Below are 42,255 nucleotides of genomic sequence, written 5' to 3'. Positions count from 1 at the left end.
TCTGGTGGCTGCGGGCTTTTTCATTCGTTTATTTTACCAGATGCCGCCACTGAAGTTTTTTTGACCTGAATCCTTACATCATTCCGATGCAACCGGAACTGATATTACGGAGGACACCGCAATGCTGTTTCCCTACCCCAAAATAATCGTAGGGGCGGTGCCCCCGTGGCCGCCCTCTCCTGTGCCCGATCGCATTTCTCCACAACCAATCAACCAAAATTCAACGGATCGACATCAATAGTTAAACTAACAGAACGCGGCGTGCGATCGCGCAATCCGATCAAATCCGACAAATCCACCGACTCATCCAAAGGCAACTTCAGCAAAATCTGCCACCGATACCGATTTGCCACCCGCATAATCGCCGCCGGTGCCGGCCCCAATAACTCACACCCCGGTAGAGACAATCGCTCAATATACTCATGACAAACAGACGCCAATTGTACCGCCGTCACCGCAACTTCCGCCGCATCTACACTGCTCAATCGCAACAAAACCAGCCGCCCCGAAGGTGGATAATTCAGCGCCGCTCTTTCTGCTAATTCTGTTTCCACAAAACCCGCATATTCGTGCTGCCTCACTGCTTGAATTACCCGATGTTCGGGAGTGTAAGTTTGAATAATTACCCGCCCCGGATCGTCGCCTCTACCCGCACGGCCCGCGACTTGAGTTAATGTTTGAAAAGCTCGTTCGCTTGCCCGATAATCGGATAAATTTAGCAACCCGTCAGCCGAGACAACTCCTACCAACGTGACTCCTGCTAAATCCAACCCCTTCGTCAGCATTTGCGTCCCCAACAAAATGTCAGCTTCCCCATTCGCAAATTGCGTTAACAATCTGCGGTGGTCGCCCTTATTTCTAGTCGTATCGCTGTCAAACCGAATTGCCCGCAATTCTGGAAACAATCTCGTTAATTCCTGTTCGACTCGCTGAGTGCCGCTACCAAAGTTTTTGAAGTAAGGAGAACTGCATTCAGGACAGTTTTGAGGGTGTCGTTCCGTGTGGTTGCAGTAGTGACAGCGCAATATTTCTGCGGTTCCTTCGCCGACGTGGTGATAGGAAAGCGAAACATCGCAGTTCGGGCATTCCATCACATAGCCGCAACTCCGACAAGAGACAAAGGTACTGTGTCCTCTTCTGTGAATAAATAGAATACCTTGCTGTTGTCTTGCTTGCAATTGTTCCAGCGCGTTTTGGAGGGGAACGCTAAAAATAGAGCGATTTCCTTGCCGCAATTCTTGGCGCATATCAACGATTTCAATCGGCGGCATTGGGCGCGAATAAATGCGTTCTGGTAATGACAAATAATGGATAGTTGGTAAGGAGTAATAATCTCTGCGCGTCCCGACAAAAGTCTCTAAAGCTGGGGTAGCGGAACCTAAAATTAGGGGACAATTTTCTAATTCGGCGCGCCATTTGGCAACGGTGCGGGCGTGGTAGCAAGGGGCTGGTTGTTCTTGTTTGAAGCTGGTATCGTGTTCTTCATCTAAGATAATTAAGCCGAGGTGAGGTAAAGGCGCAAAAATGGCCGATCGCGTGCCGATGACAATTTGCGGTGTTCCAGTCAGCATCTGCCGCCATGTATCGTAACGTTCGCCGTCGGATAGGGCGCTGTGGTACACGCAAATTTGCTCGCCAAAACGGGCTCGGAATCGATCGGTAAGTTGCGGTGTGAGGCCGATTTCGGGAACGAGTACGAGGGCGGATTTGCCGCTGGCTAAGATTGGGGCGATCGCCTGCAAATACACTTCGGTTTTCCCCGAACCTGTAACGCCGTGCAGCAGCACTTGACGGAATCCCGAAAAATTGTTAATAAACGCTAAAGCTTCAGCTTGAAAATGAGTTAAAGTTTTGGGTGAATCGGGAATTTGAGCAATTCCGCGATCGCCCCTGAGCACTTCCCTTTTATCGATAACAACGGTGCCTTTCTGTTCTAAAGCTTTGACAACGTAGGAACTCGTACTGCAAATTTTTAGTAAATCGTTCAGCCACATTTCACCGCCACCGCGCCGCAAAACTTCCAATACTTCTTGTTGCCGCTTGGTTAAATCTGTGACAAATGCACTAGCAATTAATGTCACTGCCGGTTTGAGTTGCGGTTTGGGAGGATTGGGAGGTTCTAAATAACTTTCTACCCAACCGCGTTTCAATAAATCTTTCAATCCCCGATAACTTCCCTTAACTTGGCGCTGGAGGTATTGCCAAGTGTAATCGCCGTTTTTTTGAGCTTGCAGCAATTGCAAAATTTGACTGGCGGCGGGATTGAGAAATGTTTCGGCATTCGGAGAAATTGCGTCCTTAATTAAGCGAATTCGGCGCACGGAACGGCTTAACAAACCGGGCGGCAGCGAGGCTCTAATTACTTGAATTAATGGTGTGCAATAATAGGTGGCAGTGCGATCGAGCAATTCCCAGTAATTAGGCGGGAAAAAACCCGCACTGACAACATCTTCGACATCTTTAACCCGCGCCGGATCTAAGTCTGGCGGCAGTTGAGAAATGAACCGAATCGCGATCGCCCCTACCTGTTGGCTGCCAAAGGGTACACTCAAAATATCCCCTGGTTGCACGGTAAGTTCCGCAGGTAAGCGATAGGTAAATAACTTATTTTCCTCCCCAGGGGAGTCCCCCGCAACCCTGAAAGGAGAGTCCACCAATACCTCGATCCACTCTGCCCGCGCGGTGGGGCGCTGTGGCGGTTGGCTGCTGCCGTAGGATGCCCCGAGCTCTGCCGCTACAGGGGTTGACAAACCAAAAGTGACAGTAGACATAGGGTTGCACATCAAACTAGGAGGAGCCGCGGTCAAAGGTAGTTTTTATTATCCCTCAGTTTAGCTCGCGATCGCGCGCGAGCTGCGGGAATTGGCGATCGGAATCTCGATCGCCAATTCAGTCCCTTCTCCAACTGCGGATATGCACTCCAACCTCCCGCCGTGTTTGTCCACAACAATTTGATAGCTAATTGACAGTCCCAAACCCGTTCCGTGACCGACTGGTTTAGTTGTGAAAAACGGATCGAAAATTTTCCCTTTTACAGCTTCATTCATTCCCGTACCGTTATCTTTGATACTAATTTTTGCCCAATTTCCAGAAATAATAGAAGTAGTAATTGCAATCTGGCTGGGGTTTGCTTCTATCTCCCCTAGGGAACGCTTTTTGTCTCGCTCCCGCAGGGCATCAATAGCATTATTAATGATGTTCATAAATACCTGATTCAATTGTCCCGCATAACATTCTACTTTCGGCAAATTGCCATAATTTTTCACAATCTCGATAGCCGGATAACCGAGTTTTTCTTTAGTTAAATTCTGCAAGATTAACAAGGTGCTGTCAATTCCTTCGTGAATGTTAACCGGTTTCTTTTCGGCTTCGTCTACCCGCGCAAAGTTGCGCAAAGTCAGCACAATTTCGCGGATGCGCTCGGAGCCAACTTTCATTGACGAAAGAGTTTTTAGCAAATCTTCGCGCAGAAAGTTTAGGTCAATTTTTTCAATAAAATCTTCAATCTCTGCATCAGTTTCTGGATACCGATTCTGGTACATTTCCAGCAATCTTAAAACGTCGGCAGTGTAGTCATTGACATAGGTAATATTGCCGTAGATGAAGTTGACTGGATTGTTGATTTCGTGGGCAATACCAGCTACCAAAATCCCCAAAGCCGACATTTTTTCGGCTTCGATCAATTTGAGCTGGATTGTTTGCTGGTTTAAGAGAGCTTTTTCGAGTTCCGACATTTTTGCTTTTAAAATATTTTCGGAATTTATAAATTCCTGAGTGACTGTTTGTAGCAAAGATTCTTTTTTTTTATTGAGGGCTTCTAATTGGCTGCGTTCGGTTTGCGAAGTTGCGAGTTTTTCTTGCAGGATTCGATTTGCATTTTCCAGTTCTTTGATTTTATTTTCCCAGTCTGTTGCTTCCATCGGCTATTATTTTGAACCTAAAAATATTCTCAAAAATTTTTTCTAAGTAAATTTACTTGCACCCTTTACATACTTAGAATTTCGTCGCGGTGACGCTCGGCAATTTTGTCATCAAAATTCAACACCTCCTTTATTTTGCTCTGTCTAAAAATCTTATCTAATATACATTCAAAATGTCAAGATATTAACAACAAAGTCGGTTAAAACCGATCGCCACTTTTATTCCCCGCACTCGAAGAGAGCGGGGTTTTCATCAGATTCTTGATAAATAAGCAGGCCGATCGCCAACTGATAAAGGCGGGCCCAGCGCGAAAAATTGCCCGATTTAGACCACATTTGTACCAAACCCGCCGGCAATGCAAAGCGAAAATATTAAATGTGACTGCGATCGGGTGGGGGATGGGAAAAGTACGATCGGCTGCGCGATCGCCCACAAGCAATCTCAAGTACCAAGCCAATTGCGCTCTCCCAGAACGCAATCACACTATACCATTCCTCCGAAATCTCACTCCAATGTGTCGATCGTACTCACACACCCGCACCATTTTGTGCTAAGAACTACTACTTGTGACAACATCGACACAGCAGTTTATATTTGGAGAGAAATTGATGTCAGGTAGCGAAGTTCGTGCAGACTTTTGGATGAGCGAGTACATTACCCCTTGGGATATTTACGTTCACGGCATCATCGGCGTGCTCGCTTACAAGAAAACAGCCTATCAAGAAATGTACGTAGTTCAGACCGGTACCTACGGCAAAGGCTTAGTTTTGGACGGCAAATGGCAATCTTGTACAGGCGACGAGTTTCTGTACCACGAACCCCTAGTGCACCCAGCCATGATTTGTCACGGTAGCCCCAAAAAAGTCCTCGTTCTCGGCGGCGGAGAAGGAGCTACAATTAGAGAAGTGCTGCGCTGGAAAACAGTTGAAAAAGTCGTGATGATCGATATTGACGGCGAAGTAGTAGAAGCTTGTCGCGAACACCTGCCAGAAATGCACCAAAATGCCTTTGACGACCCCCGCTGCGAAGTAGTAATCGGCGATGCTTTGGACTATTTAGACAACACTGACAAAGACTGGGATATTGTCATTTCTGACTTGTCCGATCCCATTGAAGAAGGCCCATCTTTCCAGTTGTTTACCAAGGAGTATTTTGAGAAAGTTCGCAGCGTAATGTCGCCTGACGGGTATTTCGTAGTGCAAGCGGGGCCAGTTTCTCCTGCCGAAATGAAAATGCACGCTCGCATTGTCAATACCCTGAAATCGGTTTTCTCCAATGTTCAATCCTGCACCAGCTTTATTTCTACTTACGGAGCTCCTTGGGGTTTTGCCGTAGCTTCTAATCAAGAAATAAATACGCGGCCAGAACCCGAAGTTACTGACAAATTACTCGCCGAGAAAACAACTGGCGGGTTGCGGATGTTCGACGGGATTACACTTTTGGGGTTGATGCAAGTTCCCGGTCACTTGCGGCAGGTAATCGCCGCTGAAACCGAAGTTTACACTATGGCAGCACCGCCTAAGTTTTTCGGGAAAGGTTCGGTCGGTCAATGAAGTTAAATTGAAAGAGAAAAGTAGTTTGGAGTAACTGACATGGACAATTTAATTCGCATAGTCGCTGCCATTTTTCTTCCCCCGCTGGGCGTATTTTTGACTGTAGGCATCGGTACTGATTTTTGGATCAACCTGGTTCTCACGTTTTTGGGCTTTATTCCCGGGATCATTCACGCCATTTGGGTGATTGCCAAGCACGATCGAGCTTAACTTGAGGACAAATCCAGTTTTTGGATAATAAACAGGCAAGAGGAAATAAATTTTCTTTTGCCTGTTTTCACCAATTAATCTGGATTAAATCTGCGTTCATCCGCGTTCCTCTGCGGTTAAAAATAAAAAAATCTACTTTTTATCAGAATTTGATTGCACCTCAATTTCTTCACAAACCAATTCAGCAATTTTTTGCGCCGCCCCCGATTCTCCTCGAACCGCACGCAAACGATCGCCCATTTGTGCTAATTTTTCAGGATGGCTCAAATAGTCGATCGCCAATTTAGCAATTACTTCCGGTTCCAGCTTCCCAATTAACTCCGGCACAATCTCCTCCTGTGCCCAAATATTCGGCCAAGCATAAAGCTTTCCCTTTCCCAATTGCCAGATTAGCCAATTAATCGCCGTCGCAAAAGCTGAACCGACTAACGGTAAATTGGCCAGCAATCCCGGCAAACCATCCCAAGCTTTCATCGCATCCAATTGCTGCGTCGGTATCAAAACAATCATCGGTACAGCTAACGAACCCAGTTCCGCAGTATTCGCTCCCACAGTAGTTAAACACAGGCTGCATTCTGATAGCAAATCGTAGGCGGGCGTCTGCGTCCAAAGTTCTACTTGCAAGTTATTTGCTGTCTGCAAAAACGGCGGTTCTGTTAAATGAAGTTCGGCGCTGGCGTTCTCAAATAAATGCAGGCAAGGATTTTGTTCAGGGTCGGCAAAACGTGCTAGAGTTTGCATATCTAAGGTAGGAGCAACGGGAATTACAAAGCGAGTTTCAGGGCGGATGCGGTGGATGGATTGGGCGATCGACAAACATAACGGTACACCTAAAGCCAGTTTCGCAGGCTTGGAACCCGGCAACAATCCAATTAGTTCTATTTTTTGTAGGGGCGGTGCCCCCGTGCCCGCCCCGCCCGATTTCCCGTTCCCTACTTCGGAAATCAAATCTCCGACAACTGTAAATTTATTAGCATATTTTTGGGGAATTTTAGCAAAAACTTCCGGTTTCATCGCCGCAAATTTATCAATCCAGCGATACCACCGCGCGTCCCATTCCGCATAAATAACAGTGCGATATTTTAGCCTTTTGCCAATAACAACCGTAAAAAATTGATCGCCGCCTAAAAACAAAACAACTCCTGTTTCATACCAATCCCAATTTTCCGCTGTTTTGCCCGATAATAAGAATGGAAAAAAATGCTCCGGCGCCTGCACTCTGTCCACTTCTGGGTAGGAAGATGCGATTTGTGCTTCTTTCCCGGTGGCGTGCGGACAGGGGGACAGCACCACAGAGATACGCGCTTGAGTGCCCGCGTTTCCTAATTGCTCGCGCAAAGCTTGCACGGCGGGACGCACCCAAGTTGCCAATTCTCCGGGGCCGTTGGAGAGGATTAAAATATCTACTGCCATAGGATTTAATATTTGAGAGGATGTAAGGGAGATTTTATGACAGATTTAATTAATGCCGTCAAGACGGGTGATGTTGCGGCTGTAGAAAGTGCGATCGAACAGCGTGCAGATATCAATGCCAAAGATGAGCAAGGTGAGACGGCTTTGACGGCTGCGGCTGAGGCTGGCAATTCTGCGATCGTCAAAAAATTGCTGGCTGCAGGTGCGGATATCAACAGTCACGACAATGACGGGTGGACGCCGTTAATGAGTGCCGCTGCTGCGGGACATAGCGAGATTGTACAGCTTTTGCTGGAGGGGGGAGCGGATGTGAATGCTAAAACTAATTTTGGTTTGACGGCTTTGATGAGTGCTGCTGGTAGCGGGCGTACTCAAGTTGTGGAATTATTACTCGATAAAGGAGCTGATATTAAGGCTAAAGATAATAATACTTGGACGGCGTTAATTTGGGCGTCTTCTGAGGGCCATCAAGATACGGTTGAGGTTTTGAAGCTAGCGCGCGATCGCCATTAAAAACTCAGAAACCGGGTTTATTCGAGAAACCCGGTTTCTGGATGATACAATTAATTATCGCACTTTCAGCAGCGATCGGGCAAATCCTGAATAGCTTCGAGATTTCTATCCAAGTAGAGGTAGAGAAGCTCTAGATTCTGGTAATAAATTCAACTTGAGATTTCCGCCGCCTTCAATAACAGCGATCGTGTCAAATCTACTAATTCCCGAACTTCCATCGGTCAGGGAGACAAACAAGCCGTTCGTTTGGATAGCTAAATCTCGATTGTTGTTGATGGGAAATATCAAGAAGTTATCTAAGGAAGGTAGGATATCGCTTGTTGCTAGCTGAATGCTATCCTGACCTTGGGTAAAGTTCCGAATAGTAGCAAAACCAGGCCCGATATACAACTTTGTTGGAGAACTGTATCCCTTACCACCAGTACCTACTAAAAGGTCTCCGAGCATGAATTTATCGCGACCGCTACCGCCAGTGAGAGTATCGAATTCATTACTGCCGTCACTTTCATAATTTCGACCGGGAATGGTAAAGCTATTAGTGCTTACAACAAACCCTACTTCAACTCCAATTAATTCGGTATTTCCCACCCCAGCACCGCTAATGATGTCATTCCCAGGAGATCCGATAAAAGTCGCAAAGCGGCTGGGATCGTTTTTGCCGAAATTGAAGTAGTGTTCGCGACCGGTTTTCAAGGCTCCCGATTCGACAAACGGCCGAACATCGGGATTATTTTGTAAGTATTCTGTTTCAAAAAATGAAGTCCCAAACTGACCGTCTTTGATGCCGAATTGAATGAAATGCTGGTAGCCGTTTTTAAAAGTTCCATTCTGAATAAACGGCTGCAACTGTCGGTTATTTGCTACATAAAACGCTTCGTCATACTCAGGCGATACGCGAGTGCGACCTTCTTCGTAACCGTATTGAATAAAGTGGTCTAGTCCGGTCGCAAAAGGTGCACTTGGGTTGTTGGGGGTGCGGACTAAGGGTGCGATGTCTGGGTTGCCAGCGAGGTAAGTAGCTTCGTCAAAATACCGCGATACTTTAGTTAGGCCGGCGGCTTGACCGAATTTTTCAAAGTGTTCTAGTCCCGATTTGATGACTCCTGCATCAATGGCTGGTTTGACCCAGGAATATTGCGAGAGGTAGTATTGTTCGTCAAAAATTGCGTAGTTAGCCATGTTTTCCTCCGGCGGCTTTAACGAGCTGTTTATGCAATTTATCCATCATCTGGAACTTACACAATACCCGATCGGGTGATTTTTTCCAAGTGTCAAATCTCACTTAACCTCTATGCTTTCTAGCCGAGGAAAGTGAGGCCGACTGGAGGACTAAACGGATTTATCATCCCAATCGGTTGCAGAGTTAGATTTGATCCGCCCTGAATTCTGGCAAGTGTATCTCCCGATTTTTGAATTAATAAGTCCGCCCCTGATGGAAATATACTCAGTTCATTAAAGCTTTCCACCAACTGAATAAAATCTTTTCCTTTTTCAAAGTTGACAATCCTTGCCTCGCCACTGCCCGTATAGAAATCTACCCGGCTGATAAAACTACGTCGGTTGTTGGGAACAGCATCTCCGAGCACGAAGTAATCAATGCCAGAAGTGCCAATTAATGTATCGAATTCAGTGGTAGTCAGGAAAGGCTCTCTCGTGATGTCATCCAATTTCAAAGCGTCATACTTATTCTTATTAATGCCCAAGGGTGGATTTTGGCCGGCGAAAGCTACTTGCAGTCCGATAATTTGATTTTTTCCCGCTGTAAATCCCGTGACGATATCATTACCGTTGGTTCCTGTAAAAAATCCGTATCGATTTGACTCAAATTGCCCAAAATTTAGATAGTGTTCTCGACCGGTTTTTAAACCTCCAGCATTCACAACCACCGCCACATCTGGGTTGTCTGACAAGTAACGCGGTTCAAAGAAACTTGTCCCGTACCTACCTTCTGTTTTTCCGAATTTGATAAAGTGTTGAAAGCCGGATTTAAAAATTCCGTTCTGCACGAAGGGAGTTATCTCCGGGTGGCGCTTTAAATAAAAAACTTCGTCGTATTCAGGCGATACGCGAGTGCGACCCTCTTCGTAACCAAACTTGATAAAGTGGTCTAAACCTGAAGCAAACGGCCGATTTTGGTTGTTGGCGGTGCGAACGAAGGGTGCAATATCTTGATTTTGAGCTAGATAGGTATCTTCGTCAAAATAACGCGATATTTTTGTGATGCCGGCGGCTTGACCGTATTTTTCAAAGTGCTCTCTGCCAGATTTGATGATTCCTGCATCAATGGCCGGTTTAATCCACGGATATTGCGAAAGGTAGTATTGTTCGTCAAAGATATCGTAATTCATAGTTTCTTGTTGAAAGTAAAGTGCGATCGTACTTTTTCATAGCACGATCGCCCACAACAAATAAAAAGTCATCAATCATCAGCATTAGCTAATGACTAATGATCGATGACCAATGACTGATGACTATCCAATCAAGAAAGTACCATTACCATTAGCGCCTTGAGGGATCAAACTCAGACTCGATCCTCCTTCAATCACACCGATCACGTCTCCAAAACGTGTTTGGATGGATAAATTGCTGCCAATAGGAACTAGCTGATAGCTGTCTAAAGAAGTTCCTTGCAGTTGGATAAAATCGTCTGCTGCGTTGAAGTTCCGAATAGTAGCTTGACCGTTACCCAAATAGAGCGGGGTCGCAGTTACATTCCCGGCTGTAGCAGGAACTCCCAGTACAAATGTATCTGCTCCCGGACTGCCGATCAGGACATCAAACTCATTGGTTCCAAAGCTTTCATACTGCCGGTTTCCTCGGGGATCGATACCTACTTCAACTCCCACGAGTTCGGTATTCCCCACGCCAACTCCTGTGAGAATATCGTTGCTGCGGCTGCCGACAAAAGTTGCGTCGCGGCTTGGCTCGTTTTTCCCGAAATTGAAGTAGTGTTCCCGACCAGTTCTCAGGGCTCCAGAGTTGACAAACGGCACAATGTCGGGGTTTTCTTTTAAGTATTCCGGTTCAAAAAATGAAGTCCCAAAACGACCTTCTTTGGCCCCGAATTGAATGAAATGCTGGTATCCTGATTTGAAAGGTGCATTGGGGCCTACAAACGATCGCAATTCTGAGTTATTTGCTAAATAAAAATCTTCGTTGTACTCAGGCGATACTTGGGTGCGGCGCTGTCCTTCATCGTAACCGAACTGGACAAAGTGATCTAGGCCTGTAGCAAAAGGTGCGTTTGGGTTGACGGTGCGGACAAAGGGTGCGATGTCTGGGTTGGCAGCAAGGTAAGTAGCTTCGTCAAAATAGCGCGATACTTTAGTTAGACCGCCAGCTTGACCAAATTTTTCAAAGTGTTCTCTGCCGGATTTGATGACTCCTGCATCAATGGCTGGCTTGACCCAAGGATATGATGCCAAGTAGAACTGTTCGTCAAAAATTGCGTAGTTAGCCATGTTTTTCTACCTAGGTTTTGATGAGTTTGATTGTGAATGCCAATTAGCTTTTCACTCATTCGATCGCCGGTCAGGAACTTACAAAATACAGACCTTATGAAATGCTTTTAAGTTCCCACTAAAATATTGAATTTTGTGACTCGGCAATTATCCGAAGGCTACATTCTGCCTTCAGAAATTATGCCTTTCTTCGGTAAGTTAATTGCTCGATCGCAAGTTTGATCTCTTCTACAAAACTTGGCACTTTTTTCAGGATTTCTTTCTCAAAGGTTGCTTTATTTTTCAATATTTTTTTTCAACCAGGTAATTATATAAACATAAAGTGATTTTTGTCAAGTAAAATTTTGTAAATAAAATATGGAGTGTTTGCTCAAGGAATTTATAAAAAAATGTAACGAAAAATTGCCATAAATTTGTCGAATTGTGTCATATGCAGGCTCAAATCGCCTAATGGCAAGCATTTTCTGGTAAAAATGCTTATGGGATAAAAAAATTCCCGATTCCCGAAAACAGCATCTTAAAGGAGCCTAACCGGATGTTCACTCACGTCAAGCCCACCATTCGCCACGTTGTGCCGGAAAACTTGCAGGGGCGATCGCTGATGAAGGTGGTCTATGTCGTACTGGAACCGCAGTATCAAAGCGCCCTGTCGGCAGCGGTTCGATCGATAAACAAGAAAAATCCGAATTTGGCAATAGAAATCAGCGGCTACCTGATCGAGGAACTCCGCAGCCCGGAAAATTACGAGGCCTTCAAGCGGGATGTGGCGGATGCCAATGTATTTATTGCTTCTCTAATTTTCATCGAAGATTTGGCAGAAAAAGTGGTAGCGGCGGTGGAACCGCTGCGCGACAGCTTAGATGTCGCCGTCGTCTTCCCGTCGATGCCAGGGGTGATGCGACTCAATAAAATGGGCAGTTTCTCGATGGCACAGTTGGGACAAAGCAAAAGTGCGATCGGCGAATTCATGAAAAAACGGAAGGAAAAATCCGGGAGTTCCTTCCAAGACGGAATGCTGAAACTGCTGCAAACTTTGCCGAAAGTGCTGAAATATTTGCCTCTTGACAAAGCCCAGGATGCCCGCAACTTCATGCTGAGTTTCCAATATTGGCTGGGCGGTTCCCAAGAAAACTTGGAAAACTTCTTGCTGATGCTGTCACATAAATATGTCTTCAAAGGCCAGTCACAGCCAACTTTCCAAGATCCAGTTGTGTACCCGGACATGGGGATTTGGCATCCTTTAGCACCGTCCATGTTTGAGGATGTAAAAGGATATCTAACTTGGTTTAATGCCCGCAAAGATATTTCTGCTGACCTCAAAGACCCTCTCGCACCTTGCATCGGGTTGGTGTTGCAGCGGACTCACTTAGTCACGGGAGATGACGCGCACTATGTAGCAATGGTGCAGGAATTGGAGGCAATGGGGGCGCGGGTTGTACCGATTTTTGCCGGCGGTTTGGACTTCTCGAAACCAGTGGAAACTTTTTTCTTGGAAGTCGGCGCCAAAGGTGTTGCACCGCTGCCGATCGTTGATGCGGTGGTTTCTCTGACTGGTTTTGCTTTGGTGGGCGGCCCGGCGAAACAAGATCACCCGAAGGCGATCGAATCTTTGAAAAAATTAAATTGCCCTTACATGGTGGCTTTGCCGCTGGTTTTCCAAACGACAGAAGAATGGGAAGATAGCGATTTAGGCTTGCACCCGATTCAAGTTGCCCTGCAAGTTGCGATTCCTGAGTTGGATGGTGCGATCGAACCGATTATTGTGTCGGGACGCGACGGTGCAACTGGAAAGGCGATCGCCCTACAAGACCGGATCGAAGCAATTTCCCAGCGCGCCATGAAATGGGCAATGCTGCGCCGCAAACCGAAATTAGACAAGAAAGTTGCGATCACAGTTTTCAGTTTTCCTCCAGATAAAGGCAACGTCGGAACAGCCGCGTACTTGGACGTTTTCGGCTCGATTTACGAAGTATTGAAAGCCTTAAAAGGTAACGGTTACGACTTGCCAGAATTGCCGGATTCCGCCGAAAAACTGATGCAAGAAGTCATCCACGACGCAACAGCCCAATACCAAAGTCCCGAATTAAATATTGCTTACCGGATGTCCGTAGCTGAATACGAAGAATTCACTCCTTACTCGGAACGGTTGCAAGAAAATTGGGGGCCGCCTCCGGGACATTTGAACAGCGACGGACAAAATTTGCTGATTTTCGGCAAACATTTCGGTAATGTGTTTATCGGAGTGCAACCTACTTTTGGATACGAAGGCGATCCGATGCGGTTGTTATTCTCTCGTTCTGCTAGCCCGCACCACGGTTTTGCTGCTTACTATACATATTTGGAGCGCATTTGGGGTGCGGATGCGGTGCTGCACTTTGGCACTCACGGTTCGCTAGAATTCATGCCCGGTAAGCAGATGGGAATGTCTGTCGATTGTTATCCTGACAGTTTGATCGGCAAAATTCCCAATATCTATTATTACGCCGCCAACAATCCCAGCGAGGCAACAATTGCTAAGCGCCGCAGTTATGCTGAAACAATCAGCTATCTGACTCCTCCGGCTGAAAATGCTGGTTTGTACAAAGGTTTGCAGGAACTCAGCGAGTTAATTGCTTCTTATCAAACTTTGAAAGAGACTGGGCGCGGTGTGCCGATTGTTGATGCGATCGTCGAAAAATGCCGTTTGGTGAATTTGGATAAGGATATCGCCTTACCTCCGGAACAAGAAAGAGGGGTTGCTGCGGGAATGACTTCGGAGGAACGCGACAATTTAGTTGGCTTGGTTTACCGCAAGTTGATGGAGATTGAGTCGCGGTTGTTACCTTGCGGTTTGCACGTTATTGGCAAGCCGCCGACTGCGGAAGAGGCGATCGCAACTTTGGTTAACATTGCCAATTTAGACCGGGAAGAAGACGGATTAATCAGTTTGTCGCGGATTATTGCTCAAAGTTGCGATCGGAATATTGACGATATCTACACCAACAACGACAAAGGCATTTTAGCAGATGTGGAATTGCTGCAAAACATCACCTTAGCCTGTCGCGATGCTGTTACAGCTTTAGTGAAAGAACAAACCGATGCTGAGGGTAGAGTTTCCCTAGTTTCCAAGTTGAATTTCTTCAACATGGGCAAGAAAACACCTTGGATTGAAGCTTTGCACGCAGCCGGTTACAAAAAAGTCGATCCTGATTTAATTAAACCGCTGTTTGAGTATCTGGAATTCTGCTTGCAGCAAGTTTGCGCCGATAACGAATTGGGCGCACTGTTGCGCGCGCTAGAGGGCGAATACATTATCCCCGGCCCCGGCGGCGATCCGATTCGCAACCCGGATGTTTTGCCGACTGGCAAGAATATGCACGCTTTGGACCCGCAGTCAATCCCCACCACCGGGGCGATTAAGTCTGCTAAGGTTGTAGTCGATCGGCTATTAGAAAGACAGCGCGTTGATAACGGCGGAAATTACCCAGAAACCATCGCCGTTGTGTTGTGGGGAACCGACAACATCAAGACCTACGGTGAATCCCTCGCCCAAGTAATGTGGATGGTGGGAGTGAAGCCAGTACCCGACGCTTTGGGCCGGGTAAACAAACTCGAATTGCTTTCTTTAGAAGAGTTGGGACGACCTCGGATCGACGTAGTAATTAACTGTTCAGGCGTATTCCGCGACTTGTTCATTAACCAAATGAATTTGTTAGATAAAGCCGTGAAAATGGCAGCGGAAGCCGACGAACCGTTAGAGATGAACTTCGTCCGCAAACACGCCCTGAAGCAAGCGGAAGAAATGGGAATTAACCTGCGACAAGCAGCAACCCGCGTATTTTCCAATGCGTCCGGTTCCTATTCATCTAACGTCAACTTGGCGGTAGAAAACAGCACTTGGGAAAGCGAAGCCGAGTTGCAGGAAATGTACTTAACTCGCAAATCCTTCGCCTTTTCTTCCGACAATCCGGGAACAATGGAACAAGACCGGCAGATTTTTGAATCATCCTTGAAAACTGCGGAAGTGACCTTCCAAAACTTGGATTCTGCCGAGATTTCCCTAACCGACGTGTCGCACTATTTCGACTCCGATCCGACTAAATTGATCGGCAGTTTGCGCGCAGATGGCAAGAAACCGGCATCCTTTGTTGCTGATACCACAACAGCCAACGCGCAGGTGCGGACGCTATCAGAAACCGTGCGTTTAGATTCGCGGACTAAGCTGCTGAATCCGAAGTGGTACGAAGGGATGTTATCGCACGGTTATGAAGGCGTGCGGGAGATTTCTAAGCGTCTGGTGAACACGACTGGATGGAGTGCGACTGCGGGCGCGGTGGATAATTGGGTGTATGAGGATGTGAACGGTACGTTTATCCAAGATGAGGAGATGCAGAAGCGTTTGCTGAATCTGAATCCTCACTCATTCCGCAAGATTGTCAGCACTTTGCTTGAGGTGAATGGCCGGGGTTATTGGGAGACTTCGGAGAGTAATTTGGATCGTCTGCGTGAACTTTATCAGGAGGTGGAAGACCGGATTGAGGGGGTAGAATAGGATTGTAGTAGGCATCAATTAGTAGAGAGGTTTTATACAACGTCTTTACTAATTGATGCGAAGCAAGGAGGCAGAATTTAAAAGGTCAAGAATGAGTTAACTTATCATATTTACAAAGTATTTACTGCTAACCAAAATGAAGGCTATTATTGTAATAATTAAATTCATAAAGTTTGAGAGCAGCAGAAAAAAATCAAGTAAGGTTCTGAGGTGGGTATGTATATAGTCAAGGAAAAAGATCATGACTACAATGGTCAAAAACTTCTAACTACTTTCCATATAACTTATGAATGGGATGGCAAAGAAACAGTAATTAAAACGGTAAAAGAAGAAAATGTAATGCGAATTTACAATATGCCTCGATGGGAACCCCCCCGTCGTCAAACAGTAAAGTTTTCGGAGTTAGGCGATCGGATTAAAACTGCTCTTTTACGAGCAAAAGAAACTGGCGAAGAAGTTGATATAGGTGAGTCGGGAATTCCAGATTAAGCCAGTAGCTATTCCATACTTCAGCGCAGTGGATAATATAGAAGAGGTAGTTCAACTCCTGAACCCAAAAGTCGCTGGATTGTCAATTAGTTAAACTCCAATTAAGGCGACCGCCACTCTCTTAGCAGACGAGCGATCGCCTCTCTTTTGCCCAAAAAGCGAGCGCCCCTCTCTTACCAGACAAGCGATCGCCCTTATCTTCCCAAAGTGCGATCGCCCCAGAGCTTTCCCCCGAGCGAACTTTGGGGAGTATTCTCGAAGAAAGTGGTGTTTGTTCCAGTCTCAAGTAGTCTTGGCGCGAGATTAGCTCACCTTCTTGACATTGATATCATATTATGATATCATAAATTTAATATAATAAGAAACAAAATTTTCATGGAACTAAATAATAAACATCGTAAGATTTTAGAATCAATTTTTACAGAGCCTATACCAGCTAATATTAATTGGCAAGATATTGAAAATTTATTTACAGCACTCGGTGCTACTGTTACTCAAGGTTCAGGTTCGCGGGTTCGCATTTTCTTAAATGAGGTTAGAGCTGTATTTCACGAACCACATCCTCAAAAAGAGACAGATAAAGGAGCAGTTAAATCTGTCAGGGAATTTTTGATAAAGGCGGGGGTTGAGCCATAATGACTTAGCTGTTAACGGGAAAATCCTTGTTGATTGCCCAAATCAACAAGGGTATTAGCATAAAATTTATCATCCACAAGCTTCACTTATTGAAAGAGGAAAAATTAACAGCCATGATGACTTACAAAGGTTACAGTGCTAGCATTGAAGTAGATTTAGAAGCGGAAATTCTTTTCGGGCGAGTCCTCGATATTAATGACGTAGTGACTTTTAAGGCACAAACTATTGAAGAAGCTCGCCAAGAATTCCAAAATTCCATAGATGATTATCTAGAGTTTTGCCAAGAATTAGGACAGGAACCTGATAAACCATTTTCAGGTAAACTTCCCTTCCGCACTACTCCCGAACATCACCGCAAAATCTTTATTGCGGCAAAGAAGGCTGGCAAAAGTATTAACAATTGGATGGATGAGGTTTTAATTAGAGCAGCCGAGCAAGCAATTAACACTTAATTAGCTTAGGATAATTAAGTTAGCTCCATTAACGAGGTAAACTATGCCACTAACTGCAACCGAATATAAATACATAGAATTAGATGAGAAGAATGTGCCTATCATCCAAGGGACTACGATGAAAGTAGTTGAATTAATTACCTCAGTAAAAGCTTACAGATTGAGTCCTGAAGAATTACTGGAAAGCTATCCTCACCTAACTTTGAGTAAAATTTACTCTGCCTTAGCTTACTACTGGGATCGTAAACAAGAGCTTGATGCAGATATGCAGCGCCGATTCGAGTATGCCGAAAAGTTGCGATTAGAAGCCGGTGAATCTCCTTTGGCTAAAAAACTCCGGGCCCAAGGACTAATTAAATGAGTGTAGCTTTGTACATGGATGAGAATGTGCCTCTACCGATTACAAATGGACTGAGACAAAGAGATGTAGATGTTTTGAGAGCTCAAGAAGATAACCATCAAAACACGCCAGACCCTATTATACTCGATCGCGCAACGGATCTTCAGCGCGTTGTTTTTACACAAGACGAAGATTTTTTAGCCATAGCTAACAGCCGCCAGCAAGCAGAAGTAAATTTTGCTGGCGTTATCTATGCCCATCAACAGAATGTAACTTTTGGTGATTGCATTCGTGACTTGGAAATTATTGCTAAGGTGAGCAAACCTGAAGATTTAGTTAACCGCGTTCAGTACCTACCTTTATAGCCAAAGCCTTACTAGAAATTATTTTGTATCCGATATTCTCCTAAGTGCGCGGGTGCGAATATAGCTCAATTTTAAATTGTGGGAAAAGCGATCGCCCCTTTATTCCCAAAGTTCGATCGCTCTTATACTATATTGCACAATTTGTTAGCTGTTGCGAATTCACCTCAAAGGCGATCGCAAACTCCACTTGCGGCAGCAATCTTTTGATAATCCGCAAGTGTTCCTCGGCGTCGTTTCGGCGGCGAAAACGCGCCACAGTCAGGCGTTGCAGGTTGGGCAGGTGGCGGTAAATCACCCACGGGTAAAGTTGTTGTTTGTAGTTCATCCTAGTTCTGCCATAGATTGCGGGCAAAATGAGACACTAGAAAGGCAGGACAAGTTAACCCCTAACTAGCTTTTAGTGGTTTGTCCTCTCTTAGTTACTTTAACGCCATTATGACGCGCCAAAACTTATATGTCAATATGACGCGCCAAATTTTTATGAAAAAAGACAGAAGACCTCAAGATAGTGATTCACCAATAGAGACGCTGAGAATTGAGCGGACGCAGCTTTCTCAGGCGGAATTTGCGGTGCAGTGCGGTATCCCCTTGCGAACTTATCAGCGGTGGATTTCCGGCGAAACAGAAGCAAAACCAACGCCTCGGCAGTGGAAAACCATGATGCGATTGCTACAAATTGAATCAGCCCTGGAAATTCCCGATGATTTCGGACCGATCGCTGTGAAGGAAAATGAAGATTAGAAAACCATCGCTTTCTGGGCGATCGTACCCGGTATTATGACAAAGCCAAGACAACCTCAAGAAGAAGCTGGCGAATCACCGCTGAAAAAACTCAGAGATGAGTTAGGAATGTCCCAAGAAGAATTTGCTCGGCAAATTGGGACATCGGTACGCACTGTGAGTCGCTGGGAAGCCGGAGATAACGTGCCGACATTCACAATTGCCCAGATGAAAGCTTTGGCAAATTTTTTGCGATCGCGCGGGTTAACTCTTGATGACTTGCCCGATCGCTTTGGCCCGCCTGAGTGAGGATGTGAGAAAAATAGGATACGATCGCCCCTCGATTTGCCTTCGATCGAACGAAAGAGGAGTATTTTCGCAGAGCGATCGCCCTTGATTTTATATTATAAATAGATGGGAGTATTGAGCCATGAATAATATCAATTATGCTGCAATGAGCGATCGCGAACTAAAGCAATACATTCTCACTCATAGAGACGATCGCGAAGCTTTCTATGCCTACATGGATCGGCGGCATTCCCGTCCTCGCAAAGTTACTATAAAACTTGACGATCCAGCTTGGGAAGAGAAAATTATATCAGCTATTGGGGTGCAGTTAAAGTCGGCTAATTAATCCAGACAATCGTTTGCATTGCCCTTAAACATACCAGCGATCGCCCTCGCAACACTCAATATGCTACAATCCCCAATAAAGGTCGTTTAGCCACGATAAAATACCGCTATGACTGCCCTCACCCTCAACCTCAATCCAATTATTAAGCTGACAGACGATCAGTTTTTCCAACTATGTCAGGAGAATGAAAATATTAGATTGGAACGCACAGCGAAAGGAGAATTAATTATCATGTCACCAGCAGGAGGAGAAACTAGCAACAGCAATGCAGGATTAACTGCACAGATTTGGATTTGGAATCAGCAAAATAAACTGGGTAAAGTTTTTGATTCATCTGGTGGTTTTAAACTTCCCAATGGTGCAAATAGAGCACCTGATGCTTGTTGGGTAAAATTAGAACGCTGGAATGCACTAACTCCCGAACAACAAAAGAAATTTCCCCCCATTTGTCCTGATTTTGTCGTTGAGTTAATGTCTCCCAGCGATAGTTTGAAAGAAACTCAGGATAAGATGAAAGAATACCGAGCTAACGGTGCTGTTTTAGGTTGGTTAATTAATCGCAAATCGCGGCAAGTAGAAATTTACCGTCTGAATCAACAAGAAGTTGAAGTGTTGGAATCTCCAGCCACTGTATCCGGTGAAGATGTTCTCCCCGGATTTATTTTGAATCTTGAGTCGATTTGGTAATGTACGCGCGTGCGAAGCTATCCCGCAGGGAATCGCACCTGTCCAATGTTCAATACAGTAAAATAGAGTTAAAGTTCTCGTGGAGTATTTGCAATGGTTCAAACCCTGGCGTACAGTAAAGAAGAGCTTGCAGGTTCTCACCTGGTTTTACATGATATCAGTTGGGAAACCTACGAACACTTGTTAGAAATATTTGCGGAACGTTCAACGCCGCGCATGACTTACTATCAAGGAACTTTAGAACTTATGGTACCTTTACCAGAACATGAAAGGTATAGCTGGACTCTCGGTAGGCTAATTGTAGCGCTGTCTGAGGAAATTGGGATTGAAATTATCGGATTAAAATCATCTACTTGGCGTTCGGAACCGAAAAAAGCTGGCAACGAAGCTGATGAATGTTTTTATATTCAAAATGAAGCTTTAATGCGGGGAAAGTTAACTATTGATCTCAAAAATGACCCGCCGCCCGACTTAGCTGTGGAAATTGATTTGACTAGCTCATCTATCAATAAAATGGCGGTTTATGCGGAATTAAAAGTGCCGGAGGTTTGGATTTGGAAGAAGGGGAAACTAATAATTAACATTTTAAATGATACGGGTTATATCGAGTCGGAAACGAGTTTGGCATTTGCCTCGTTTCCTGTCAAAGAACTCGCACAGTTTATGCACCTAGACTCAGAAAAGGGAGAGAATGCGAGAATTAGAGAGTTTCGGGAATGGGTGCGATCGCACTTACAGAAACAGCTACGCTAGGGAAACGGCAGTGCCGTTTCCTAGGGGTACGGACACGGCAGTGCCGTTTCCCTACGGATATCGCGTTTATCAACCTAATTTGATATCAATTAGAAAGATACTGAGTTTTCACATACTGTTTCATCACAGGATTCAAACTAAACAAAGTTATCTTTTCCTCTTCTACAGCATCCAATAAAAACCGACTTCCCAGAGATCGCACTGCATTGACTATTTCTGACGGGGAAAATGGTATTTTGTTGAAAATTTGCGACACAGCAACCGGTTCAGGTTGATTAGCCAGGTAAATCATCACTGCTAACTCTGCCGGAGTCAAACGCCCAAAAGGTTGAGATAACTGAGATTGCAACCCTTCATCTAAAATCGGCATCTCGCAGTGCAAAAACTCAGAAACTCTCCCCCCAAACAACTCTCGAATCAGCGTTGCAGTGAACTCCAACCACAGAGGATTGCCTTGATAAATATCAATCAAAGTTGACCATGTTTCCTCATCGGATAAATTTTGTGAGTTCAAAATCTCTTTCGCTGCTACTCCTAAACTTCCCAATACAAAACATCGCACGGGATGATTATCTTTTGATAATCTGGCAATTTCCCTCGGTTTTTCCCAACTATTCAATATCAAACAACTTTGATGACAAACTTCGGCAATTAGTTTAAAAAATAACTGATAATCTTCATATCCAGTTTTATATTGTCCCGCTAGTTGCCCGCTGCCCAAAAGCATCTGTACATCATCGAGGACAATCAGACATCGGTTTTTTCGCAGGTAATCGAGGATTTGGGAAATTTTGGTTTCGATGTTTTGGGGAATTTCAGATGGTTGGGAAAAGATTTGCAGCAGGTTGGTGAGGGTTGCATCAAGGGTTGGGGAAAAGCGGAGGCTGCGATAGATGACGTAATCGAATTGTGTTTTGATGCGATCGATCAGGCTTAGGGAGAGGGTTGTTTTGCCGATTCCGCTGATTCCCAGGAGTGCGATCAGGCGTGTGCGATCCTGTGTTATCCAGTTTTCGAGGGTGGAGAGTTCGGAAGTGCGATCGAAAAAGCTGAAGATTTCGGGCGCGTCGCCTAAGTCTATGTGGAGTTGTTTAGGAGTTTGTTGGCGGTTTACGGGTTTTGTTGGGATTCTCGCCCTTTCTTGACAAATATTGAGGTTGTTAATCGCTACATAATCTCTACCTACTCTACCGATGGCTGATGAAAAGTTATCAAATTTCGCTTTTTCTAATATTGCTCTAAAATTTCTTTTAGTAATATCTTCTCCCAATCCCTCTGAAAATATTTGCCATAATTCCGAACCGATATCTCTGGTATGGCCTTCACTCGAATGAGTCTCTTCAGCAATTTGCGGGTATGTCCGACCTTGGAATGTCCCTTCTAGGATAGCTTTTTGCAGATAGTCTATATGTTCTCCCGTCTTCGCGAAGATTAGTTCGTCTGCGAGTTTCAAGACTTCTGCGATGTCCATAGGTCAGTCGTGTACTGGGATTTGTCGTATTATATCCGATCTTTCCGACATTTCCGACAAGATTCCGACATTTCCGATTTGCTTGTCTGGCGAAAGTTCCGATCTTTCCGATATTGCCAAACTCATCCTTGTACTATACTTAAGATTAAGTCAGTATTATTAATAAGGAAAAAATCAATGGCTGATTGGCCTGATAGTGCTCAAAAAATTGGTAATGATTGCTACTACAAAGTGGCTAGAAGTGGAACTGAGATTCTAGTGGGCAAAACTGAAGATGATATTGACTATAACTATCAAGGTTTAAAAAACCATGTTCACTATTACAAAGAAAATGGGGGATGGTATGTTAGAACTACGGAGGGAAGTGTACGCCAAGAAATAATTGCAAAATATGGTGGTTCTAGGAGGGAAGATGACACAAGAGGAGGCTACGGAAACAGTCTGTATGGAACTACAGGTGCATCCGTTGATGAAGAACTTAGTAATTGGTTAGACTCATTACTGGATTAATTGTGATTAGAAAAGTTGCGAGCGCCCACATTTACAAGAAAAGTTAAATGTTAGGCGATAGCTTCACGAAACCTGCTAATTAGAGTTCAGTTAATACTGAGATTGAGTTGAATCTTATAAAAATCAAGGGAGTAGTTATGGCTAGAAAACACATGGGTACAGTTAAAACGCCGACAGATTCTTCTTACGATTATGATTGGGACGAGGATACTGGCGAAGTATATGTTGGAAATGAATCTGCTGGTAAAGCCTCATCTGCTGAGGAAGCTTGGCGTAAAGCGAATTTCTACGCAACTACTCTTCAGAAATGGAAGGATTGATTGAGAAAACTTGCGATCGCCCACACCTCCAGGACAAGTTAAAGGTTGGGCGATCGCTCAAAGTATACTAATTAGTAGCGAAAAAATATTAAGTTATTTTAGTGTAAAGATGAGAGTGTAAAGATGAGTGAATTATTTGAAAACCCAGGTGATTATTTATCTGTTGGTACCGCTAGACTGTTTAATAATGCTATCGAAAAAACTTCTGAAGGCCAAAAATATCAAGAATCAGGATACTACAAAAAGGCTCTTGAAAAATATAACTCTGCTTTAAAATTCTACGAAGGTTTTTTTTGTTTTTGCGAATCAAAAGAAGGGGGCATGATTTTTCTAGCAAGCCAAATCATCTTACTTTTTGTGATGCTTAGCTTTATCGACAAAGTGAAAAAGTGTTATGATGAACTCAACGAACCTTATAAAGCACTGATATTCCAAAAAAAAGTTGATGAAATAGTAGAGACAATTGGTAAATATGAAAACAAGTTAGAACCAGAATATTTGGTTATTTATAATAATACGATTCAAGCAAGTTCTAACAAATTGTCTGATGAAGAAAAGGCGATAAGAGATAAATGCAGGGATTTTGTAGAAAATACATATAAAGTCGAGGATTATTCAGACGATCCCATATTCATAGAACTGGTGGCCAACTTTGACAAATGTTGTTCCTATAAAACATTTCTTGTACCATCCAAAGCAGTTAGTGTTAGTAGTTCTAGTAGCTCTTGCTTCATTGCCACAGCAGCTTATTCTACTTCCACACACCCAGATATAGACACATTCCGCAATTTCCGTGACAAAAAACTTTTAACTAATCCTGTAGGTCAAGGATTAGTCAGCCTATACTACAATATCAGCCCTAGCATCGCTAACTATGTGAAGATGCAACCAGTCATCAAGAGCTTTTTAAGACAGCAGTTAGAGCGTTTAGCTGAGTGGATGCGTAGCCGAGAAGTTAAAAGTTAGTACAGTTTTAAAAAGAACTATTTAACAAGCAGCGGGGAAATGCGATCGCCCTTATCTTCCCAAAGTGCGATCGCCCCTTTTTTCCAAGTACGATCGCCCTTATTTTCCAAAAGTGCGATCGCCCTTATTTTCCAAAGTGCGATCGCCCTGATTTTCCAAAAGTGCGATCGCCCTTATCTTCCCAAAGTACGATCGCCCTTATCTTTCTCAAAGTCCGATCGCCCTTATTTTCCCAAAGTGCGATCGCCCTTTGCTTTCCCACACCAAACTAATTAACACCCTATCTAAGCGGTTTTCTAAACCGATGTCCATCAGGTTCTACAACCAAAAATGCCCCTTTTAGTTCTACTTCAGAGTAATTTTCAATAACTCCTGCTAGTTCCTTATGAACTTCATTCACCATTTTAGGTAAGACTCGAAGGTAAATCACACCTGTTCCGATCGCCCTCACAAAAACAAGATTTCCGTAATCTCTGTCTCGCGTAACCAGGATGCGATTTTCTGCTTGCGCTACTCTCAGTATTTCTTCATCACTTGCTTGCGCTAGACCCATTTGAGCGACAACAATTACATCATGTCCTGCATCAATCAAAAACTTTGTGGTGACAGCATACACATCTTGATCGATCAGAAACTTCATAATTTAAGCTAATGCCAAATGCACATCTTCAGCCGCCACCAGTGCGATCGCATAACGCAAGCACGCCCGAATATCATCCATTTCCAGATCGGGATAGTAGTCTCGGATAATTTCTCCAAAAGAAAGCCCTTCATTTAGTAATTCGAGAACGCTCTGTACAGTAATGCGCGTACCCATTATGCAAGGCTTACCGAAGTGAATTTGAGGGTTGACGGAGATTCTGTCCATTTTGACCACAGAGCTATATGTCTCTTCTATTTTAAGTCATCAGGTAGGCGATCGCAACCTGTATTTTTCACCAGCGGCATTATTTTCCAATCAGCCGATCGTACTCTGCGTGCGTACCAATCCAAAACCACAAAATACCTGTTTAAATTTCTACACCCAACGCCCGATAAGCTTGTCCGGCCCTTACAGACCAATAATTACCAACCTTCTTAAAATGCAAAGAAGGATGAGACGGATCTGCCTTCAGCAACTCATAACACCGATCGGCTGTAGCCTCTACGGTTGATGGCAAAGCATTGTAACAATCCCAAAACTTTCTCCTTCGTATAGTGCATTAAATCGCTCGATAATTACCACTCTCAAAATCTGCGATCGCTTCTGCTGTTAAAGCATCCAGTTTACCCTCCGCAATATCTTTCTCTAACTGAACATCCCATCGTTGGTAATCCAAATTTAGAAACCACTCTAACAACTCTCCAATCTTGTTGGGCGGAAGTTGGAGAATCGCATTTTCTATCTGTTCAATAGTCAACATAGGCTATCTTAAGTTACACTAAATTTCGTTGATTTTTTTGCTTGCTCTATATTATATCTCAATTGGGAATTCTGGGAAAAGCGATCGCCCTTATCTTCCCAAAGTACGATCGCCCTTATTTTCCAAAAGTACGATCGCCCTTATTTTCGTTTTAGTTGCTCAACTGAAGTCACCTTACCTGCTGCTACATCTTTTTGGGCTTTATTAAAAGCTTCAACAAAACCGGGAATTTTCAATAATTCGTTCGTAGCTTCATTGCTTTCACGTTCTCCTAAATAAGGTAAGAAATCAGCAGCAACGAGCAGCCGTTCAGGAGATAAGCGATCTATTGATTGCTTAAGATTCTCGCGAAGTTCTTGAGTTTTCATAGTTAATAGCTATTGAAAATTATTAGAGCTACCTGCTCGATCGTACCAGATAGTCTGAAACTTGGCTTCTGCGATCGCCCACAATCAAAAACCCTTCAAAAAAAAAACCAAGCACTTGACAAATAATCACCTCAGAAGTTAACTATTGAATAGATCGCACCTTGACACCAATGATTTCATACCTAATATCATTCTCCTGGGGAATATGCCTGCTACTATCCCTCACAGGCTGGGGAAAAGTCCTCAACCACATTCTTTTTCCCAACCAGCGGATTGACTGGGGACAAAGAGCCGCTTGGGGTCTAGCCTTTAGCGTTCTAATTGGCGGCATTTTAAATGCAACGTGGACTATTTCCCAAACCACAATTTTAATTTTTTTAGGTTTGGGACTCATTTATTGTCTAGTAGATTTGGTAAATCACAGACAATCAATCGCCACCAAGCTCTCACAGCTATTTCAAGAAACTCGCAAAGATAAAATCATCTTAGCAGGAATTGCCACAGTTAGTTTCCTGATTTTAATCCAATACGCGGGATGGATTTATACAGGCAGAGTCAACTTTTCCAACATGGTTTATGCTGACGGGTTTAATACCAGCGATGACTACCACGCTTACTTAGTATTTCCCCACAAAATGCTGCAACTCGGTTCGATAGGCCTAGAGCCTTTTAGCGAAAGAAGAATGATCTCTTTGGGGGGACAGTCATTTCTCCATACTTTAATTGTCAGCGTACTTTCTGACACTAATTTAAACATCATAGACCCTGGTTTGGCGCTGATAATTACTGTTGGACTAATTATTGGTTTTTTTCAAAAAAATCCAGCCTCGACGAGACGAGTAATCTTTACAATCTTATTTGTACTCTTGATTGCTGTACCCAAGGCAAACACTACAAGTATGATGCTGCCAGTCGCTTTATTTGTAAGTTTGTTCAGGACGCTTGACAGTAAAGAAATAGAACGCAACTCTTGGGTTTCCAATGCTTGTATTATCGCTTTAATCTCCGCAGCACTTTGTACTTTGAAATCTTCCCTAATTCCCGCCTCTGCTATTGTATTTGCAGTTAGCTACATTTGCTATTTTATCAGTTCCCCTACAAAACTCAAAGTTGTATGGGAATTCGGACTGGCGACAGTATTAGTGGGAATATTTCTCCTACCTTGGATGATTTCTTTGTATCAATCGTCAGGCACTTTACTGTATCCTCTTTTGGGAAAAGGCTATCACGCCTCCGCCTACGGCATTACTTTCAAATCAGGCTCGTCACTGTTGGGAACTGTTAAAACAGCCCTCGCAGCATTCAGAGGCATCTACATTTTTGTACTGATATTGCTCGGCTGTTTGAGCTTGAGCGTCCGACCTCTGAAGTTTGGCAATTTACCCGAAGAACGTTCGTTCTCGAACCGCCAAGCAGCTTTATCTATGACAGTTGCAGCGGGATTGGCAACAGTTGCTGTAGGCGTACTTACCGAAAATGCCGACCCTTTTCGCTATTCATTCTCTCACCTGTTCCCGGCAATTATCATATTAATTACGATCGCCATGACTGATACAGGAGCATTCAATAAAAACGGAGTAGCCAACTTTTTTATTGCCGCTGTATTTTGTGCAGGTCTCGCAATCAGCTACGATTGGGATATCACCAAACAAACTTATTCGGCTTATGTAAAAAACATTCAATTCGGACTCACGAATCCATCTTTAGTTTCAGCTAAGCAAAAGTCGCAGTATGCAGCACTGCAACAGTCTATTCCACAGGGAGAAACAGTTTTAACCAGGCTAGATGCACCTTTTATCCTCGATTTTAAACGCAATCAAATTTTCATCGCAGACTGGCCGGGAGGAGCGAGTTTACCTCCCGGAATGCCTGTATTCAAAGGCCCTGAAGCTTTAGCAACTTATCTAGTTTCACAATCGATTAGATACATAGCTTATTCGTCTTGGAGTCTCAATCATCCCGCAGATGTAGATACTTCAGGGCCTGGATTGTCATCTTGGTTTCGACTGCAATCACAACTCTCTCACGACTTTCGGGATAACGTGCAGCAACTTGCAAAAACCAGAAAAAAACTTTATGAAGACGGAGAAAATTTTGTGCTGGATTTGGGAGTTCAGAGTAAGTAGCAACTATTTACATGACATAAAAAAGGAGATTAGATATCAAACCCAGCAGCCGAAAATGTCTGGTAGAAACTTCAGCATCTGCTGGCAGCATCTTTAACACATCTTTCTCGGATAAAAGGTTGAGATTTTCCTCTTTAGAAAAAAAGTCCTTGCCGATCGTTCTCAGGAAAGCTCGAAACCAAGAGGGGGGAAGCCAGTGTATTAGGGGAACAGCAGTGTGGAATTCTACGGGATACCAACGGTTGGGAGTTGTGATGCAGCAAGTTTTGCCGACGCGGCAAAGTTCCCGAACAAAAGCTTGTTGCTGAGTCCGACTGCCGACGTGTTCGATTACGGCAAAACTCACGACTAAATCAAAACTTTTGTCGGGAAACGGCAAGCTTAATCCATCAGAACGGACGTATTTTAAACCTGGATATTCTTCTTCTAAAAACGCAGCATCTTCCATACCGACTGCGGTGATTTTGTGGGGATATGGATAGAGTTTTTCAAAGAAGTTGCAATCTTCGCGGCGGTCGGAAGTGACTCCCACATCTAGCACTGTTGTGTCGGGGTTTGGATTGGCTAATGCCACGAGCAAATCAAACATTTTTTGGCGAGCATACCAAGATAGTCGAGTTGCGAAACCGCCTAATTTTGGGCCAATATACTCGCTCGATTTGTCTTCAGTTACTGTCATATAGATTTGAGATTTTATATTGGGATGGAATGATACCAATTCCGGCTAATCAGCTACGCTCAAAATGTTGGGAGTCAGTCCTTGAAACCTTTTAGGAATCAAGTCTTGACTGCAAACTTATCTGTAATTAGTTAACCGGACTCTATCGCACAAAACCTACAACAATCTAACATAGCTTGATTGGCAGTGGGAACTTTCTTGATAAGCAGAGCAATTGTGCTACCCTAATTTAGGTGGGAGAACGAAATTTTATGTGGATTTTTATTACCTGCGTTTTAAGCTCAGGACGCTGAGAAAAAAGCTGGAAAGAACCATCTGCAAACCGACGGTGAGGCAAGTGAGCGAGGGAATAACCAAACGCAGAGTTTTAGAAGAATCTAGAGAACCGAAAGCTGTTTCCCTCCATATAGTTAATGACAAGAACGAGCCAACTATTCCGATTAAGATCAGTGTGACTCCGACAATCAATCCTGTCTCTAGGGTGACATAGCGAAATATTTTGTTGAGTTTGGGGTCTTCGGGCAGCAGTTTCTCGCTGATGGCGAAAACTTTGGTGAAGAAAGCGAAAGTTACTGCTTGAAAACCGACGATAATTGCGATCGAACTATAAAGCAGCGTGTGTACGTCAAAGCTGATACCTCCGATTTTTTGAGTACCGGGCAACAGCCAAATGCTAACAATTAGGCCCCAAATCATCAGCGCAGTACCGGGATACAGAAACAGCCACCGGGGACTGTAAAGCAGCAAAAATCGGAGGTGCCGCCAGCCATCTCGCCAAGTTCGCAGGTGCGGCGGGCGGCTGCGGCCGTCGGGAGAGAGTACCGTTGGGACTTCAGCGATCCCCAACTTGTACAGAGAGGCTTTGACGACCATTTCGCTAGCAAATTCCATCCCCGTTGTTTGCAAGTCCAGTTTCAAAATTGAGTCTCTCCTGAAACCGCGCAACCCGCAGTGAAAGTCGCCGGCGGGACTTGAGAAGAATAGCTGCCCAACCCACGTCAGCACCGGATTTCCTAAATATTTGTGCAGCGGCGGCATTGCCCCCGGTTTGATGCCCCCTTGAAAGCGGTTTCCCATCACTAAATCGCACCCTCCCCGCAATTTTTCGACAAAGGCGCCGAGGTTGGAAAAGTCGTAGCTGTCATCGGCATCGCCCATAATTATATAGACTCCGCGCGCCGCGATTATGCCACCCATCAGGGCGCTGCCGTAGCCTTTGGCTGCTACGGGTACGACTCGGGCTCCCATTCTGGTGGCGATATCTTGAGAACCGTCAGTGCTGCCATTGTCTGCTATGATGACCTCACCGGCAATATCAAGTTCGCGCAGCGATTTCAGCGCCTTCTCTATGCAGACTTCTAAAGTTTCTGCCTCATTCAGGCAAGGCATGAGTATCGATAATTCGAGAGTGTATTCCCCGCTTGCGTTGGTCTCTTCTGCCATATGTTTGTTTCACTCTTGTTGGCGATCGACAATACTTGCATTTCCAGTATGTATGTTTAAAATATGGGTGGCGAACAAAACTCAATAAAACTTAATCTAAGCTGTTAAGGAGAGTTTTTTCCGAGCCATTCTAGATCTGTAGTATTATGTTGGTGAACTAATGAATAGAGGCGTTTTTCTAGTTTTGCTTGCTGCTATTTTGTGCAGTGTTGTGGGTCAATTTAGTCTGAAGGCAGGAGCTAAAATCTTAGGGCCCATCGGCGCTGCTAATTTAGTAGAAAAAGTTATGGCAATGGCAACTCAGCCTTTGATAGTTGGAGGTCTGTGTTTGTATGCAGTTTCTTCGATCGGCTTTATCGTAGTTTTGTCTCGCGCCAACATTAGCATAGTCTCGCCTTTACTGTCAATCAGTTACTTGTTTACTGTTTTGGGCGGCAAAATTGTATTTAACGAGCCTTTGCCGCCGCTGCGGTTGGTAGGCGTGGGGCTAATTATGACGGGAGTAATTTTTGTACTCCAAGGTCAAAGTGGGGGAACCGCTGGGGGCAACTAGCGATCGCTTTTGACATAGACGCTTGAGTGCGGAATTGATAACTTAGGTCAAAGGGGTATATTTCAGCATTGTTTTATGAAATGATACTGCTGTATGTCTAATATTTCTGAGACGGTGAATCCCAATCAATTATTGAACGATCGCACCGCAGTTCTTGCTACCATGCACCAAAAAGAACGGGTGATGGCTCCCGTTTTGGAACGAGAATTGGGCGTAAATATCCTAGTACCTGCGGAGCTTGACACTGACGCATTCGGCACCTTCACCAGAGAAGTTAAACGCTTAGGAACTCAAATAGAAGCGGCTCGCCATAAAGCACAAAAAGCCCTAGAAATTGCAGGCGAAACTCTTGCCTTTGCCAGCGAAGGTACTTTCGGCCCTCACCCAATGATGCCGTATCTGGCAGCTAACAGAGAAATAGTAATTTTATTAGATCGAGCCAACAATCTAGAACTCATCGGCGACTCTTTCTCGGTTGAAACTAACTACAGTCACCAGTTAATTTCCAGTATAGAAGAAGCAGATGATTTTGCTAAAAAAGCTGGATTTCCCGATCACGCACTGGTGGTTGTAGTTGGCGAAGCTGCGCTCGGTAACGGCGAACTTGTCAAGGGCATTAGGACAGAAAAACAATTTTTTGACGCTGTGACAGCAGGCTTAAATAAATCGTCAACCGGCCGAGTTCACATCGAAACAGATATGCGGGCGATGTACAATCCAACTCGGATGAAAAACATTGAAAATGCAACTCTCGATTTAGTTAAAAAATTTAAGCAATTCTGCCCGGAGTGCGGTTGGCCGGGATTCGAGATTGCTGAGACGAAAATTGGATTGCCCTGCGGACTTTGCTATTTTCCGACTCAGCTAGCGCGATCGGCAATCTATAAATGCAAAAACTGCGGTTATACTAAAGAAAAACTATTTCCCGACGGTCGAGAGACTGCCGATCCTTCCCTATGTCAATATTGCAACCCTTAGAAAAATAATTGCACAAAAATAGTAAAGTTTGCAACAATATTATTGAGAGTTCCCTAATTAAATTCACTAATGATAGCCATAGAAACAGAACGCAACTGGAAACCAGTTATTAAAGAATTCGAGGCTGTAGTCGGCAAAAACGGCGTCGTACAGCGCCGCGAAGAATTGATTGTCTACGAGTGCGACGGGCTCGCCAGCTACCGCCAGCGCCCCGCCGTGGTGGTATTGCCGCGAACTACCGAGGAAGTGGCGCATGCGGTCAAAATATGCGATCGCCACTCAATTCCCTGGGTTGCTAGAGGTGCCGGCACCGGTCTTTCCGGCGGCGCTTTACCAGTCGAAAACTGCGTGCTGATTGTCACTGCCCTGATGCGAAAAATCCTGAAAGTAGACTTAGAAAATCAGCAAGTAGTCGTGCAGCCGGGAGTAATTAATAACTGGGTAACGCAAGCAGTTAGCGGCGCCGGTTTCTACTACGCGCCCGATCCTTCCAGTCAAATTGTTTGTTCGATTGGCGGCAACGTTGCCGAAAATTCTGGGGGGGTTCACTGCCTCAAATACGGAGTTACAACGAATCACATTTTAGGATTAAAATTGGTACTTCCCGACGGTTCTATTGTCGATGTCGGCGGCGAAATTTCCGAAATGCCCGGTTACGATTTAACTGGTGTATTTGTCGGTTCCGAAGGCACTTTAGGAATCGCCACAGAAGTTACTCTGCGAATTCTCAAAGCGCCGGAATCGATTTGCGTTCTCCTAGCGGATTTTGCCAGTATAGAAGCAGCGGGCGAATCGGTTTCCGATATTATCAGCGCTGGCATTATTCCCGGCGGCATGGAAATTATGGACAACATCAGTATCAATGCTGTGGAAGATGTTGTTGCTACAGGCTGCTACCCCCGCGATGCAGCGGCAATTTTACTCATAGAAATCGACGGTTTAGAGGTAGAAGTTGCGACAAATAAGCAGCGAATTTATGAAATTTGCAAGCAGAATGGAGCGAGGAATATCACGACTGCTCATGACCCAGAAACGCGGATGAAAATTTGGAAAGGGCGGAAAGCTGCTTTTGCGGCGGCGGGTCATTTGAGTCCTGATTATTACGTGCAAGATGGTGTAATTCCCCGTACACAAATGGCTTATGTTCTCAAAGAAATTGAGGGTTTGAGCGAGAAATACGGCTATCGGATTGCTAATGTATTTCACGCGGGAGATGGGAATTTGCACCCGCTGATTCTGTACGATAACTCGGTAAAAGGTGCGCTGGAAAGGGTGGAAGAATTGGGCGGGGAAATTCTCAGGCTTTGCGTCAAAGTTGGGGGAAGTCTTTCGGGAGAACACGGCATCGGTGCTGATAAGAAGTGTTTTATGCCGGATATGTTTTCGGAGGTGGATTTGGAGACGATGCAGTGGGTGCGTCAGGTGTTTAATCCGAAAGGTTTGGCTAATCCTGGGAAGATGTTTCCGACGCCTAAGACTTGCGGGGAAGCGGCGAGGGCTAAGGTTGAAACAGTTAAGAAGTTGGAGGGTGCGGAGGTGTTTTAATTCGCTATTTATGCGGTAAGTTCTTGTAGGGACACGGCAGTGCCGTGTCCCTACGGGATATTGAATGTACTTCATAAACCTGCAATCTGCTGTATTAATTCCGTTTGCATTGGAATGATATAGAGGACACGGCAGTGCCGTCTCCCTACCGCGATTAATTGTAGGAAACGGCACTGCCGTCTCCTGACTGTGGGTAATATTAATTCCTCGGCCACCGGATTTGATATGAGTAGTCAGTAACGCTAATGTTCGATCGGCATTTTGATAGTAAATTCCGTGCCCTTGCCCAATTCCGAAGTACAATATAATTCGCCTTTGTGTCTTTCTACAATAATTTGATAGCTAATTGACAAACCCATTCCCGTGCCTTTGCCAATGGGTTTGGTAGTAAAAAATGTATCGAATATGCGCTGCTTGACTTCCTCAGTTATTCCCGGCCCGTTGTCAGCAATTTTGATTTCTACAAAATTGCCTGCTACTTCCGTACAAATCCTAATCAGGCTGGGATTCTCTCGAATTTCTTGAAAAGTTTGCCGGCTGTTCCAATCATCCAAAGCATCGATCGCGTTGCTAATAATATTCATAAATACTTGGTTTATCGGCCCGCAAAAACACTCAACAGGTGGCAAATTGCCGTATTCTTTCACAATTTGAATAGGATGGGTTTCGCCGTTTCCTTTCAACCGGTGATTGAGAATTAACAGCGTACTATCAATACCTTCGTGAAGGTTAACGGGTTTCATTTCGGAATTGTCGTGCCGCGAGAAGTTTCGCAGGGATTTGACAATCTGGGAAATCCGCTCAACTCCCACACTCATTGAAGATAGGACTTGAGGTAAATCTTTAGCTAAAAAATCGAGTTCGAGGGTTTCTTTTTCCTCTAGAATTTCCGTTACGGGCTCGGGATAGTGATGTTCGTAAAGTTCCACCATGTGCAACAAGTCTTGAGTATAGTTTTTGAGGTGAGCGAGATTGCCGTAGATGAAGCTGACGGGGTTGGTTATTTCGTGGGCGACGCCGGCAATTAGCAATCCCAAACTGGACATTTTTTCGCTCTGCACCAGTTGGGAATGGGTGTCTTTGAGTTTGTTAAGTGCTGCTTCTAACTTCGCTGCTTGTTCTCTACTTTGCGCTGACGAATTCTGCAATGCTTCTTCCGCTTGTTTGCGATCTGTAATGTCTCTCTGCACGCCGATGAAATGAGTTAATTTGCCAGTGCGATCGCGCACTGGAGATATGGACAAAGCATTCCAAAAAGCCGTTCCATCCAGCCGATAATTTTTCAATATTACCTGACATTCGCTTTCGCTTTTCAAGGCTTGACGAATGGTTTCTACCGCCGCCGGATCGGTATCGCTTCCCTGCAAAAATCGGCAGTTTTTCCCTAAAAATTCTTCCCGCCGATAACCTGTCATGCTTTCAAATGCGGGATTGCAATAAATAATCGGATGTTCGGGGTTAGTTGCGTCAGAGATGATAATTCCGCTGCTAGTAGCAGCCATAGCCCGATCGTACAACCAAAGCATTTCTTCTGCGCGCTTGCGATCGGTAATGTCTCGCAGCGAAGCTAGATAAGCCATTTCTCCTTCCCATTCCGTTTCCACCACCCGCATTTCTACCAGAGCATTTTTTTTGCCCTTGCTAATAGCTTCAACTTCTGTTTGTATGACGCGAATTCCTGCTGCGTCTGTTTCTCCAACTTGGGGAATAATATTCGTGTCCATGTCAATGTCGCAGGCGGAACCTTCTACTACTAAATTGCCAAAAAACTCTTGACCTAAAAGTTCCTCTTCCTTGCAATTAAACAGTGCTTCTGCTGAGGGGTTTACAAAACAAACAAGTCCTTTTTTGTTGACGATTGCGATGCCGTCTGCATTTTTTCTGATTACATTACGAAATCGAGATTCGCTAGCTTTCAAATCCCGTTTTAGCTGTTGCATTGCTAGTTCCATCTGCTGCAATTCGCACAGATTAATACTATAAGCTTCTGAGATGTGACTGTCTGCGACATCCTGCGGTAAAGCGTTTGGCCGGTCTTGAGAGTTTGCTCCGGCGATGTTTTTAGTTGTTGTTCTCTTCAAACTGGTGAAATTAGTGATATTACTTTCTGAGTCTGCATCGTAAGAAAACATATTGTAAGCCCTTCCCAAAAAATTTAAAATAAAGTGTTTAGATCGGTTACTTTTGTGCCAGTTTAAGCAAACAGCAATTTACAGCTAATGCTAGCACACCGCTTTGAGAAACAATCCTAAGATATTATTAAAATTAAAGTGCGATGGCCATTGTGTCCTAGATTACATTTACTCATTGATGTCAAGACTACTTGGCAACAAATGCTAAATAAAAATTAGAAGATTTTTGTAAATATAAATGTCGCCGCACCAAACAAGCTCATCTTTACCGATCGAAAAAGTAGTATCAATTAACAATTACCAATTACGTGCTACCCGAGCGTACCAGTGCAGACAGATTTGATATAGAATATAACCTGTCTATTTTTGCGATCGCAACTTCAAACCAATGGCACGTCTAGCACTTCTGAGCGTATCCAATAAAACCGGGCTAATTGACTTAGCGCGCAGTCTAGTAGAAGAATTTGAATTTGACATAATTAGCAGCGGCGGGACAGCAAGCGCCCTGAAAGAAGCTGGAATCCCCGTCACCAAAGTTGCGGAATATACCGGTTCTCCCGAAATTTTGGGCGGGCGAGTCAAAACACTTCACCCGCGCATCCACGGCGGCATTTTAGCACGTCGCGATGTACCGGAAGACCTCGCAGATTTAACCGCAAATCAAATTCGGGCGATCGATTTAGTCGTTGTAAATCTGTATCCATTTGAACAGACAATTGCCAAACCTGGAGTAACGCTTGCAGACGCAATTGAGCAGATAGATATCGGCGGGCCAGCGATGCTGAGAGCTTCAGCGAAAAACCACGCTCATTTGACAGTTTTGTGCGATCCAGAACAGTACAATACTTATTTAAAAGAATTGCGGGAAAATGGCGGGGAAGCATCCTTAGAGTTTCGACAAAAATGCGCGCTGGAAACCTTCAAACATACAGCAAACTACGATCGCGCGATCGCAAATTATCTCAGCAGCCAATCCGCTGAAGCATCGAAGCTACCAGAACAGTTTAATTTATCAGGAAAAGAGTTGCAAACTCTCCGCTACGGCGAAAATCCCCATCAAGCCGCCACCTGGTATCAAAGCGGAAATACACCGACAGGCTGGACGACTAGCACCATCCTGCAAGGCAAAGAATTAAGCTACAATAATTTAGTAGATTTAGAAGCAGCAAGGCGACTGATCGTAGAATTCCCCGACACACCCGCCGCCGCTATTCTAAAGCATACAAATCCTTGCGGCACAGCCTTGGGAACAACTATTTCAGAAGCGTATCAAAAAGCCTTCGACACCGATTCAGTCTCGGCTTTTGGCGGAATTGTCGCCCTCAACCGCCCGATTGATGCTGCTACCGCAACGGCGTTAACTAAAACATTTTTAGAATGTATCGTCGCCCCTGGGTGCGAACCGGAAGCGGAAGAAATTATCAAGAAGAAGGCGAAAGTTCGAGTATTAATTTTGCCAGATTTGACTCAAGGGCCGCCACAAACTGTTAAAATAATCGCAGGCGGTTTGCTGGTGCAAGACTCAGATAATATAGTAGAAGAAACTAGCAACTGGCGGATTGTTACTGAGAAACAGCCGACGGCGGCAGAGTTGGAAGAATTGCTGTTTGCTTGGAAAGTAGCGAAACACGTCAAGTCTAATGCGATCGTTGTGACGCGCGATCGCACTACAATCGGTGTCGGCGCCGGACAAATGAACCGCGTGGGATCGGTTAAACTAGCATTGGAACAAGCAGGAGACAAAAGCAAAGGAGCGATTTTGGCCAGCGACGGTTTCTTCCCCTTCGACGATTCAGTCAAAACTGCGGCTGAGGCTGGAATAATTGCGATCGTCCAACCGGGAGGAAGTATGCGCGATCGAGATTCCATTGAAGCCGCCAACCAACTCGGAATCACAATGGTTTTCACTGATATTCGGCACTTTTTGCATTAATTAAGTTCGTAGCAATGACATTTTGCACCTCTATTATGAACAGGCAAGATGCCTGTTCCACAAAGAGTTAATTCTATTGTGGGGTGGGAAGAAAGCCCGCCACAAAAAGGCTTACCGGCCTGTTTCACAAAGAAAAGAGTCAATTCCAGTTCTATTGTGGGGTGGGCTTCTAGCCCGCCCTAAAAAAAATTTCCTTCTTCTATAACTAACGGCTATGACTACCACAATTCAACAGCAAATTAAACCCCAAGACGTAAAAGTCAAAATCCTGCTCACCGGCGGACATCAGTGCACCGTCATCCTCAAATCCGATACACCATTATTGCACAGCCTTGTCAAAACATTAGTCGATCGCACGCAACAAACACCCGGTTTTTCCACCTTATTTCAAATCCCTATAGACGGAGGGCGTTCCGCCTTTTCTTTTCCCGGCGAACACCTAGTCGGATTAGTCACAGAACCCCCAATTTACTTGCAGGAACTGCAACCCCAGCAGCCAGCAACTCCCGTAGAAATTCCCGCAGAAGTTCCTGCCCCTGCGCCGCCTGTAAATGACGATTTAATATCTCGCTACGCCCAAATAGACAACTTTTTGACACCTGCAGAAAAGAATAAACTCATCAAATATGTCTTAGCAAAAGAATCAGAATTTGTGAGTACCAGCACCTCAACCAATGCCGAAGATTACCGCCGTTCGATGGTACTCCACTCGTTCCCCGAATTTTCGGAACTGATGGTTAATCGCATCAAAGCAATTCTCCCCGACGTGCTGCAAAAATTAAATCTTCCCTCATTTTCGCTTGGTGAGATAGAAGCTCAGTTAACCATGCACAACGACAACAACTTTTACAAACTTCACAACGACAGCGGCTCTCCAGATACCGCAACCAGATTTTTTACTTACGTTTACTATTTCAATCGAGAACCAAAGGCTTTTTCAGGTGGCGAATTGCAAATTTATGACAGCAAAATCGAGAACAATTTCTATGTAGCCGCCGAGACATTCAGAACCGTTGAGCCTCGCAATAACAGCATCGTATTTTTTCTGAGTCGGTATATGCACGAAGTTTTGCGAGTTAGCTGTCCCACGAAAGCTTTTGCTGATAGCCGCTTTACTATTAACGGCTGGGTGCGTAAAGCAAATTGAGGTGGGAAATTAAATCAATAATTAATATCAATTCCGGTTGCATCGGAATTAATATCACCCGAAATCAGGACACGGCAGTGCCGTTTCCCTACAATAAATCTGGCGTAGGGAAACGGCACTGCCGTTTCCTCTATGTCATTCCGGCGCAGCCGGAATTGATATGATGCGTGAGTTTTACTCCTGTGCGCCAGCACTTTTGAGCAATTTCACCACACTAGAATAACCCTTAAACTCAGCCAGCATTAAAGCTGTATAATTTCCCGGATTTTTGTGGTTTAGTTCTGCACCAGCAGCGATTAAAATCTTTACTGCATCAGCATAACCCCGATGTGCGGCCCACATTACAGCAGTTGCGCCCGAATCATCCAGCAAGTTGACATCTGCACCTTTTTCGACTAATAATTGGACGATCGCCACATAACCGCGATCGCACGCCTTCATTAAAGCCGTTTTCCCCAAATCCGCCGGGACATTCGGATCTGCACCGCCGTCAAGCAAAGCCTTCACCGTCTCGGTATGTCCGTGAAAAGCAGCCAGCGTCAAAGCAGTCTCCCCAAAGTTTTTAGCATTCAGATAATCAGCGGGATTTGAGTTTACTTTTTGCAGCAAAGCCGATACGATCGCACTATGGCCGTGAACAGCCGCCACCAGTAAAGGCGTATCGCCCAACCGATTTCTAGCACCGACACTAGCACCTCGGTTTAAGAGCAATTCCACCACATCTTCGCAGCCTTCAACCACGGCAAAATTCAAAGCAGTTTCATCATCTTTATCCTTAGCGTTGATATCCGCGCCAGCATCGAGTAAGATATGGGCGATCGGCAAATTTCCCCCAGCAGCAGCAGCCATCAAAGCCGTGCCCCCATCTCCATTTTTCACATTCACATCAGCGCCCGCACCCAACAAAGCTTGCACCGCATGAATATTGCCAAAATCCGCAGCCAAAGTTAAAGCAGTTTCGCCGTCTTTATCCCGAATTTCGACATCAGCACCAGCAGCCAACAGCACCTCGACAACAGCCAAATTTCCCGCCACCTGTGCCTGCATCAAAGCAGTTTTGCTCTCTAGATTTTTAACATTAGCATCCGCACCGCGATCGAGCAAAATTCGGACAATTTCAGCCCTACCTTGACGGACAGCTAAAAACAGCATAGAATTGTCAGCAACAGCACCCGCATCAGTCAAAGCTTTGACAACAGCTAGATGACCGGATAAAGCAGCTATTTTTAGAGCCGAATCTCCATCTTTATCTCGGACATTTACATCAGCATTAGCATCAAGTAAAAGCCGCACAACCTTGATATCACCTTTCAGAGAAGCAGCCATCAAAGCCGTACTTCCATCATCATTTTTAGCATTAACATCAGCACCCGCCGCCAACAACAGCCGCGCAGAATCAGGCTGTTTGTGAGCCGCCGCCAGCATCAAAGCCGTCAGCCCAAAACGCCGGCTCGCTTGATTGACATTAGCGCCATTGTTTAGTAAGATACGCACGATTTCCGTATAGCCCTTTTGGGTCGCAAACATCAAAGCCGTCGTCCCCTCAGAGTCTTTGGCATTAGCGTTAACGCCCTTAGCGAGCAAAGCTTGGACGTGAATAATGTTGCCGGTCTTGGCGGCTTGAATCAATACAGCGTCTTGTTTAGTGGCAGGCATAATAGTCTCTCATCCCGTATATTTGTACCGTCGCACGAGACGGACTGACTGGTATGCTAAGTTTTATGAAGTATGTTTGCTAATCCTCAGAACACTATGAATCTCGAAATTCCTCAGTCCGTGAAAGTTTGGAGCCAATTCTTCCACCCAGTTTTAATGTGGGTATTGCTGGCAATCTCATTGTATGCTTTGTATCTCGGCCTGCAAATCCGCCGTACCAGAAGCGCCGAAGGCGAAGTCAAAAAAGAGTTAATTAAGGGCAAATTCAACGTCAAGCACCACCAAATGGGTTCTTTGCTGCTAGCCTTGATGGTAATGGGGGCGATCGGCGGGATGGCCGTCACCTACATCAACAACGGCAAGCTATTTGTCGGCTCCCACTTGCTAGCAGGATTGGGAATGACGGCAATAATTGCGATCGCAGCCTCGCTGACTCCTTTGATGCAAAAAGGCAATGATTTGGCCAGAAACACTCACATCTTTCTGAATATTGTGCTCTTGGGGCTGTTTGGCTGGCAAGCAGTAACAGGCGTGGAAATCGTGCAGAGAATTATCAGCAAAATGTGATGATTTGAGTAAGAAGATATTGGGTAGGGACACGGCACTGCCGTGTCCCTACATTTTTACGATCGAAAGGGTGTTATAATGAACGTATAAGTAAGCCAATTAGTCTCAATTTAACTTCTCTTCGCAAAGACAAGAAAACTAATATGCCTTCTTTAAAAATACATCGCCAATATCAATCCGGCATCGAAAAAATTATAGCCTTGGACAACTCAGTCTTTGAGGCTATTTTGAGTGCGTTGAGAAAAACAGTCCCTGCGTTGCCTATTGATGATTTAGTCAGAAACGTAGAGTCAGAGGTAGAAAACACGAACCATGATGATTTAGTCAATATACTAGAGAGTATTATTCCTATATACGCTTTAAAGAAAACTTATGCTTGGACGGTGGAAGAACTAGCAGATGAGCTTATTGCGGCTGTTGATGAATTTGAAGAACTATCTAACTTATCACCCGAAGAAAAAGAGCAATTTTGTGAAAAGCTTAATAGCTTGTTGATGCCGAATAGCTTTTTAGAATCGGCATCAAAAGCCAAAGATGTTTTAAAAGTATATTTGTTGCCTTCAGGAATTCCTGCTGATGACTTCCCGATTAAAAGCAAGGTAGAACTAGAAGCAGAGTTTAAGAAGTTCGCCGAAGAATGGCGTCTCGAAACGGGGATGCTATCATTAGTTACACAGAAATCAATGCACCAGGCTTATCAGAGAATTATCGGCATGGGACAGCCAGTTATCCCCTTGATTTTGCGTGACCTCGAACAAAAGCCAGACCATTGGTTTTGGGCGTTGAGGGCAATTACTGGTGACAATCCGGTAAAACCCGAACAGCGCGGCCGGATGAAGCAAATGGCCCTAGCCTGGATACAATGGGGAAAAGAACACGGTTATGAGTGGTAAGCTAGAGTACCGAAAAATATTGAGATTTCCTAACTTAGAGCTTACTGAATATCAAGTAACAAGTGAAGAAACAATAGACTAAAGTTAAATTGAGCGAAAAATTTATAAGCTTAATTAGGAAGTTTTTTGAAATCAAAAGAAGGAAAGCCATGCTAGAGAACCTGATCAAATACTTTGTCTACGCAACAAAAGGCTATATTACAAAAACGCAGTTAATCAAGTTTTTGTACTTAGCGGATCTTTATGCGGTCAAATGGACAGACAAGCAGCTTACTGATTTAGATTGGCGTTATTATTACTATGGGCCTTGGAATGAAGGCATAGAGGCTGTTTTAAATCAAATGAATGGCAAAGAGATTGTTCAAGAATCTCAGGGAGAAAGTATATTCATCAGACTTGGTGAGAGAGCTGGTAATGTGGATGATTTAAAGTTACCTTTAGGTCTGAAGCTCATGCTTGACAACATCAGGAGAGAATGGGCGGGTGCAGGAGAGGATAAACTGAATCAGTTACTAGAATATGTCTATAGCACTGCTCCCATGCTTGAGGTTAAATATAGCCACGAACCAGAGGAACAGGTGAGACTTAATCTCTCCAAAGAAAGAGAAAAGTTAATGAGTGAATTGGGGTGAGCGAGTGGCTGGACAAAAACCGCGTCAAGGTTGGATTTATTTTATCAATCCCTATAGAGTATCTCTTTGTCGAGTGTCAAATTATTTGTCCACTTGCCAAATTATTGACCACTAGCTTTGACCGCTTCACAATCCTTATAGAATAAGGCTTTAAGCTATTTTAATACCTTTCTTTGACCAATACTCCGGACAGTTTTTAAAGAGGGATACGATCGCTTTTGCAGCAGAGAAGTGAAGAAAGTGAGTGCAATCTGA

46 protein-coding genes are annotated in these 42,255 nt (G+C 44.5%); 28 read left to right on the top strand and 18 right to left on the bottom strand.

The window, feature by feature from the left end; all coding sequences use genetic code 11:
- Nucleotides 1–209 precede the first annotated feature (209 nt).
- The gene (gene priA, locus QUA02_RS25405) at nucleotides 210–2,771 is read right to left on the bottom strand and encodes a primosomal protein N' (RefSeq protein WP_333031822.1); all 2,562 of its coding nucleotides are present in this window, start codon (nucleotides 2,769–2,771) and stop codon (nucleotides 210–212) included.
- Nucleotides 2,772–2,831: 60 nt separating this feature from the next.
- Complete coding sequence (locus tag QUA02_RS25400; RefSeq protein ID WP_333031820.1) at nucleotides 2,832–3,920, bottom strand: sensor histidine kinase; 1,089 nt, start codon at nucleotides 3,918–3,920, stop codon at nucleotides 2,832–2,834.
- Between the two features lie 356 nt (nucleotides 3,921–4,276).
- Here QUA02_RS25400 and QUA02_RS25395 point away from each other — a divergent pair, with 356 nt between their 5' ends.
- From QUA02_RS25395 to QUA02_RS25385, 3 genes are read left to right on the top strand one after another with little or no spacing between them, the layout of a single operon-like run.
- Entirely contained in the window at nucleotides 4,277–4,540 is a 264-nt protein-coding gene (locus QUA02_RS25395; RefSeq protein ID WP_333031818.1) for a hypothetical protein, read from the top strand.
- A complete protein-coding gene (locus QUA02_RS25390; protein WP_333031816.1) occupies nucleotides 4,530–5,474 on the top strand; it encodes a fused MFS/spermidine synthase in 945 nt (314 codons plus the stop codon). The genes QUA02_RS25395 and QUA02_RS25390 overlap by 11 nt, the downstream gene beginning before the upstream one ends.
- A gap of 39 nt (nucleotides 5,475–5,513) precedes the next feature.
- Nucleotides 5,514–5,684: a YqaE/Pmp3 family membrane protein gene (locus QUA02_RS25385; RefSeq protein ID WP_332979828.1), complete on the top strand. Its 171-nt coding sequence runs from the start codon at nucleotides 5,514–5,516 to the stop codon at nucleotides 5,682–5,684.
- Between the two features lie 132 nt (nucleotides 5,685–5,816).
- On the opposite strand, the gene QUA02_RS25380 is transcribed toward QUA02_RS25385, so the two are convergent.
- On the bottom strand, nucleotides 5,817–7,097 hold the full coding sequence (locus QUA02_RS25380) for a glycosyltransferase family protein (RefSeq protein WP_333031813.1): 1,281 nt from the start codon (nucleotides 7,095–7,097) through the stop codon (nucleotides 5,817–5,819).
- Between the two features lie 36 nt (nucleotides 7,098–7,133).
- Here QUA02_RS25380 and QUA02_RS25375 point away from each other — a divergent pair, with 36 nt between their 5' ends.
- Nucleotides 7,134–7,610: an ankyrin repeat domain-containing protein gene (locus QUA02_RS25375; RefSeq protein WP_333031812.1), complete on the top strand. Its 477-nt coding sequence runs from the start codon at nucleotides 7,134–7,136 to the stop codon at nucleotides 7,608–7,610.
- A 105-nt stretch (nucleotides 7,611–7,715) separates the two neighbouring features.
- Here the strand turns inward: QUA02_RS25375 and QUA02_RS25370 are convergent, their stop codons facing one another.
- The 3 genes from QUA02_RS25370 to QUA02_RS25360 all read right to left on the bottom strand — a co-directional run bounded on the left by QUA02_RS25370 (nucleotide 7,716) and on the right by QUA02_RS25360 (nucleotide 11,071).
- A complete protein-coding gene (locus tag QUA02_RS25370) occupies nucleotides 7,716–8,789 on the bottom strand; it encodes a calcium-binding protein (RefSeq protein WP_333031810.1) in 1,074 nt (357 codons plus the stop codon).
- A 119-nt stretch (nucleotides 8,790–8,908) separates the two neighbouring features.
- On the bottom strand, nucleotides 8,909–9,958 hold the full coding sequence (locus QUA02_RS25365) for a calcium-binding protein (RefSeq protein ID WP_333031808.1): 1,050 nt from the start codon (nucleotides 9,956–9,958) through the stop codon (nucleotides 8,909–8,911).
- Between the two features lie 123 nt (nucleotides 9,959–10,081).
- Entirely contained in the window at nucleotides 10,082–11,071 is a 990-nt protein-coding gene (locus QUA02_RS25360; protein ID WP_333031806.1) for a calcium-binding protein, read from the bottom strand.
- A gap of 535 nt (nucleotides 11,072–11,606) precedes the next feature.
- On the opposite strand from QUA02_RS25360, the gene QUA02_RS25355 reads away from it, so the two are divergent.
- Together QUA02_RS25355 and QUA02_RS25350 are read left to right on the top strand one after the other, a co-directional pair.
- Entirely contained in the window at nucleotides 11,607–15,602 is a 3,996-nt protein-coding gene (locus QUA02_RS25355) for a magnesium chelatase subunit H (protein ID WP_333031804.1), read from the top strand.
- A gap of 216 nt (nucleotides 15,603–15,818) precedes the next feature.
- Nucleotides 15,819–16,091 carry a hypothetical protein gene (locus QUA02_RS25350; protein WP_333031803.1) on the top strand — a complete coding sequence of 91 codons (273 nt, stop codon included), beginning with the start codon at nucleotides 15,819–15,821 and terminating at the stop codon, nucleotides 16,089–16,091.
- A gap of 121 nt (nucleotides 16,092–16,212) precedes the next feature.
- On the opposite strand, the gene QUA02_RS25345 is transcribed toward QUA02_RS25350, so the two are convergent.
- Entirely contained in the window at nucleotides 16,213–16,377 is a 165-nt protein-coding gene (locus tag QUA02_RS25345) for a hypothetical protein (protein ID WP_333031802.1), read from the bottom strand.
- 89 nt (nucleotides 16,378–16,466) lie between these two features.
- Between QUA02_RS25345 and QUA02_RS25340 the strand changes: the two genes are divergently transcribed.
- From QUA02_RS25340 to QUA02_RS25325, 4 genes are all read left to right on the top strand, one after another.
- Nucleotides 16,467–16,727 carry a type II toxin-antitoxin system HicA family toxin gene (locus QUA02_RS25340; RefSeq protein WP_333031801.1) on the top strand — a complete coding sequence of 87 codons (261 nt, stop codon included), beginning with the start codon at nucleotides 16,467–16,469 and terminating at the stop codon, nucleotides 16,725–16,727.
- Between the two features lie 113 nt (nucleotides 16,728–16,840).
- A complete protein-coding gene (locus tag QUA02_RS25335; protein ID WP_333031800.1) occupies nucleotides 16,841–17,179 on the top strand; it encodes a type II toxin-antitoxin system HicB family antitoxin in 339 nt (112 codons plus the stop codon).
- 43 nt (nucleotides 17,180–17,222) lie between these two features.
- Nucleotides 17,223–17,540 (top strand): DUF433 domain-containing protein, encoded by a 318-nt coding sequence (locus tag QUA02_RS25330; protein WP_333031799.1) that lies wholly within the window; start codon nucleotides 17,223–17,225, stop codon nucleotides 17,538–17,540.
- Nucleotides 17,537–17,884, top strand: a complete 348-nt coding sequence (locus QUA02_RS25325) for a DUF5615 family PIN-like protein (RefSeq protein WP_333031798.1) — start codon at nucleotides 17,537–17,539, stop codon at nucleotides 17,882–17,884. The genes QUA02_RS25330 and QUA02_RS25325 overlap by 4 nt, the downstream gene beginning before the upstream one ends.
- Nucleotides 17,885–18,011: 127 nt before the next feature.
- On the opposite strand, the gene QUA02_RS25320 is transcribed toward QUA02_RS25325, so the two are convergent.
- Nucleotides 18,012–18,209 carry a hypothetical protein gene (locus tag QUA02_RS25320; RefSeq protein ID WP_333031797.1) on the bottom strand — a complete coding sequence of 66 codons (198 nt, stop codon included), beginning with the start codon at nucleotides 18,207–18,209 and terminating at the stop codon, nucleotides 18,012–18,014.
- A 110-nt stretch (nucleotides 18,210–18,319) separates the two neighbouring features.
- On the opposite strand from QUA02_RS25320, the gene QUA02_RS25315 reads away from it, so the two are divergent.
- The 5 genes from QUA02_RS25315 to QUA02_RS25295 all read left to right on the top strand — a co-directional run bounded on the left by QUA02_RS25315 (nucleotide 18,320) and on the right by QUA02_RS25295 (nucleotide 20,678).
- Nucleotides 18,320–18,625 (top strand): helix-turn-helix domain-containing protein, encoded by a 306-nt coding sequence (locus QUA02_RS25315; RefSeq protein WP_333031796.1) that lies wholly within the window; start codon nucleotides 18,320–18,322, stop codon nucleotides 18,623–18,625.
- Between the two features lie 36 nt (nucleotides 18,626–18,661).
- A complete protein-coding gene (locus QUA02_RS25310; RefSeq protein WP_333031795.1) occupies nucleotides 18,662–18,913 on the top strand; it encodes a helix-turn-helix transcriptional regulator in 252 nt (83 codons plus the stop codon).
- A 121-nt stretch (nucleotides 18,914–19,034) separates the two neighbouring features.
- Nucleotides 19,035–19,238 (top strand): DUF6887 family protein, encoded by a 204-nt coding sequence (locus tag QUA02_RS25305; RefSeq protein WP_333031794.1) that lies wholly within the window; start codon nucleotides 19,035–19,037, stop codon nucleotides 19,236–19,238.
- A 108-nt stretch (nucleotides 19,239–19,346) separates the two neighbouring features.
- Nucleotides 19,347–19,925 carry a Uma2 family endonuclease gene (locus tag QUA02_RS25300; RefSeq protein ID WP_333031793.1) on the top strand — a complete coding sequence of 193 codons (579 nt, stop codon included), beginning with the start codon at nucleotides 19,347–19,349 and terminating at the stop codon, nucleotides 19,923–19,925.
- A gap of 93 nt (nucleotides 19,926–20,018) precedes the next feature.
- Nucleotides 20,019–20,678, top strand: coding sequence for a Uma2 family endonuclease (locus QUA02_RS25295; protein WP_333031792.1), 660 nt, complete (start codon nucleotides 20,019–20,021; stop codon nucleotides 20,676–20,678).
- Between the two features lie 85 nt (nucleotides 20,679–20,763).
- On the opposite strand, the gene QUA02_RS25290 is transcribed toward QUA02_RS25295, so the two are convergent.
- Nucleotides 20,764–22,149: a helix-turn-helix domain-containing protein gene (locus tag QUA02_RS25290; RefSeq protein ID WP_333031791.1), complete on the bottom strand. Its 1,386-nt coding sequence runs from the start codon at nucleotides 22,147–22,149 to the stop codon at nucleotides 20,764–20,766.
- A 177-nt stretch (nucleotides 22,150–22,326) separates the two neighbouring features.
- Here QUA02_RS25290 and QUA02_RS25285 point away from each other — a divergent pair, with 177 nt between their 5' ends.
- The 4 genes from QUA02_RS25285 (at nucleotide 22,327) to QUA02_RS25270 (ending at nucleotide 24,221) form a co-directional block, all read left to right on the top strand.
- Nucleotides 22,327–22,659 carry a hypothetical protein gene (locus QUA02_RS25285; RefSeq protein ID WP_333031790.1) on the top strand — a complete coding sequence of 111 codons (333 nt, stop codon included), beginning with the start codon at nucleotides 22,327–22,329 and terminating at the stop codon, nucleotides 22,657–22,659.
- 137 nt (nucleotides 22,660–22,796) lie between these two features.
- Nucleotides 22,797–22,979 carry a hypothetical protein gene (locus tag QUA02_RS25280; RefSeq protein WP_333031789.1) on the top strand — a complete coding sequence of 61 codons (183 nt, stop codon included), beginning with the start codon at nucleotides 22,797–22,799 and terminating at the stop codon, nucleotides 22,977–22,979.
- 123 nt (nucleotides 22,980–23,102) lie between these two features.
- Nucleotides 23,103–23,945, top strand: a complete 843-nt coding sequence (locus tag QUA02_RS25275) for a CFI-box extended C-terminal domain-containing protein (protein WP_333031788.1) — start codon at nucleotides 23,103–23,105, stop codon at nucleotides 23,943–23,945.
- Between the two features lie 39 nt (nucleotides 23,946–23,984).
- Entirely contained in the window at nucleotides 23,985–24,221 is a 237-nt protein-coding gene (locus QUA02_RS25270) for a hypothetical protein (RefSeq protein WP_333031787.1), read from the top strand.
- Nucleotides 24,222–24,225: 4 nt separating this feature from the next.
- On the opposite strand, the gene QUA02_RS25265 is transcribed toward QUA02_RS25270, so the two are convergent.
- The 5 genes from QUA02_RS25265 to QUA02_RS25245 form a co-directional block, all read right to left on the bottom strand.
- The gene (locus QUA02_RS25265) at nucleotides 24,226–24,585 is read right to left on the bottom strand and encodes a DUF5615 family PIN-like protein (protein ID WP_333031786.1); all 360 of its coding nucleotides are present in this window, start codon (nucleotides 24,583–24,585) and stop codon (nucleotides 24,226–24,228) included.
- Between the two features lie 3 nt (nucleotides 24,586–24,588).
- On the bottom strand, nucleotides 24,589–24,813 hold the full coding sequence (locus tag QUA02_RS25260) for a DUF433 domain-containing protein (RefSeq protein WP_333031785.1): 225 nt from the start codon (nucleotides 24,811–24,813) through the stop codon (nucleotides 24,589–24,591).
- 142 nt (nucleotides 24,814–24,955) lie between these two features.
- Nucleotides 24,956–25,105: a hypothetical protein gene (locus QUA02_RS25255; RefSeq protein ID WP_333031784.1), complete on the bottom strand. Its 150-nt coding sequence runs from the start codon at nucleotides 25,103–25,105 to the stop codon at nucleotides 24,956–24,958.
- A 42-nt stretch (nucleotides 25,106–25,147) separates the two neighbouring features.
- Complete coding sequence (locus tag QUA02_RS25250; protein WP_333031783.1) at nucleotides 25,148–25,348, bottom strand: hypothetical protein; 201 nt, start codon at nucleotides 25,346–25,348, stop codon at nucleotides 25,148–25,150.
- A 140-nt stretch (nucleotides 25,349–25,488) separates the two neighbouring features.
- Nucleotides 25,489–25,716, bottom strand: a complete 228-nt coding sequence (locus QUA02_RS25245; protein ID WP_333031782.1) for a hypothetical protein — start codon at nucleotides 25,714–25,716, stop codon at nucleotides 25,489–25,491.
- A 170-nt stretch (nucleotides 25,717–25,886) separates the two neighbouring features.
- Here QUA02_RS25245 and QUA02_RS25240 point away from each other — a divergent pair, with 170 nt between their 5' ends.
- Complete coding sequence (locus QUA02_RS25240; protein ID WP_333031781.1) at nucleotides 25,887–27,842, top strand: BTB/POZ domain-containing protein; 1,956 nt, start codon at nucleotides 25,887–25,889, stop codon at nucleotides 27,840–27,842.
- A 7-nt stretch (nucleotides 27,843–27,849) separates the two neighbouring features.
- Here the strand turns inward: QUA02_RS25240 and QUA02_RS25235 are convergent, their stop codons facing one another.
- Both QUA02_RS25235 and QUA02_RS25230 read right to left on the bottom strand, forming a co-directional pair.
- A complete protein-coding gene (locus QUA02_RS25235) occupies nucleotides 27,850–28,521 on the bottom strand; it encodes a class I SAM-dependent methyltransferase (protein ID WP_333031780.1) in 672 nt (223 codons plus the stop codon).
- A 264-nt stretch (nucleotides 28,522–28,785) separates the two neighbouring features.
- Complete coding sequence (locus QUA02_RS25230) at nucleotides 28,786–29,964, bottom strand: glycosyltransferase family 2 protein (RefSeq protein ID WP_333031779.1); 1,179 nt, start codon at nucleotides 29,962–29,964, stop codon at nucleotides 28,786–28,788.
- A 160-nt stretch (nucleotides 29,965–30,124) separates the two neighbouring features.
- On the opposite strand from QUA02_RS25230, the gene QUA02_RS25225 reads away from it, so the two are divergent.
- From QUA02_RS25225 to glcD, 3 genes are all read left to right on the top strand, one after another.
- Nucleotides 30,125–30,517, top strand: a complete 393-nt coding sequence (locus QUA02_RS25225; protein WP_333031778.1) for a DMT family transporter — start codon at nucleotides 30,125–30,127, stop codon at nucleotides 30,515–30,517.
- A gap of 93 nt (nucleotides 30,518–30,610) precedes the next feature.
- Entirely contained in the window at nucleotides 30,611–31,495 is an 885-nt protein-coding gene (locus QUA02_RS25220; RefSeq protein WP_333031777.1) for a DUF6671 family protein, read from the top strand.
- A gap of 69 nt (nucleotides 31,496–31,564) precedes the next feature.
- Nucleotides 31,565–33,040: a glycolate oxidase subunit GlcD gene (gene glcD, locus QUA02_RS25215; protein WP_333031776.1), complete on the top strand. Its 1,476-nt coding sequence runs from the start codon at nucleotides 31,565–31,567 to the stop codon at nucleotides 33,038–33,040.
- A gap of 242 nt (nucleotides 33,041–33,282) precedes the next feature.
- Here glcD and QUA02_RS25210 read toward each other — a convergent pair whose 3' ends face one another.
- Entirely contained in the window at nucleotides 33,283–35,172 is a 1,890-nt protein-coding gene (locus QUA02_RS25210) for a PAS domain-containing sensor histidine kinase (RefSeq protein ID WP_333031775.1), read from the bottom strand.
- A gap of 388 nt (nucleotides 35,173–35,560) precedes the next feature.
- Here QUA02_RS25210 and purH point away from each other — a divergent pair, with 388 nt between their 5' ends.
- Nucleotides 35,561–37,105, top strand: a complete 1,545-nt coding sequence (gene purH / locus QUA02_RS25205) for a bifunctional phosphoribosylaminoimidazolecarboxamide formyltransferase/IMP cyclohydrolase (protein WP_333031774.1) — start codon at nucleotides 35,561–35,563, stop codon at nucleotides 37,103–37,105.
- A 214-nt stretch (nucleotides 37,106–37,319) separates the two neighbouring features.
- Nucleotides 37,320–38,252, top strand: a complete 933-nt coding sequence (locus QUA02_RS25200) for a 2OG-Fe(II) oxygenase (RefSeq protein ID WP_333031773.1) — start codon at nucleotides 37,320–37,322, stop codon at nucleotides 38,250–38,252.
- 174 nt (nucleotides 38,253–38,426) lie between these two features.
- Here the strand turns inward: QUA02_RS25200 and QUA02_RS25195 are convergent, their stop codons facing one another.
- Nucleotides 38,427–39,908, bottom strand: coding sequence for an ankyrin repeat domain-containing protein (locus tag QUA02_RS25195; RefSeq protein ID WP_333031772.1), 1,482 nt, complete (start codon nucleotides 39,906–39,908; stop codon nucleotides 38,427–38,429).
- A gap of 96 nt (nucleotides 39,909–40,004) precedes the next feature.
- Between QUA02_RS25195 and QUA02_RS25190 the strand changes: the two genes are divergently transcribed.
- From QUA02_RS25190 to QUA02_RS25180, 3 genes are all read left to right on the top strand, one after another.
- Nucleotides 40,005–40,475 carry a DUF4079 domain-containing protein gene (locus QUA02_RS25190; protein WP_333031771.1) on the top strand — a complete coding sequence of 157 codons (471 nt, stop codon included), beginning with the start codon at nucleotides 40,005–40,007 and terminating at the stop codon, nucleotides 40,473–40,475.
- Nucleotides 40,476–40,618: 143 nt separating this feature from the next.
- A complete protein-coding gene (locus QUA02_RS25185) occupies nucleotides 40,619–41,368 on the top strand; it encodes a hypothetical protein (protein ID WP_333031770.1) in 750 nt (249 codons plus the stop codon).
- Nucleotides 41,369–41,517: 149 nt separating this feature from the next.
- Nucleotides 41,518–42,000 (top strand): type II toxin-antitoxin system antitoxin SocA domain-containing protein, encoded by a 483-nt coding sequence (locus QUA02_RS25180; RefSeq protein ID WP_015178230.1) that lies wholly within the window; start codon nucleotides 41,518–41,520, stop codon nucleotides 41,998–42,000.
- The last annotated feature ends 255 nt before the right edge of the window (nucleotides 42,001–42,255 follow it).

This window comes from Microcoleus pseudofavosus SVA1_A4, assembly GCF_036700565.1.
Taxonomy (GTDB): domain Bacteria; phylum Cyanobacteriota; class Cyanobacteriia; order Cyanobacteriales; family Microcoleaceae; genus Microcoleus.
Note: the sequence above shows the minus strand (reverse complement) of the source record. Positions and strands in the feature narration are given on the sequence as shown.

Coding starts and splice junctions, on each gene's coding strand:
- QUA02_RS25330 (WP_333031799.1), top strand. CDS start 17,223: ATGCCACTAACTGCAACCGAATATAAATACATAGAATTAGATGAGAAG.
- QUA02_RS25260 (WP_333031785.1), bottom strand. CDS start 24,813: ATGGACAGAATCTCCGTCAACCCTCAAATTCACTTCGGTAAGCCTTGC.
- QUA02_RS25235 (WP_333031780.1), bottom strand. CDS start 28,521: ATGACAGTAACTGAAGACAAATCGAGCGAGTATATTGGCCCAAAATTA.
- QUA02_RS25185 (WP_333031770.1), top strand. CDS start 40,619: ATGCCTTCTTTAAAAATACATCGCCAATATCAATCCGGCATCGAAAAA.
- QUA02_RS25240 (WP_333031781.1), top strand. CDS start 25,887: ATGATTTCATACCTAATATCATTCTCCTGGGGAATATGCCTGCTACTA.
- QUA02_RS25200 (WP_333031773.1), top strand. CDS start 37,320: ATGACTACCACAATTCAACAGCAAATTAAACCCCAAGACGTAAAAGTC.
- QUA02_RS25285 (WP_333031790.1), top strand. CDS start 22,327: ATGGCTGATTGGCCTGATAGTGCTCAAAAAATTGGTAATGATTGCTAC.
- QUA02_RS25245 (WP_333031782.1), bottom strand. CDS start 25,716: ATGAAAACTCAAGAACTTCGCGAGAATCTTAAGCAATCAATAGATCGC.
- QUA02_RS25270 (WP_333031787.1), top strand. CDS start 23,985: ATGCGATCGCCCTTATCTTCCCAAAGTGCGATCGCCCCTTTTTTCCAA.
- QUA02_RS25395 (WP_333031818.1), top strand. CDS start 4,277: ATGCAAAGCGAAAATATTAAATGTGACTGCGATCGGGTGGGGGATGGG.
- QUA02_RS25280 (WP_333031789.1), top strand. CDS start 22,797: ATGGCTAGAAAACACATGGGTACAGTTAAAACGCCGACAGATTCTTCT.
- QUA02_RS25225 (WP_333031778.1), top strand. CDS start 30,125: ATGAATAGAGGCGTTTTTCTAGTTTTGCTTGCTGCTATTTTGTGCAGT.
- QUA02_RS25375 (WP_333031812.1), top strand. CDS start 7,134: ATGACAGATTTAATTAATGCCGTCAAGACGGGTGATGTTGCGGCTGTA.
- QUA02_RS25400 (WP_333031820.1), bottom strand. CDS start 3,920: ATGGAAGCAACAGACTGGGAAAATAAAATCAAAGAACTGGAAAATGCA.
- QUA02_RS25305 (WP_333031794.1), top strand. CDS start 19,035: ATGAATAATATCAATTATGCTGCAATGAGCGATCGCGAACTAAAGCAA.
- QUA02_RS25290 (WP_333031791.1), bottom strand. CDS start 22,149: ATGGACATCGCAGAAGTCTTGAAACTCGCAGACGAACTAATCTTCGCG.
- QUA02_RS25335 (WP_333031800.1), top strand. CDS start 16,841: ATGATGACTTACAAAGGTTACAGTGCTAGCATTGAAGTAGATTTAGAA.
- QUA02_RS25320 (WP_333031797.1), bottom strand. CDS start 18,209: ATGAACTACAAACAACAACTTTACCCGTGGGTGATTTACCGCCACCTG.
- QUA02_RS25365 (WP_333031808.1), bottom strand. CDS start 9,958: ATGAATTACGATATCTTTGACGAACAATACTACCTTTCGCAATATCCG.
- QUA02_RS25325 (WP_333031798.1), top strand. CDS start 17,537: ATGAGTGTAGCTTTGTACATGGATGAGAATGTGCCTCTACCGATTACA.
- purH (WP_333031774.1), top strand. CDS start 35,561: ATGGCACGTCTAGCACTTCTGAGCGTATCCAATAAAACCGGGCTAATT.
- QUA02_RS25265 (WP_333031786.1), bottom strand. CDS start 24,585: ATGAAGTTTCTGATCGATCAAGATGTGTATGCTGTCACCACAAAGTTT.
- QUA02_RS25360 (WP_333031806.1), bottom strand. CDS start 11,071: ATGGCTAACTACGCAATTTTTGACGAACAGTTCTACTTGGCATCATAT.
- QUA02_RS25380 (WP_333031813.1), bottom strand. CDS start 7,097: ATGGCAGTAGATATTTTAATCCTCTCCAACGGCCCCGGAGAATTGGCA.
- QUA02_RS25180 (WP_015178230.1), top strand. CDS start 41,518: ATGCTAGAGAACCTGATCAAATACTTTGTCTACGCAACAAAAGGCTAT.
- QUA02_RS25210 (WP_333031775.1), bottom strand. CDS start 35,172: ATGTTTTCTTACGATGCAGACTCAGAAAGTAATATCACTAATTTCACC.
- QUA02_RS25310 (WP_333031795.1), top strand. CDS start 18,662: ATGACAAAGCCAAGACAACCTCAAGAAGAAGCTGGCGAATCACCGCTG.
- QUA02_RS25300 (WP_333031793.1), top strand. CDS start 19,347: ATGACTGCCCTCACCCTCAACCTCAATCCAATTATTAAGCTGACAGAC.
- glcD (WP_333031776.1), top strand. CDS start 31,565: ATGATAGCCATAGAAACAGAACGCAACTGGAAACCAGTTATTAAAGAA.
- QUA02_RS25230 (WP_333031779.1), bottom strand. CDS start 29,964: ATGGCAGAAGAGACCAACGCAAGCGGGGAATACACTCTCGAATTATCG.
- QUA02_RS25390 (WP_333031816.1), top strand. CDS start 4,530: ATGTCAGGTAGCGAAGTTCGTGCAGACTTTTGGATGAGCGAGTACATT.
- QUA02_RS25195 (WP_333031772.1), bottom strand. CDS start 39,908: ATGCCTGCCACTAAACAAGACGCTGTATTGATTCAAGCCGCCAAGACC.
- QUA02_RS25315 (WP_333031796.1), top strand. CDS start 18,320: ATGACGCGCCAAAACTTATATGTCAATATGACGCGCCAAATTTTTATG.
- QUA02_RS25370 (WP_333031810.1), bottom strand. CDS start 8,789: ATGGCTAACTACGCAATTTTTGACGAACAATACTACCTCTCGCAATAT.
- QUA02_RS25275 (WP_333031788.1), top strand. CDS start 23,103: ATGAGTGAATTATTTGAAAACCCAGGTGATTATTTATCTGTTGGTACC.
- QUA02_RS25190 (WP_333031771.1), top strand. CDS start 40,005: ATGAATCTCGAAATTCCTCAGTCCGTGAAAGTTTGGAGCCAATTCTTC.
- QUA02_RS25250 (WP_333031783.1), bottom strand. CDS start 25,348: ATGTTGACTATTGAACAGATAGAAAATGCGATTCTCCAACTTCCGCCC.
- priA (WP_333031822.1), bottom strand. CDS start 2,771: ATGTCTACTGTCACTTTTGGTTTGTCAACCCCTGTAGCGGCAGAGCTC.
- QUA02_RS25220 (WP_333031777.1), top strand. CDS start 30,611: ATGTCTAATATTTCTGAGACGGTGAATCCCAATCAATTATTGAACGAT.
- QUA02_RS25350 (WP_333031803.1), top strand. CDS start 15,819: ATGTATATAGTCAAGGAAAAAGATCATGACTACAATGGTCAAAAACTT.
- QUA02_RS25340 (WP_333031801.1), top strand. CDS start 16,467: ATGGAACTAAATAATAAACATCGTAAGATTTTAGAATCAATTTTTACA.
- QUA02_RS25295 (WP_333031792.1), top strand. CDS start 20,019: ATGGTTCAAACCCTGGCGTACAGTAAAGAAGAGCTTGCAGGTTCTCAC.
- QUA02_RS25355 (WP_333031804.1), top strand. CDS start 11,607: ATGTTCACTCACGTCAAGCCCACCATTCGCCACGTTGTGCCGGAAAAC.
- QUA02_RS25385 (WP_332979828.1), top strand. CDS start 5,514: ATGGACAATTTAATTCGCATAGTCGCTGCCATTTTTCTTCCCCCGCTG.